The sequence below is a fragment of the Actinoalloteichus sp. GBA129-24 genome (genome assembly GCF_001941645.1).
In the GTDB taxonomy this organism is placed as follows: Bacteria; Actinomycetota; Actinomycetes; order Mycobacteriales; family Pseudonocardiaceae; genus Actinoalloteichus_A; species Actinoalloteichus_A fjordicus.
Window position 1 is genome coordinate 4,193,014 of sequence record NZ_CP016077.1, and the last position, 57,223, is coordinate 4,250,236.

At 70.1% G+C, this 57,223-nt stretch carries 52 protein-coding genes, 1 pseudogene and 1 CRISPR repeat array (2 of these 54 running past the window's edge); of the genes and pseudogenes, 21 read left to right on the top strand and 32 right to left on the bottom strand.

Features of this window, described 5'->3' with window-relative positions; translation table 11 throughout:
* Both cmdF and UA75_RS18135 read right to left on the bottom strand, forming a co-directional pair.
* Positions 1-819: the 5' portion of a tyrosine 2,3-aminomutase gene (gene cmdF / locus UA75_RS18130; protein ID WP_075741257.1), read on the bottom strand. 789 nt of this gene lie to the left of the window's left edge; 819 of the gene's 1,608 nt are visible here — the first part of the coding sequence; the start codon lies at positions 817-819; its stop codon lies off the left edge, out of view.
* The gene (locus tag UA75_RS18135; RefSeq protein WP_083683290.1) at positions 816-2,765 is read right to left on the bottom strand and encodes an AMP-binding protein; all 1,950 of its coding nucleotides are present in this window, start codon (positions 2,763-2,765) and stop codon (positions 816-818) included. The genes cmdF and UA75_RS18135 overlap by 4 nt, the downstream gene beginning before the upstream one ends.
* A gap of 228 nt (positions 2,766-2,993) precedes the next feature.
* On the opposite strand from UA75_RS18135, the gene UA75_RS18140 reads away from it, so the two are divergent.
* Positions 2,994-3,287 carry a phosphopantetheine-binding protein gene (locus tag UA75_RS18140; RefSeq protein WP_075741259.1) on the top strand — a complete coding sequence of 98 codons (294 nt, stop codon included), beginning with the start codon at positions 2,994-2,996 and terminating at the stop codon, positions 3,285-3,287.
* 202 nt (positions 3,288-3,489) lie between these two features.
* Positions 3,490-4,026 carry a hypothetical protein gene (locus tag UA75_RS18145; RefSeq protein ID WP_157434270.1) on the top strand — a complete coding sequence of 179 codons (537 nt, stop codon included), beginning with the start codon at positions 3,490-3,492 and terminating at the stop codon, positions 4,024-4,026.
* A gap of 186 nt (positions 4,027-4,212) precedes the next feature.
* On the opposite strand, the gene UA75_RS18150 is transcribed toward UA75_RS18145, so the two are convergent.
* Positions 4,213-5,607, bottom strand: a complete 1,395-nt coding sequence (locus tag UA75_RS18150) for an FAD-dependent oxidoreductase (protein ID WP_157434625.1) — start codon at positions 5,605-5,607, stop codon at positions 4,213-4,215.
* 470 nt (positions 5,608-6,077) lie between these two features.
* On the opposite strand from UA75_RS18150, the gene UA75_RS18155 reads away from it, so the two are divergent.
* The 3 genes from UA75_RS18155 (at position 6,078) to UA75_RS18165 (ending at position 9,772) form a co-directional block, all read left to right on the top strand.
* Positions 6,078-7,259, top strand: coding sequence for an acyl-CoA dehydrogenase family protein (locus tag UA75_RS18155; RefSeq protein WP_075741262.1), 1,182 nt, complete (start codon positions 6,078-6,080; stop codon positions 7,257-7,259).
* A gap of 29 nt (positions 7,260-7,288) precedes the next feature.
* The gene (locus UA75_RS18160; protein ID WP_075741263.1) at positions 7,289-8,311 is read left to right on the top strand and encodes an alcohol dehydrogenase catalytic domain-containing protein; all 1,023 of its coding nucleotides are present in this window, start codon (positions 7,289-7,291) and stop codon (positions 8,309-8,311) included.
* A 63-nt stretch (positions 8,312-8,374) separates the two neighbouring features.
* Positions 8,375-9,772 (top strand): FAD-dependent oxidoreductase, encoded by a 1,398-nt coding sequence (locus tag UA75_RS18165; RefSeq protein WP_075741264.1) that lies wholly within the window; start codon positions 8,375-8,377, stop codon positions 9,770-9,772.
* A 411-nt stretch (positions 9,773-10,183) separates the two neighbouring features.
* Here UA75_RS18165 and UA75_RS18170 read toward each other — a convergent pair whose 3' ends face one another.
* Entirely contained in the window at positions 10,184-10,753 is a 570-nt protein-coding gene (locus UA75_RS18170) for a dihydrofolate reductase family protein (RefSeq protein WP_075743934.1), read from the bottom strand.
* A gap of 408 nt (positions 10,754-11,161) precedes the next feature.
* Here UA75_RS18170 and UA75_RS18175 point away from each other — a divergent pair, with 408 nt between their 5' ends.
* The 5 genes from UA75_RS18175 to UA75_RS34930 all read left to right on the top strand — a co-directional run bounded on the left by UA75_RS18175 (position 11,162) and on the right by UA75_RS34930 (position 14,878).
* Positions 11,162-11,689 (top strand): EF-hand domain-containing protein, encoded by a 528-nt coding sequence (locus UA75_RS18175; protein WP_075741265.1) that lies wholly within the window; start codon positions 11,162-11,164, stop codon positions 11,687-11,689.
* A 237-nt stretch (positions 11,690-11,926) separates the two neighbouring features.
* Entirely contained in the window at positions 11,927-13,018 is a 1,092-nt protein-coding gene (locus tag UA75_RS18180) for an isocitrate/isopropylmalate family dehydrogenase (RefSeq protein ID WP_075741266.1), read from the top strand.
* On the top strand, positions 13,015-13,632 hold the full coding sequence (locus UA75_RS18185; protein WP_075741267.1) for a cysteine hydrolase family protein: 618 nt from the start codon (positions 13,015-13,017) through the stop codon (positions 13,630-13,632). Before UA75_RS18180 ends, UA75_RS18185 begins: the two co-directional genes overlap by 4 nt.
* On the top strand, positions 13,629-14,624 hold the full coding sequence (locus UA75_RS18190; protein ID WP_232237303.1) for an SAM-dependent methyltransferase: 996 nt from the start codon (positions 13,629-13,631) through the stop codon (positions 14,622-14,624). Before UA75_RS18185 ends, UA75_RS18190 begins: the two co-directional genes overlap by 4 nt.
* Positions 14,625-14,746: 122 nt before the next feature.
* Positions 14,747-14,878 (top strand): hypothetical protein, encoded by a 132-nt coding sequence (locus UA75_RS34930; protein ID WP_257787474.1) that lies wholly within the window; start codon positions 14,747-14,749, stop codon positions 14,876-14,878.
* Positions 14,879-14,891: 13 nt separating this feature from the next.
* On the opposite strand, the gene UA75_RS18195 is transcribed toward UA75_RS34930, so the two are convergent.
* The 8 genes from UA75_RS18195 to UA75_RS18225 all read right to left on the bottom strand — a co-directional run bounded on the left by UA75_RS18195 (position 14,892) and on the right by UA75_RS18225 (position 24,734).
* Complete coding sequence (locus UA75_RS18195) at positions 14,892-15,560, bottom strand: DUF5825 family protein (RefSeq protein ID WP_075741268.1); 669 nt, start codon at positions 15,558-15,560, stop codon at positions 14,892-14,894.
* Positions 15,557-17,446, bottom strand: a complete 1,890-nt coding sequence (locus UA75_RS18200; RefSeq protein WP_075741269.1) for a RiPP maturation radical SAM C-methyltransferase — start codon at positions 17,444-17,446, stop codon at positions 15,557-15,559. The genes UA75_RS18195 and UA75_RS18200 overlap by 4 nt, the downstream gene beginning before the upstream one ends.
* Before the next feature lie 120 nt (positions 17,447-17,566).
* A complete protein-coding gene (locus tag UA75_RS34935; RefSeq protein ID WP_257787475.1) occupies positions 17,567-17,692 on the bottom strand; it encodes a hypothetical protein in 126 nt (41 codons plus the stop codon).
* Positions 17,689-19,458 (bottom strand): alpha/beta fold hydrolase, encoded by a 1,770-nt coding sequence (locus UA75_RS18205; RefSeq protein ID WP_075741270.1) that lies wholly within the window; start codon positions 19,456-19,458, stop codon positions 17,689-17,691. Before UA75_RS18205 ends, UA75_RS34935 begins: the two co-directional genes overlap by 4 nt.
* A gap of 6 nt (positions 19,459-19,464) precedes the next feature.
* On the bottom strand, positions 19,465-20,811 hold the full coding sequence (locus UA75_RS18210; protein WP_075741271.1) for an MFS transporter: 1,347 nt from the start codon (positions 20,809-20,811) through the stop codon (positions 19,465-19,467).
* Positions 20,812-22,062: 1,251 nt separating this feature from the next.
* Positions 22,063-22,824, bottom strand: coding sequence for a P-loop NTPase (locus UA75_RS18215; RefSeq protein WP_075741272.1), 762 nt, complete (start codon positions 22,822-22,824; stop codon positions 22,063-22,065).
* Positions 22,825-23,004: 180 nt separating this feature from the next.
* Positions 23,005-23,736 (bottom strand): alpha/beta fold hydrolase, encoded by a 732-nt coding sequence (locus UA75_RS18220; protein WP_083690774.1) that lies wholly within the window; start codon positions 23,734-23,736, stop codon positions 23,005-23,007.
* Between the two features lie 332 nt (positions 23,737-24,068).
* On the bottom strand, positions 24,069-24,734 hold the full coding sequence (locus UA75_RS18225; RefSeq protein WP_083691041.1) for a TetR/AcrR family transcriptional regulator: 666 nt from the start codon (positions 24,732-24,734) through the stop codon (positions 24,069-24,071).
* A gap of 675 nt (positions 24,735-25,409) precedes the next feature.
* Between UA75_RS18225 and UA75_RS18230 the strand changes: the two genes are divergently transcribed.
* Positions 25,410-26,075: a DUF1707 domain-containing protein gene (locus tag UA75_RS18230; protein ID WP_075741274.1), complete on the top strand. Its 666-nt coding sequence runs from the start codon at positions 25,410-25,412 to the stop codon at positions 26,073-26,075.
* A 38-nt stretch (positions 26,076-26,113) separates the two neighbouring features.
* Here UA75_RS18230 and UA75_RS18235 read toward each other — a convergent pair whose 3' ends face one another.
* Complete coding sequence (locus tag UA75_RS18235; RefSeq protein ID WP_232251090.1) at positions 26,114-26,860, bottom strand: FMN-dependent NADH-azoreductase; 747 nt, start codon at positions 26,858-26,860, stop codon at positions 26,114-26,116.
* Positions 26,861-26,900: 40 nt separating this feature from the next.
* Here UA75_RS18235 and UA75_RS18240 point away from each other — a divergent pair, with 40 nt between their 5' ends.
* Positions 26,901-27,803, top strand: coding sequence for a sigma-70 family RNA polymerase sigma factor (locus UA75_RS18240; RefSeq protein ID WP_075741276.1), 903 nt, complete (start codon positions 26,901-26,903; stop codon positions 27,801-27,803).
* 83 nt (positions 27,804-27,886) lie between these two features.
* On the opposite strand, the gene UA75_RS18245 is transcribed toward UA75_RS18240, so the two are convergent.
* From UA75_RS18245 to UA75_RS18260, 4 genes are all read right to left on the bottom strand, one after another.
* Positions 27,887-28,405: an RNA polymerase sigma factor gene (locus UA75_RS18245; RefSeq protein WP_075741277.1), complete on the bottom strand. Its 519-nt coding sequence runs from the start codon at positions 28,403-28,405 to the stop codon at positions 27,887-27,889.
* Positions 28,406-28,956: 551 nt separating this feature from the next.
* Entirely contained in the window at positions 28,957-29,148 is a 192-nt protein-coding gene (locus tag UA75_RS18250; protein ID WP_075741278.1) for a hypothetical protein, read from the bottom strand.
* 396 nt (positions 29,149-29,544) lie between these two features.
* On the bottom strand, positions 29,545-30,003 hold the full coding sequence (locus UA75_RS18255; RefSeq protein ID WP_157434271.1) for a hypothetical protein: 459 nt from the start codon (positions 30,001-30,003) through the stop codon (positions 29,545-29,547).
* Between the two features lie 94 nt (positions 30,004-30,097).
* On the bottom strand, positions 30,098-30,328 hold the full coding sequence (locus tag UA75_RS18260; RefSeq protein WP_157434272.1) for a hypothetical protein: 231 nt from the start codon (positions 30,326-30,328) through the stop codon (positions 30,098-30,100).
* A gap of 378 nt (positions 30,329-30,706) precedes the next feature.
* On the opposite strand from UA75_RS18260, the gene UA75_RS18270 reads away from it, so the two are divergent.
* Complete coding sequence (locus UA75_RS18270; RefSeq protein WP_075741282.1) at positions 30,707-31,555, top strand: helix-turn-helix domain-containing protein; 849 nt, start codon at positions 30,707-30,709, stop codon at positions 31,553-31,555.
* Positions 31,552-31,749 carry a DUF397 domain-containing protein gene (locus UA75_RS18275; RefSeq protein ID WP_075741283.1) on the top strand — a complete coding sequence of 66 codons (198 nt, stop codon included), beginning with the start codon at positions 31,552-31,554 and terminating at the stop codon, positions 31,747-31,749. Before UA75_RS18270 ends, UA75_RS18275 begins: the two co-directional genes overlap by 4 nt.
* Positions 31,750-31,812: 63 nt before the next feature.
* Here the strand turns inward: UA75_RS18275 and UA75_RS33090 are convergent, their stop codons facing one another.
* The 6 genes and pseudogenes from UA75_RS33090 to UA75_RS18295 all read right to left on the bottom strand — a co-directional run.
* Positions 31,813-31,986, bottom strand: a complete 174-nt coding sequence (locus UA75_RS33090; RefSeq protein ID WP_157434274.1) for a hypothetical protein — start codon at positions 31,984-31,986, stop codon at positions 31,813-31,815.
* Positions 31,987-32,040: 54 nt separating this feature from the next.
* Positions 32,041-32,178: a hypothetical protein gene (locus UA75_RS33095; protein WP_157434275.1), complete on the bottom strand. Its 138-nt coding sequence runs from the start codon at positions 32,176-32,178 to the stop codon at positions 32,041-32,043.
* 134 nt (positions 32,179-32,312) lie between these two features.
* Positions 32,313-32,570: a hypothetical protein gene (locus UA75_RS18280; protein WP_157434276.1), complete on the bottom strand. Its 258-nt coding sequence runs from the start codon at positions 32,568-32,570 to the stop codon at positions 32,313-32,315.
* Positions 32,571-32,601: 31 nt separating this feature from the next.
* A complete protein-coding gene (locus UA75_RS18285; protein WP_075741285.1) occupies positions 32,602-33,192 on the bottom strand; it encodes a GNAT family N-acetyltransferase in 591 nt (196 codons plus the stop codon).
* Between the two features lie 620 nt (positions 33,193-33,812).
* Positions 33,813-34,718, bottom strand: a complete 906-nt coding sequence (locus UA75_RS18290) for a hypothetical protein (protein WP_075741286.1) — start codon at positions 34,716-34,718, stop codon at positions 33,813-33,815.
* Positions 34,719-34,939: 221 nt separating this feature from the next.
* A pseudogene (locus UA75_RS18295) lies at positions 34,940-35,848 on the bottom strand (ABC transporter ATP-binding protein); the annotation flags it as partial.
* A 166-nt stretch (positions 35,849-36,014) separates the two neighbouring features.
* Between UA75_RS18295 and UA75_RS18300 the strand changes: the two are divergent.
* Together UA75_RS18300 and UA75_RS18305 are read left to right on the top strand one after the other, a co-directional pair.
* Positions 36,015-37,490: a sensor histidine kinase gene (locus UA75_RS18300; protein ID WP_075741287.1), complete on the top strand. Its 1,476-nt coding sequence runs from the start codon at positions 36,015-36,017 to the stop codon at positions 37,488-37,490.
* Positions 37,487-38,161, top strand: coding sequence for a response regulator transcription factor (locus tag UA75_RS18305; RefSeq protein WP_075741288.1), 675 nt, complete (start codon positions 37,487-37,489; stop codon positions 38,159-38,161). The genes UA75_RS18300 and UA75_RS18305 overlap by 4 nt, the downstream gene beginning before the upstream one ends.
* A gap of 82 nt (positions 38,162-38,243) precedes the next feature.
* Positions 38,244-38,942: direct repeats of the CRISPR family, unit length 37 nt; unit sequence GTTGCGATCCTCATCGGCCCCGGAGGGCCGATGCCAC.
* 242 nt (positions 38,943-39,184) lie between these two features.
* Here the strand turns inward: UA75_RS18305 and UA75_RS18310 are convergent.
* The gene (locus UA75_RS18310; RefSeq protein WP_075741289.1) at positions 39,185-40,081 is read right to left on the bottom strand and encodes an SDR family NAD(P)-dependent oxidoreductase; all 897 of its coding nucleotides are present in this window, start codon (positions 40,079-40,081) and stop codon (positions 39,185-39,187) included.
* 158 nt (positions 40,082-40,239) lie between these two features.
* Between UA75_RS18310 and UA75_RS18315 the strand changes: the two genes are divergently transcribed.
* Positions 40,240-40,848 carry a TetR/AcrR family transcriptional regulator gene (locus UA75_RS18315; RefSeq protein WP_075741290.1) on the top strand — a complete coding sequence of 203 codons (609 nt, stop codon included), beginning with the start codon at positions 40,240-40,242 and terminating at the stop codon, positions 40,846-40,848.
* 124 nt (positions 40,849-40,972) lie between these two features.
* Here UA75_RS18315 and UA75_RS33100 read toward each other — a convergent pair whose 3' ends face one another.
* The gene (locus tag UA75_RS33100) at positions 40,973-41,275 is read right to left on the bottom strand and encodes a hypothetical protein (protein WP_157442272.1); all 303 of its coding nucleotides are present in this window, start codon (positions 41,273-41,275) and stop codon (positions 40,973-40,975) included.
* A 503-nt stretch (positions 41,276-41,778) separates the two neighbouring features.
* On the bottom strand, positions 41,779-42,660 hold the full coding sequence (locus tag UA75_RS18320) for an aminoglycoside phosphotransferase family protein (protein ID WP_232237307.1): 882 nt from the start codon (positions 42,658-42,660) through the stop codon (positions 41,779-41,781).
* A gap of 603 nt (positions 42,661-43,263) precedes the next feature.
* Here UA75_RS18320 and UA75_RS18325 point away from each other — a divergent pair.
* The 3 genes from UA75_RS18325 (at position 43,264) to UA75_RS18335 (ending at position 47,495) form a co-directional block, all read left to right on the top strand.
* On the top strand, positions 43,264-43,884 hold the full coding sequence (locus tag UA75_RS18325) for a hypothetical protein (RefSeq protein ID WP_075741291.1): 621 nt from the start codon (positions 43,264-43,266) through the stop codon (positions 43,882-43,884).
* A 1,054-nt stretch (positions 43,885-44,938) separates the two neighbouring features.
* Positions 44,939-45,949 carry a glycoside hydrolase family 43 protein gene (locus UA75_RS18330; RefSeq protein WP_083683300.1) on the top strand — a complete coding sequence of 337 codons (1,011 nt, stop codon included), beginning with the start codon at positions 44,939-44,941 and terminating at the stop codon, positions 45,947-45,949.
* A 94-nt stretch (positions 45,950-46,043) separates the two neighbouring features.
* Positions 46,044-47,495, top strand: a complete 1,452-nt coding sequence (locus UA75_RS18335) for a DUF6055 domain-containing protein (RefSeq protein WP_157434278.1) — start codon at positions 46,044-46,046, stop codon at positions 47,493-47,495.
* 479 nt (positions 47,496-47,974) lie between these two features.
* Here the strand turns inward: UA75_RS18335 and UA75_RS18340 are convergent, their stop codons facing one another.
* The 5 genes from UA75_RS18340 to UA75_RS18360 all read right to left on the bottom strand — a co-directional run bounded on the left by UA75_RS18340 (position 47,975) and on the right by UA75_RS18360 (position 54,506).
* Entirely contained in the window at positions 47,975-49,138 is a 1,164-nt protein-coding gene (locus UA75_RS18340) for a LacI family DNA-binding transcriptional regulator (RefSeq protein WP_075741294.1), read from the bottom strand.
* 30 nt (positions 49,139-49,168) lie between these two features.
* Entirely contained in the window at positions 49,169-51,241 is a 2,073-nt protein-coding gene (locus tag UA75_RS18345; protein WP_075741295.1) for a glycoside hydrolase family 127 protein, read from the bottom strand.
* Between the two features lie 71 nt (positions 51,242-51,312).
* Positions 51,313-52,155, bottom strand: coding sequence for a carbohydrate ABC transporter permease (locus UA75_RS18350; RefSeq protein WP_083683301.1), 843 nt, complete (start codon positions 52,153-52,155; stop codon positions 51,313-51,315).
* A complete protein-coding gene (locus tag UA75_RS18355; protein ID WP_198044173.1) occupies positions 52,155-53,075 on the bottom strand; it encodes a carbohydrate ABC transporter permease in 921 nt (306 codons plus the stop codon). Before UA75_RS18355 ends, UA75_RS18350 begins: the two co-directional genes overlap by 1 nt.
* A gap of 141 nt (positions 53,076-53,216) precedes the next feature.
* The gene (locus UA75_RS18360) at positions 53,217-54,506 is read right to left on the bottom strand and encodes an ABC transporter substrate-binding protein (RefSeq protein WP_198044174.1); all 1,290 of its coding nucleotides are present in this window, start codon (positions 54,504-54,506) and stop codon (positions 53,217-53,219) included.
* A gap of 274 nt (positions 54,507-54,780) precedes the next feature.
* On the opposite strand from UA75_RS18360, the gene UA75_RS18365 reads away from it, so the two are divergent.
* Positions 54,781-55,815 (top strand): LacI family DNA-binding transcriptional regulator, encoded by a 1,035-nt coding sequence (locus tag UA75_RS18365; RefSeq protein WP_075741297.1) that lies wholly within the window; start codon positions 54,781-54,783, stop codon positions 55,813-55,815.
* 322 nt (positions 55,816-56,137) lie between these two features.
* On the opposite strand, the gene UA75_RS18370 is transcribed toward UA75_RS18365, so the two are convergent.
* Positions 56,138-57,223, bottom strand: the final stretch of a protein-coding gene (locus UA75_RS18370; protein ID WP_075741298.1) for a discoidin domain-containing protein. Its footprint extends 3,129 nt past the window's final position; 1,086 of the gene's 4,215 nt are visible here — the last part of the coding sequence; its start codon lies off the right edge, out of view; it ends in the stop codon at positions 56,138-56,140.

The following is a 57,223-nucleotide window of genomic DNA, read 5'->3' on the forward strand; positions in this document are numbered from 1 at the left end:
CAGGCCGCTGCCCCGCATGAGCATGCGCATGTTCGCAGCCGAGTCGATCTGCCCCCGGTGCGGCCTGGCCACGTCATGCCCCTCGGCCAGGAACGGACTGGTCGATCCACGCAGCGTCTCGATCACCATCGCCGAGACGATCTCGGCCTGCCGGACCTGGTTCACCGCGCGATCGACGATCAGCGCGCCGAGCCCCGTCATCGCCGAGGTTCCGTTGATCAGTGCCAGCCCTTCCTTGAAACGCAGGCTGAGCGGCTCGATGCCGAGTTGACGCAGGACCGGTCCGGTCTCGACGCGAACGCCGTCGCGCAACAGGTAGCCCTCACCGATGAGGCTGCTCGCGATGTGCGCGAGCGGCGCGAGATCACCGCTCGCGCCGAGCGATCCGATCTCGGGTATGGCCGGGGTGATGCCGAGGTTGAGATAGAGCGCCAACCGCTCCAGGACCTCCGGACGAACCGCCGAGTGTCCCTTCGCCAAGGCGTTGAGTCGCGCAGCCAGGACGGCGCGTGCCTCGTTCTCGGCGAACAGCGGTCCGACGCCCGCACTGTGGCTTCTCACCAGGTTGGTCTGAAGCTCCGTCTCCTTGGACCGGTCCACGAGCATGTAGATCATCTCGCCATAACCCGTGGTGACGCCGTACACGGGGATGTCGGCTTTGACGATGTCCTCGAACTGGGCACGCGATCTCGCCGCCCGCCGCAGCGCCGAGGGTGGCACCCGGCAGGACGCCCGCCCCTCCGATACGTTCACGACACCAGGGATGTCCAGGCTCTCACCATCGAATAGGACCGACCGTGCGGTCTGCTCCGTCGTCAACTCTCGCTCCGTCCTCGTGTGGCTCGGACGACCGACTCGTCCAGGTGGTCTCGGTCACGGATCGCGGCCTCGATCAGGGCGGCCAGCCCGGTGGGGGTCGGATCGGCAAGCCAGTCGGATGCCGAGACGTCGACGCGGAACCTCTCCCGAATCCGGGTGAGGACGCCGAGTAGCCGAGGGACATCCCCGTCGACGGAGCCGACGTCGTCCGTGCCTGCTGCGGAGACGAGTGCGGGCCAGGCCTCGATCACCCGGCCGACGATCTCGGCCGTCGACGGGCCCGACTCCTGCGGCGCCGTCGTCGTCCGCACGACGTCGCGTCGCACGTCCGCGACGGCCAGCGCCCGCCGGTCCACCTTCCCCGCGACGGTGCGCGGCAGCGGTGCGTGCCGTGTCACGAAGGCCACCGCACCGATGGACGCGCCGAAGTGCTCGCGCAGCCATGCCCGCCAGGTGACGGCGCCCGCCTGCGGAACGCCCACTCCGTCGCCTCGGGCCACGACGTGCGCCGTCAGCCTGGTGACCAGGCCGTCTTCACCGACGACCGCGACGACCGCGCATTCCGCAACAGACTCATGCTCAGCCAGGATCGCCTCGATCTCGGTGATCCCCATCCGGACTCCGGCGACCTTGACCTGATCGTCGCGTCTACCCCGGAACTCCAGCAGTCCGTCTGGACGGAACCTGCCCAGGTCTCCGGTTCGGTAACACCGTTCGGCCGGTGACGACCGGCTGTCTCCGACGGCCACCGGCCGAAAGGCCGCGGGTCTCACCCCGCCGAGATATCCATCGGCGACACACGCGCCCCGGATCACGATCTCGCCGACGTCTCCCGTCGGGCAGGGCTGGTCGGCCTCGTCGAGCACCAGCACCTCGCGGCCGGGGATCGGGCGGCCGATCGGAACCGTCGCGCCCTCCACACCGGTCACCTCATGGCAGGTGGCCGCGATCGTCTCGGTGGGTCCGTACACATTGGCCAGTCGTGTCCTCGGCAGCACGGCGCGCAGTCCATTCGCGAGGGCACCGGACAGCGACTCGCCCATCAACACCAAGGCCCGCAGCTCGGTGAGCGGCGGGTCCGACGAGCTGATCACCCGTCGGATCTCTCGTCCCATGCTGGGCACGGTCTGGAGGAAGGTGATCCGCTCCCGGACGAGCCAGTCGACCAGCTTCTCCGGGTTCGCGCGAAGGCGTCCGGGCACCGGGTACAACGTCGCCCCCGAGGCCAGCGTCGCGAAGACCTCGCACAGGCTGGGGTCATGGTCCGGCGCCACCCATTGCGCCACCTTCGAACCCGGCCCGAGGTCGAACTCCTCGGCCAGCCAGGTGACGAACTGTGCGAAGGACCCGTGCCGCTGGGCGACGCCCTTGGGCGGACCGGTCGAGCCCGAGGTGTGAGCGACGTACGCCGTCCAGTCGGGACCGACCGCAGGCAGCACCGCACCGGGCGGCTCCGCCGCAGACTCAGGCTCCGGTGCGGCCAGGTCGATCACGGCGCCGCCCTGATCGTCGCGGTACCAGCGGGTCAGCTCGTCCTCGAGAGGCCCTGCGGTCAGCAGGAAGGCAGGCCGGGTCTGAGCCAACACCGCCTTACCCCGTTCACCGAGGTCACCGTCGCCGAGCCAGACCAGCAGGCCCCCCGCGCGCAGAATGCCGAGCGATGCGGCGACCTGCCGGGCGCAGACGGGCATCCGCACCGCCACCGGCGCGTTCTCGGCGCCACCGAGGCTCAGCAGCCGGGCGACGACGACATCCGCCGCCCGACTCAGGTCGCGATAGGACATGACGTCGGCGCCCTCGACGATCGCATCGTCGAGCGGCGCTCGGCGAGCCGCGCCGTCCACCAGCTCGTGAACGGGCCGCGCCACCGCAGCCGCGTCGCCCAGGCGGCCTGACGCCGCCGCAGGCTCCCGGCGCCGCCGGACCCGCCTGCTCGGCCCGCTCATGTCTTTCCCCTGATCACCGGGGAATAGTCACATGCGACCATCGATCAATGCTTCTCGCGAATTGCGGTGCGTGATCTGCCCGCACCGGACGGTTCAAGACCGCAGTTGTGAAGATGCAACTGGACACGGCCTGTGTCGACGATGTATCGCCGGGATTCTCGCGGCATCGGGCACCGCCCGAGAAAAGCGGCGGCGAGGCCGGTCGAGTCCAGGAGGGAATCCATCACGATGTCGGATATCCAGGCCCGAATGCTACTGCCGTCGTTGATCGAGGACCAGGTCACGAAGATCTGGAAGTCGGTCCTCGAAATGCCGGACGGACACTGTGACCGCACCTTCTTCGAGCTCCAGGGACAATCCATCTCGGCGATGCGGATCGTGGCTCGTGTGGAGGACGAACTGGGCGTCGCCATGGACTTCGCCGTCCTCTTCGACGACCCGGACCTGCCGACGTTCGTCGCCGCCGTCATCGAGGCGGCGCGGGCAGCAGGCCGGATCGGCTCCGACTCGACCGGCGGATGACGACGTCGCCGACCAGCGTCGACACCGCGCGCTTCGGCCAGCCAAGATACCCGGCCGTGATCATCTCCCCGATTCGACCACCAGTTCGAAATGAAGCAACGACGAAGTGGGTGGTGAACTCACGCGTCGATAATCTGACTGGGCAAGGCCAGCTAGGGAGGAACGCGGGGAAGCGTTCCTCCGCACTAGTGAGGAGTCACTGATGCAGTTACGTAGTAAGCGGGTCGCAGCTCTTGCCGCTGGCGCGGTGATGGCTGCGGGAATCGCGACCACTTTCGGGGTCTCGGCCGCGAGCCCGGACAATTCCACGGCAGGCACCTCGCGGGTGACCTACAGCTGTGGCGACCCGAGTGCGCCGCGGGTCGAGGACATCAACGTCACCATCACGGCGCCTGCCAGCGCCGCAGTCGGTGACACCGTCACCGTCGAAGCGGGCACGCTTATTCTCGAAGGCGTGCCCTTCGACAGCCCGGCCGGTTCCTTCCACACCGAACTCGACATCACGCTCGGCGGCAGCGCGTCGGGGACGATCACCGCGACGGGCCTCTCCAATGAGGAGACCCCGGCGAACACGCCGATTCCCTTCTCCGGCGGCGAGGTTGCGCTCACCCTCGATCAGGCGGGCGAGGCCAGCCTGACTCCCGGAATCATCCACTCCGTCGATGATGGATCGCAGTGCACGCTCGTCGGCGAGGCGGATGCCGCGGCGACGATCAGCGTCGGGGCCGCCCAGCCCTGACGGCAGTCCCGCTGAATGATCCGATGAGACGACGGGCCCCTCGCTCCAGTGGAGCGAGGGGCCCGTCCGATTGCCGGTGGCCTGTCAGGCAGCTCGACGAGCCGACGACGCATCGTCGCGGGCTTCCCCGCGACGATGCCGTCTCTCACCTCGTCGGAACGCTCGTCGACACCGGTCGGACCGCACTCACCTCGGTCGCCTGCCCCTGGCCCGTCTGCCGACGGACGGCGCGGTCCGCAATGGTGCACCCTGGCGCGGCGGCGTACGCCACGCAGTGCGCAGCACGCCGAGGACGAGTCCCGGACGCATCAACGCCGCCGGCGGATCGACCAGACCTGCGACCCGCATGAACGCGGCGGTGAAACGTGCGTCGCGGGTTGCCGCGTCGTGCAGACGGCGCGAGAACACGTGCATCAGCCGCGTCGCGAGCGTCCGACGGCCCTCGACGCCGGGGAAGCCGAGGTCGACGCTGGTGGTCATCTCCCAAGCAGGTCGGATGATGGCCGCGACCTCCTGTTGGAAGGCGAGCGGATCGGGCGCGAAGCCGCGACGAAGCCGCGCGCGTAAGGCGAGAGCCTCCAACGCGGAGAGCGACTGCGCCTGGGCGTAGACCGGGTTGGGAGTGCACACGGCGTCGCCCATCACCAGAAACCGATCGGGCGCGGCGGTCAGCAGGTCGAAACGACGCCACATCGTGGTCGGGAACCGGAACAACGCGATGTCGTCGAGCGGCTCGGCATCGACGATCGCCTCGTGGATCTCGGGGGCGGCGAGCGTCTTGACGAAGTCATTGAAACCGGCCTCGTCGGTCGGAGGATGGTCACCGAGGATGCCGTAGGTGGTCAGCTCCACTCGACCTCCGTCGGTCTTGGTGAAGATCGCGCCGCGTGGCAGCACCGGCGATGCCACCGGATTGATCGAATGATCGTCACCGAACGGATCCGACCGGAGCCGGTAGTGCCTGCTCGCGTAACCGATGTCGACCTTGGTGCGCTGCTCGTCGACCTGCTGATAACCGAGTTCGACCAGCCATTTCGGCGACCGGGAGCCACGACCGGTCGTGTCGACCACGAGGTCGGCGTCGAGGGTCTCCTCCCCGGTGCCCTCGTTGCGCCGGTGAATCCGTGCACCCGTGACGCGTGATCCGTCCGGGGTGGCGGACAGTCCCACCACGTCGCACTCTTCGAGGAACGTAACGTTGGGCATGGCCTCCACTCGCCGCCGGACGTGGTATTCCAACACCGGTCGTGTCGCGGCGACACAGCTCAGACCGGCCCGGACCTGCTTGAGTCGCCTTCCGTGGAAGTACCACCGCACGGTGCCTGCCAGGTCGGAGAAGGGGACGCCGTCGTCGGCCATCTCCTGGGTGATGCCGGGGAACAACTCCTCCAGCGCCTGATGTCCCCTCGCGAGCAGTCCGTTGATGTGGCGAGTCTGCGGAGCGCCACGCCGCCATTCCCGCACTCCGATCAGCCGATCACGATCCACCAGGACCACCTCGCGATAAGAAGGGGCGAGAGCGGCGGCGGCGAATAGTCCGGTGATGCTTCCGCCGAGCACGACGGCACGGCCTGCGATCACGCTACTCAAAGCAGTCATCTCCTTCGGCGCCGACCCGAGTCGGCCGTTCGGTCATGACCGGCGAGAACGCGACCAGCAACCCGCAATCGGACCGCAGACTCATCTCGGGATTGCGGCGACGGCGGAACCGGGGCGTGCTCGTCGGACTTCCGCGCGCTGGTCGACCTCGAATGATGAGGCACGGCGGCGGGCGATCGCGCCCGACGTCACCCCAGCGACACCGTCGCATCGTCACAGTCCGACGACGTCGACCACACCTCTTGACGTGCCCATTCACCAGGTTCGCAGCAGCGGCGGGCTTCCCCGCTTCATCGACTCCGCGAGATCGCAATCGAAGAGATGCGGCGGATTCCCCGTAGGCGAGACGATGTGTCCTCGCCAGCCCCGTCATCGAATTCCTCGATTACCAGGACGACGCCGTCGAATTCGTCGTCGTCGAGATCTCCGAAATCTTCGCGAGGGAGAACAGCGTGTCGCACAGCCACCCGCCATCGAGGGCCGAGCTGATTCGCCGAGCCTCGGATCTGGTGCCGACCCTGCAACGGAACAGCACCTCCCATGAGGACGAACGTCGCCTCCACGACGAGACCATAGAAGCGCTCACCGCCGCAGGTGTCTTCCGAATGCGGGTGCCTGCTCGCTACGGCGGATACGAGAGCGACGCCGGGACCCTCGTCGAGGTCGCGGGTGCGTTGGGGCGGGGCGACGGCGCCGCGTCCTGGGTCACCTCGGTCAGCTGGATCACGACGTGGATGGCCGGGCTGTTCCCCGACAAGGTGCAGGACGAGATCTTCGCGTCACCCGACGTCCGGACCTGCGGAACCCTGAGTCCCAGTGCGACGGCCGTCACCGCGACCGACGGGTTCGTCGTCACTGGACGATGGGGCTTCATCAGCGGCGCGCCGCACAGTCACTGGCAGGTCGTCATCGCGATGAACCCGCAGCAGGAGGGCCCGCCGCTGCCGATCATGGCGATCGTGCCGATGACCGACCTCACGATCGTCGACGACTGGTTCACCTCCGGACTACGGGGAACCGGCAGTGTCACCACGGTCGCCGAGGAGGTCTTCATCCCGCGAGACCGGGTCCTGCCGCTGCCCGCCGTACTCCGCGAGCAGTACGGGTCCCAGCGGAACGCCGCCTCCTCGATCTTCCGCGCCCCGCTGATCCCCACTGCCGCCGTGTCGTCGGTCGGCACCGCCATCGGCCTCGCCCACGCCGCCCGTACCGCCTTCCTTGAGCGGCTGCCCGATCGCAAGATCACGTACACCGACTATCCGAGTCAGGCCGAGGCGCCGCTGACTCATCGGCTGCTGGCCGACGCCGCGCTGCGCATCGACGCGGCGGAGTTTCACGCCCGCAGGCTCGCCGAGTTGATCGATGCCAAGGGCGAGGCCGATGAGGTGTGGACGACACGGGAACGGGTGGGCGCCCGCGCAGACCTGGGGCGGTCGTGCCAGCTCGCGAAGGAGGCCGTCGACATCCTCGCGTCGGCGAGCGGCGGCTCCTCGGTGTACAGCTCGGTTCCGATTCAACACATCCAACGCGACATCCAGGCGATCAGCCTGCACGCGCTCATCAATCCGGACACGAACCTGGAGCTGTACGGGCGAGTCCTGTGCGACCTCGAACCCAACACCCTCTACATCTGACCCGCAAACCGGACGTGAGGCGGCTGACGATGAGAACCGTGGTCATTCCGGCGGCTGGCGCCGACTGGGAACTTCGCCAGACACCGAGGCCGAGCCCCGGACCGGGCGAGGTGCTGATTCGGGTCCGTGCTTCGGCGATCTGTCACAACGACGTGCTGGCCGGGCTGGGCATCCTCCCGTTCCCGTCGACATCGCCCGCCATCCCCGGTCACGAACCGGCAGGCGACGTGGTCGAAGTCGGCGCCGGAGTCACGTCCCGGCAGGTGGGCGACCGGGTCGGCGTCACCTGGATTCAAGGCGTCTGCGGACGATGTGCGCAGTGCAGGCGCGACAGCCGACTGTCCGGCCGCGCGGCGTTCTCCTGCGCCGCACCGGCGACGACGGGCTTCACCGCGCCAGGCGGACAGGCGGAATGGCTCCTCGCTCCGGCGGCGGGCACGGTCCTCCTGCCCGCCGACCTGAGCTACGAGCTGGCCGCGCCGATGCTGTGCTCCGGGTACACCGCCTGGAGCGCACTGAGCGTCGGGGCGCCTCGGCCCGGCGAGCGCGTCGCGGTGCTCGGCATCGGAGGCATCGGGCATCTCGCGGTTCAGTTCGCCGCTGCCGCCGGGTTCGAGACCGTCGCCATCACCCGGTCATCCGACAAACACGCGATCGCAGCGGATCTCGGTGCCACGCTCGTTCTCGGCAGCGGCACGGAACTCGACGCGGCAGGCGGCGCCGACGTGATCCTGGCGACCGCACCGTCCTACTCCAGTGCAGGCGAAGCGATGCGCGGACTGCGGCCGGGCGGTCGCATGGTGCTGGCGGGCATCGACGGCCGGGAGCCCTTCAGCATCCCGCCGGACCTGGCTCGGCCGTTCTTCGCGCACGGACAACAGATCCTCGGTGCAACACACGGTGGGATGGAGCACCTGGCACTGGCGCTCGCCTCGGCCGCAGCAGGCGAGGTGACGCCCCGGATCGAGGTGTTCGCTCCCGAGCAGATCGCGCAGGCCGCAGCCGCGGTGGCGACGGGCTCCGTCCGCTTCCGCGCCGTCGTCGCCTACTGAACAAGTCGTCAGTTTCCAGTACGGGCGCGGCACAGGCACGCGCGGGATCAGGAGGTCGAACCGATGGCCGGTCAGGTCGGGAGACGCGCCGTGGTGCTGGGCGGAAGCATGGCAGGGTGTCTCGCCGCCCGCGCCCTCGCCGAGCACTACGCCGAGGTCGTGGTCGTGGAACGGGACACCATACTCGGGGTGGACGGACCACGCCGAGGTGCACCGCACACCCGACACGCACACGGACTGCACGCCCGAGGCCATCTCGCGTTGGAGGAGCTGTTCCCCGGCCTCACCGACGAGCTGGTGGCAACGGGTGTTCCGACGGGCGATCTCGGCGAGATGCGCTGGTACTTCAATGCTCGACGGCTGAGCCCGGCTCGAACCGGACTCACCTCGGTCACCGCGCCGAGACCGGTACTCGAACACCACGTCCGGGCCAGGGTCGCGGAACTGCCGAACGTGACGTTCCTCGAACGGCATCGCATCCTCGGGCTCCGGGCAGCGACCTCCCGGAGCCGGATCGTGGGCGTTCGGGTGCAGTCAGACGAGGCGACGGCCGAGGAGCTGCTCGATGCAGACCTGGTCGTCGATGCGACCGGCCGGGGCTCGCGCACCCCGGTCTGGTTACAGGAGTTGGGCTACTCTCGGCCGGACGAAGACAGGGTGAAGATCGACCTCGCCTACACGACCAGGCACTATCGGACTCGCCCGGAGTGGTTCGACGGGGTGCAGTCGATCAACCCGGTGGCGTCCCCCGCGCACCCCCGAGGCGCGTTCTTCGGCCAGGTCGGCCGCGACGTGTGCGTCCTGTCGCTGACGGGTCTGCTCGGCGACCATCCGCCGACCGAACCCGAGGCGTTCCTGGAGTTCGTCCGATCGCTGCCGATCCCGGAGATCTACACGGCGGTCCGGGAAGGCGAGCCGCTCGACGACCCGGTGTCGTTCCGCTTCCCCACCAGCGTCCGACGTCGTTACGAGCGGCTGGCACGGTTCCCGGAGCGGCTGTTGGTGCTGGGTGACGCCGTGTGCAGCTTCAATCCCGTCTACGGTCAGGGTATGAGCGTCGCGGCCATCGAGACGTTGACGCTTCTCGATCACCTTCGACTGGGCACGCCGCCCGTCCCGCAGCGGTTCTTCGCCGACGTCGCCAGGGTTGTCGACGCGCCGTGGGACGTCTCGGCGGGCGGGGATCTGGACTTCCCCGATGCGGAGGGTCCCAGGTCGGTGAAGACCAAGGTCGTCAACGCGTACATGGCACGGTTGCAGTATGCGGCGAGCAAGGACGCGGGGATCACCGACGCCTTCATGCGTGTCGCCGGACTCGTGGATCCTCCGCAGGCCCTGCTACGCCCGAAGACGGTCCTGCGGGTCCTGCGACACGCGGTACGCAGGCCGCCGCCGGGCGAGTCCCGATCGGCCGCGCCGCAGCCCGAGTCACCGCGCACGTCACCGGCCGAATCGGAGTGACGGGCGCCGCAGGCGTCGCGTCCCGGCATACCGACGGCAGTCGTCACACGATCCGCGTGATGACTGTCGTCGAACCGGGATCGAACACCGTCCGCGGAGCGGCGTTCCATCGGGACGGCCTGCACTACGCGCCCCGCGTGACCAGGCAGGCGTGCTCCACCGCCTTCGGCTGACGGGCGATCTCGGCCGACTGATGTCGACGGCCGCAGCGAGCCCCGCCATCCCCGGCTCACCCTTCTCACGACCGGACGTCTGTGCGCGCCGAACAGGATCGGCGAGCGCCGCGAAGGTACGGCCGAGCAGCGCCGGACTGTTTCCGTCACTCCCGGATCGCCGGTCCCGACGCCCCTCCCTCGCCAGTTCCGAGCCGTGTCGAGGGCCCCCGATCGACGACAGCCCACCGACTCCGGTCTACCGGACGACGCGCAGCACGATCGTCAGCCCGGACACGTCCAGGACCTGGAGCCGGACCGGCGAGCCGCCCGGCCGGTCGAACAGTCGGACGCCGTCGCCGAGCAGGACCGGCGCGATGGACACGAGCAGCTCGTCGAGCAGACCCGCCTCGATGCACTGGCGGGCGACGTCGGCGCCGAGCACGCCCACGATCTTGTCGCCCGCGGCCGCTCTCGCGGCGGCCACGGCGCCGTGAAGATCGTCCGAGAAGGTGACGTCGACTTCCGGTTCGGCGGGGACGTGGTGGGTCAGCACGAAGGTCGGCCCGCTCCACTGGCCGCCGTAGGCGCCCTCGCTGTCGGTGCCCTTGTTCGGGTCGTCGCCTCGAAAGGTCCGATTGCCCACGAGGACGGCGCCGATGGCGGGGACGAGGTCGTCCGTCAGATCGGCGGCGGAGTCGAGGTCGGAGGCCGTGTCGGACTGGACGGCCGCGGAGCTCGCGTATTCGGTCAGCCAGGACATGTCGCCCGCCGCTCCCGCGATGAAGCCGTCCAACGACATCGTGCACTGGTACTGCAGGCGGCTCATGAGCTGTCTCCTTCGTTGCGGATGCTCGGTCGGCGGCATTGAAAACCGCGCTGCGCCCGAGATCGCGCCGGATCGACGAGCCGTCATCGTGATCGGCCCAGCCAGGAGCGTACGGTCGGGGACCGACCGCCGCCCTTCGCTACCCAGCGTGACCAGCTTCCTCGATCGGCGCTGACATGCCTCACTCTTTCTGGTGGCCGCGAATTATTTCAGGGACGCACCAGACACCGCCTGGCATAGTAGGCGATGGAGATCATCTCCGCCCCGCCGGAAGCAGGAAGTCGGCAGCCGCCGCTCGAATCGACAGCCCGAAAGCCCGCTCGACGACAGCGGACTTCGGCGACTCCTGCCTGCCATGGCGAGGAATCTCCATTCCCTGTCCGAAGCCTGATGAAAAGCGAGAGGTCAATGCAGGCGGAAGCCCTCGATCGAATTAAGCTCATCTTCAACCTTCTCGACGCCGACGGCTCGGAAAATCTCGCGGCGGACGATTTCGAACTCATGGCCGCTCGGGTGTCCGCAGCCGCGACCGGCGCCGGTGAGGACGCGAAGTCCGCCGCGCTGGCGGCGTTTCGTCGGTACTGGTCCACGTTGGCCTCGGAGCTGGACGCCGACGGCGACGGGGTCGTCAGCTTCGAGGAGTACACGGCCTGCGTCTTGTCGCCCGAGCGCTTCGAGGAGACGATCAACGACTTCGCCGAGTCGCTGGCCGCACTCGGCGATCCGGACGGCGACGGACTCATCGAGCGCCCCCTCTTCGTCGCACTCATGACCGCCATCGGGTTCGATCTCGCCGGCGTCAACGCACTCTTCGACGCGTTCGAGCCGACAGAGGCAGACGAGATCTCGGTGGCGACCTGGGTGGCCGAGATCAAGGACTACTACTCGCCGGACAAGGCGGGAATCGCCGGAGATCGCCTGGTCACGAACGCCTGACCGAGCCGAGAACACGCCGGGGCGGTCGGCTCGCGTCGACTGTCCTGGCTTCCGCACGGCTCGCGGTGGGGTGGTCGGTGTACTCGCCCGTCCCTGCGGGTGTCTAGGAGCGGATCAGCCGCAGCGGGCCGCAGTCGTCCCCCGCCAGAGCAGCCCCGAGGCGCAGACGAGCGCACCTCGGCGCCCGGCCACACCGGCCGGACATCGACGACCCGACCGCCAGGACGAAGGAGCACGGTGCAACGGAACATCGGACTTGCCGTCGGCCGAGGAACGGGACCGGAGTTGGCGGACGTCTTCGAGAGGACCGTCCAGAACATCGGCCAGCTGTACTCGACGACGGCTGTGATCACGCGTTCGCCGAGGATTTACCACTCCTATTTCTCACTGTTACCGGAAGGCGACCTGGAACGTATTCGCCAGCTCACCGAAGAAGACGCCGCACACTACGAGCAGTTCTGTCGTGACCAGGCGGTCTCGGGCACGTCGGCGATCTTCCGCACCGCGATGAACGCCCAGTCGCTGTATCTGGTGCGGCAACGACTCCGGGCGGTCAAGGTCGACGTCATCCAAGCACAGAAGGCCTCGTTACTGCTCATCCGCGATGCGGCCCAGGGCTTCTACACCGGCGAGAACAGCCATGTGCCCGGCGTGGTGACCCGCACGATGACATTCAGCCGGGAGATCACCGATCAGGTGATCTCCTTCGCCTTACGTCGGGCCCGTGACGAATGGCCGGACGGCGAGGTCCGCGAGATCATCATGGCCTACAAGTTCCACCTGCTCGACGGCGCCTTCGCCGAGTGGGTGGCAGACGCCGCTGCCCGCCACGGAGTCGACATCGCGCTGTGCCAGCCGGACACGGTCAACCGAAATCTGATCGAGCGCGGCCTGTCCCCTCGCACGGTGATCATCAGCGGCAACGAATGGGCCGACATCATGCACGCCGTGCTGCTCGACCGGTTCGCCGCCGAGCGACAGGAGAGCCGCTTCACCGAGAACATCCACCTGCATCCCGAGGTGTCCGGCCTCGTCGAGTACCAGACCGTGCACGGTTCGGCCGACGACCTGGCAGGCACGAACCGGGTCAATCCGATGGCGACGGTCCGGGCCGCGGCGGCGGTGATGGAACGACATGTCCACTGCACGGGTGCGACGAAGGCGATGGAACTGGCTCTCGACTCGCTGCGGAGTCGGGAGATCCTCACCTCGGATCTCGGCGGGAGCCACTCGACGACGGCCGTGGTGGACGCGCTGCTGGACGTGTTGGAGCCGCATGTCGCCCCGGCGGCCGACACCGGCCCGGCCGACCCCTCTGCGGCGCCGTGACCGCTCGCCCGAGATCGGCGCTGGTGGTCGTCGACCTGCAGAACGACTTCTGCACCGGGCCGCGAGCCACGGCGCGCTACCGAGGCGACCCGGCGACGCTGGACGCCGTGACGACGAACGCCTGCCGCGCCGTGGACACGGCGCGCGCCCACGGCGTCGAGGTCCTCTTCGTCCGCTTCCTCGGCGATCGCGAACTCCAGGGCCCCAGTTGGCGACGTCGAGACCTCGCGCTGGGCAAGGAGCCCAAGTGCCGCGGCGGCTCGTGGGGAGCGGAGTTCCACCGGGTCTCCCCCGCACCGGAGGAACACGTCTTCACCAAACGAGCCTGCTTCGACGCGTTCCTCGCCGACGGCTTCGAGGCACACCTCCGGCGGCAGGACATCGCACATCTGGTGTTCGCAGGCCTCTACACCGACGTCTGCGTCGACTCCACGGCGCGGACCGCGTTCCAGAAGGGCAGGCACGTGACCGTGCTGTCGGACTGCACGACGAGCCTGCACCTGCCCGACGAGGAGATCCTGCGATTCATGACCGTGGTGTACGGCGCGGAGATCACCACCCACGATCGTCCGGAGCGATGGACGTCGACTCCGGCAGCAGAGGAGGACACGTGACAGGTTCACCGCACGACGCCGGGGTGATCGAGGGCGTCGGCCGGACCGCCCTGCTGGTCGCCGCCGGACGCGCGATCGAGACCCACCGCGCCGACTCGCTCGCCCAGGACGTCTACGCGGAGCACTTCGTCCGCGCCGCCCGCGCCTCGGCGGACTGGCCGGTCCGCATCGAGGACGCACCCGGGGGCGACGCGTGTCCGCTCTGGGGCAGGCTGGCACGCTACTTCGGTCTGCGCACGCGGGTCCTCGACGACTTCCTGCTTTCGGCGACCGGTCGCGGGACCAGTCAGGTCGTCCTGCTCGGCGCAGGCCTCGATGCCCGGCCGTTCCGCCTCGGCTGGCCGGACGGCACCACGATCTTCGAGATCGACCAGGAGCAGGTGTTGTCCTTCAAGCACTCGGTGCTCGACCGGCTGGGTGCCAGACCGACGGCGTCGCTGCACTCGATCGCCGCCGATCTCCGCGAGGACTGGGCGGGCGCGCTGGTCGCGGCGGGCTACGACGCCACCGAGCCGAGCGTCTGGCTGGCCGAGGGCCTGCTGCTCTATCTGCCCGCTGCGGCGGAGCGGCGGCTCGTCGACACGGTGGACCTGTTGACGGCGGCGGGCGGCGGCAGCCTGGCGTACGAGATCAAAATCGGCGCCGAGTCACCGGCCGTCCGCGCCAATCCGCTCTACTCCACCGCCCTCGAACAGATCGGCGTCGACCTGCTCGCACTGTTCGACACCGAGCCTCGGCCCTCCTCGGCCGCCGAGTTGACCGGGCGAGGCTGGTCGACGACGGTCCGCACGCCGTTCGACTTCACGGCGCAGTACGGACGCGGACCGCTGCCCGAGCAGCACGACGCGGTGGGCACCAACCGGTGGGTGTTCGCCGACCGGGCCCGAGACGCGGCGGCGTCGGCCTCAGCGGAAACGACGCAGAGCGCGCGCCTCGATCCGGAGCCGCCCACGAACCCAACGGACCACCTCGTCCTCGACGGTGCCGAGTGAACGACGGCGCCCGGTGAGAGGCGGAGTCGGGCCCGCGCACCCGGGCCCGGCTCCCGCCTCCGCGACAGATCCCGTGCTCGGCAGCCGTCGCGGGCACCGCGTCGGACGGCGGAGGACTCTCGATGAGGACGACCACGGCCAGGCCAGGACAGCTCGACGCAGGCAGGATCAAGACGCCGGGGCAGCGGACGGCGGCGCCTCTGCCCGCCCGGGCACCGCCCGGTCACCTCGGCGCTGCGCACGGTCCGCTCTGAAAGCCGCGTCCGGTCACACGATCATCGACGGCCACGGCCAACGACGGATGCGATAGGGCAGCCACCAGGCCAGGTTGCCCGCCGTCCCCGCCAACCCTTCCGCCACGAACGCGGCCAGCACGTGCTCCGGCACCGCCGACACCGGCGTCCCGTCGAGCAGCAGATCGATCGCGGCGAGGTACTCGGGATCGTCGACGATGAACCGGGACAGCGAGCCCGCCCGCCGGTCCCGGACCTCCACGAACCCCGGACCTCGCCGGTAGGCGCACTTGCACAGGTAGAACGTCTCCCGCCACAGCTGGAGGATCTCCTCGGCGTTCGGCTCGCCCGGCAGGTCCCTCGGCGGGCAGAGGTGGTTGAGCCGGTGCCAGATGTCGATGTGCGGGCCGAGCCGGAGTTCCCAGTCCACGGCGATGCTTCGACTGGTCAGCTCGCGCAGGAGCACCATGACCCAGACCAGCGACTCCTCGTCCATGCCGCCGGTCAGGTCCACCGGGCGGCTCAGGCCGACGCGCCGCAGCCCCTGCTCGTACAGCTGGGCCACCAGCTCGGTGGCATCGCCCGAGGCGGGCAGCTCGCCCATTCCGATACCGGGCAGGTGGTGCACCTCGGCGTCGTGCTCCCGCCAGAGCCGCAGCGTCAGCGGGGCGAGGCCCGGTGTGGTGATCTCGGCGGCGGTCATGCGGAGGCTCCGGCCATGCTCGTCTCCTCGACGGGGTCCGAGGTGTCGATGCGCATCAGGTCCTGGTTCGTCGACAGTGGAGCGACGTGGACGTAGTGCTCGGACTCGGTGAACAGGATGCCCAGGTCGAGCCAGCGACGGGTCAGCCGCTCCAGCCGCCCGACGTCCGAAGCCCCGCCGTCGGCGGACAGCTTGCGGTCCAGCGCGGCGAGGGTGTGCGGCTGATCGAGCAGCCGGAACACCGCGACGTCCCAGGGGTCGGTGAGGCGCAGCGTGGACCAGTCGAAGTCGCGCCGCCTGCTGATCAGCAGGATCTCCGAGCCGAGATCGGTGTGCGAGAGCCTGCTACCGGCGAACTCGCGCTGCCACCGGTCGGCGGCGGCGCGCAGCCGGTCGCCGAGCGACTCGTCGATGCCGCGCTCCGGTGAGGAGAACAGGTAGGCCAGGTCGAGCAGTTCGGACTCGGGCAGGTCGTAGCTGAGGGTGTAGGCCCCGCCGGGCGTGAGTTCGCCGAAGCCGAGTTCCGGTCGGTTGAAGTACGGGCTGAACCGCTCGATCACGATGCGCGCCACGCCGTCCAATGGCGGCAGGTGGTGCAGGGCGGGCATCTGCTCGATGACGGGCAGGTAGTCCGCCTCGTCCTCGCCGGGGAACCCGTACAGATAGTTCCAGGCGATCGACAGGCCCACCGTGGCCGCGTCCCGCAGCATCCGGACGTTCTGACAGCCGGTGACGCCCTTGTCCATCAGCTTGAGCACGCGGCTGTTCAGGCTCTCGATGCCCGGCTGCACGTTGACCAGCCCGGCCTTGAAGAGCGTCTCCAACTGCCCGCGCCGCATGTTGGACTTGATCTCGTACTGCATGCGCAGGTCGTAGCCGGAGTCGATGATCGTGGGCAGCAGCGTCTTGACGTAGCCCATGTCCAGGATGTTGTCCACGACGAACATGTCCAGCACCTGGTGCCGGGTCACCAGCTCCACGATCTCCGCCCAGAACACCGTGGGGCTCTTGCTGCGGAACTCCATGAACGATCCGTTGAGACCACAGAACTTGCAGTGGTGCTTCTCCCCCCACCAGCAGCCCCTGGCCCCCTCCACCACCAGCTTGGGCTCCACCCAGTCTCGGGCCGTGGAGACGTCGAGCCGCTCGAAGTAGCCGTCGTAGTCGGGCGAGACGATCTCGGCGGGCATCAACGGCCGGGTGTTCATCCGGTTGGACACCGAGATCCCGTCCGGGCCGCGCCAGCACAAGCCGAGCACGTCCGAGGGCGCGGTGTCCTGTCGGAGCGCCGCCAGCAGCCTGGGGAAAGTCACCTCGCCCTCGCCCCGGATGACGAAGTCGAGGAACTCGTAGTTGCGGTGCAGGGCCTCGCCCTGCACGCCGTCGCAGTTGGCGCCGCCCATCGCGGTCAGCACGTGCGGGGCGGCGCGTTTGATCGCCCTGGCCACCGCCAGGGTAGGCATGTTCTGTTGGAACGTGGAGGTGAAGCCGACGAGGTCCGGTTCCATGGCCAGGATGCGCTCGGTCAGCTCGGCGACGAAGTCCGGCGCCGAGGCGTGCAGCTCCAACGACATCCGTCGATGCTCGTCGGTCATCGGGACCTGCTCGACGAACTCGGCGTTCCGCCACTGGGGATCGTCGTAGAGCGCCGAGGAGAAGACCCAGTCGCCGACCCCGGCGAAGTAGGTGGCCAGCGAATAGAAGTGATAGTCCTGGATGGTGAACTCGCTTCGCTGGGTCACCCAGTCCACGTAGTCCAGGTTGGCGTGGAGCACGTCCACCTCGACCGCCGGATCGGCCTTGATCGCGGCGCGGCGGAGGATGCCGAGCGCGAGCGACGGCACATCGATCAGGGCCCAGGGCATGTTGACCAGCAGAACTCGCACGGCGATCCCGCCTTCCGGCTCGTGGAACCTCTCGCTGTCGGCGACCCCAGTGGTCGCCGGTTCCGAAGTGGGTCGGGGGAGGCAGCCGCGCCGCCCCCGACCCGGGTGTCTCCGGTGGCGTCAGAAACGCACGCCGACCGAGACGACGACCGTGACTCCCCGGCTCTGATCCCGGTTGCCCCTGATGGGGTCGTTCTTCACGACGCTCTTCCGCATGTCCTCACCCTCTTCCGGTGTTGTCGTCATCCCGCGTCCGCAGGCGCGGACGCAGGTCTTCCCCCCAGCGCCGTTCCGACGAAGCGGACGACGGTGGCGAGCATCTGGACGTGGACGTCGATCTCGTGGCCCTCATGTCCGGAGCGCGTCCACAGCAGCTCCGGCGGAAGTCCCCTGAGTCGCAGGGCCTCGGCGTAGTCGGCGACCTGACCAGGCGGGCATCGTTCGTCGTCGGTCGCCGCCACGATCAGCACCGGGGCGCGGACCGCATCGACATAGGTCGACGGCGAGGCCGCCGCATAGGCCTGCGGACACTCGTCCGGGTCACCGCCGAACAGGCGGACGTCCATGGCCCGGACCGCCTCGGTGGTGTCCCGGAACGCGGCGGCGTAGTCGGCGATCGGGTTGACCGAGGCCACCGCCTGCCACAGGTCCGGTTGGACGCCCGCCGCGAGCAGCGCGAGGTAGCCGCCCCAGGACTCGCCGCACACCGCGATCCGCTGCGCATCGGCCAGTCCGCTCGCGACGAGGTGGGCCCGCACGGCGGCCAGATCGTGCAGCTGCGTCAGCCCGACCCCTTCGTCTCCGGCGACGGCGTCCCGCCAGGCGGCGCCGTACCCGGTGGAGCCCCGGTAATTGGGTCGTGCCACCGCGCATCCGATGCTGACGAACACCGACACCAGCGCGTCGTAGGCGTCGCGGGCGGCATCGTGGGGACCGCCGTGGGCGAGCACGACCGTCGGGTACGGGCCTGCGACGTCGGGGACGGTGAGCAGGGTGTGCACGGGCCCGGCCTGCGTGTCCACCCAGACCTCGGCCCGCGCCCCCGGCTGCACGTCCCGCCGCTCGCGGCCAGGCGGGCGGGTGCCGGAGGCGGTGCGCAACGTCGGTGGCCGGGTGCTGTCAGTCCAGACGTAGTGCAGGTCGCCGTCCGGTTGGACCCGCGCGGCGAGGATGGTGCCGTCGGGGGTGTCCAGGACCGTGCTGACGTCGGCGGCCGGGTCCACCTCGTGCAGGATGCTGCGGGCATGGCGGTCCTGGCGCACCAGAATCCGCTCGCCGTCGGGATACCAGCTCGGGGCGATCTCGGTGTCGAACGCGGGACCGATCTCGGTATCTCCTACGCGGCCCGCCGAGGTCGACCCGCTCTCGCGATCCCAGACGGCGAGCCGGTAGCCGTCACCGTCTCCGACGGTGAGCAGCAGCCGCTCCCCACCCGGCGCGAAACCGGCAGGCCACACCGGATTCCCGACGCCGGAGAGCACCGTCCGCTCCCCGTTCGCCAGGTCGAGCAGCAGGACCGCCGTCACCGACTCGGGATCGCCCGCCACCGCGAGCAGCCGCCCGGAGTCGGCGAGGTCCACCACCGAGGCATGGCCCGCGATCCGCTCGACCGGCCGCGCCGGTTCGCCCGGCCGCCGCAGGTAGACGGTCAGGCCGTCGTCGTCCTCGATGCCTGCGGCCACGGTGCCGTCGGCTGCCATCGCCAGTCCCGCCGCCCGCCCCGCAGGCAGGTCGGCCGACCGGTCGGCGCCGCCGTCGAAGGCCCGCACCCGCCACGAGCCGACGCCGCCGAGGTCGTCGTCGAACCACCAGACGTCGTGGCCGCTGGGATCGATGGCGCAGGTGACGGTGCCCTGCGGCCGGTCGGTGATCTGCCGTGCGGTGCCTGCACGGGTGTCCCAGGCGAAGATCTCGCACCGGCCTGCGGCATCACCGACGTAGACCGCCCTGGTGGGCGCCGCCTCGGCGAAGGCGGGCGGCTCGGGAAAGTGGATGCGCACGTCGACGTCCATGTCACCTCACTCCTCGACCGATGTGGACCGGGACTGCCCGGCAGGAGGGCCTGCGACGGGCTCGGCGCCCGCTGCGGGCTCGCCCGCCCGGCCCGAGCCGGGCTCGGCGACGAACTCCGGCTCGACCGCTGCCGTGGCGGCCCGCACGGAGACCGTGGCGTAGAGGGCCAACAGCACCAGTCCGGCGGCGAGCACGACGGCGTTCTGCGCCGGGGACAGGACGGTCACCAGCGCGCCGGCGAGCAGCGGGGCGAGCGCGGCGGTCCCCTCGCCGAGGGTGCCGATGGCGGTGCCGACCCGGCCCTGCAGCCGGTCCGGCGTCATCATGATCGCCTTGGACTGGAACACGATGCTCAACGCGGGAGTCAGGAAGGAGACCAGCGCGAGGAGCACGCCGACGCCCACGGCCGAGGAGACGACGGCGAAGGCGAGCACGACGGCGGCGATCACCCACGACACCACCACCACCAGCAGCGACGGCCGGAACCGTCGCAGCACCATGGGCGCCGTCAACGCCCCCGCCAACCCGGCCGCGCCCGCCACACTCAGGACGAGCCCGAGCACCGCAGCGGACCAGCCGTCGATCCGCGCGTGCAGGATCACCTGGAAGTACAGGGCCCCCACGATCAGATTCAGTCCGGCGGCCCAGAGCGAGACGAACCGCAGGAACGGCCTGCTCCAGAGGAAGCGCAGCCCACTGCCGAACTCGCGGCGGAACCCGCGGCGGACGTCGGGCGGCGTCGAGGGGTCGCGGTCCGCGCGCAGCTCGGATCGCATGCCCCTGGCACACAACGCGGCGACCAGGTACGAGAGGGCGTCGACGAGGAACGGCACCCAGGCGGCGAGCTGGTAGAGGGCCCCGCCGATGCCGGGACCGGCCAGCCGCGCCCCCTGCTCGCGGGCCTGTAACGCGCCGAGTGCCGATTCCGGCGACTCCGCCGGGAGGACGGCCTTGATCCCTCCCGAGGCGGCGGCGGCGTAGCAGGCGGCGGCCAGTCCCTCGACGACGGCGGCGATCAGCAGCAGCGGCAGGGAAGCGGTGCCGGTGGCCGCGCCGATCGCGATCGCTCCCATCGCAGCGGCCGCCACCAGGGCGGCGACGGCCATGAGCCTGCGTCGCGATCCGCGATCGGCGTAGACGCCCGCGATCGGTCGGAACAGGACCTCGACGAGCCCGCCCGCGGTGCCGACGAGGCCCGCCGTCATCGGCGTCCCGCCGACCGCCAGCACGAGGATCGGCAGGACCAGCGCCGACGCGTGGGAACCGAGCAGGTTCGCCGCGCCGCCGATCCAGAACAGCCGAAAATCATGCCTGCGTCGGGCTGAATCAGCGCCCGCCCCGAATGCGATCATGCTTTCCCCGACGTCCGGTGAAACACCTTGAGCCCGAGCGAAGAACTCGAGTACGCCGACCCCCGAATACGAAGAACCCCGAGCACGAGAAATCCGGAGAACCGGCGAATCCCGCGCCAGAAGAACCCGAGACAAGCAGCGCCTGAATACTCAGACACCCAGCATCATGAACACCCCAGAACCGATGGCCGACAACCTGATCACTCGCCAGAGCGGCTGGTCATGTCGACCAGGAAGCCCACTCGAGCACATTATCCGTGCCGGTCAGTCGACCGAGCATCGCAGAGAGACTTCCCTTTTTCTAGCCGCCGAACGGACTACATTCAGCTTCGGGATCGACCGGACAGGGCGCCGAGAACACGACTCGGAAGAGCGGGCCCGGGCGTCGACGGCATGGCGAACGGCACGACTGACGGCACTGTGGTGAGACAGCGACACACCGCGCGCCGCATTCGAGAAAAGAAGACGGGATCAGCATCGGCCATTAACCCACCGGGAGTCGACGAATCACGTACATCTTCGACGCGACCAAGAAGAAAGGACGCCCGCAGAATTCTCCATCGACCATCGACAGTAGACGAACGGCGCACCGCGCACGGCGACAGCAGATCACCGGCCGGCTTCGACCTCGGCGCCCGAGATCGGGTCATCGGATGCTCTCGCCCTGCCGAGACCGGCTCGTGGCCCGCCCACCTCGCATCGACTGATCGATTCGTGTCGGCTGCCAGGAACGCCGACGGCCACGAGTGCCGGCCCCTCGACGACCACGACGATCGCACCGCCCATCGACCCAGTGGGACACCGGGGAGCGCCCGCTCGAACCGGCCGCCGAGGGACCGGATGCACGGGGTCGGCGGCCCTCTCGGCAACGAACCGAGGCCGACGCGAGCCGAGTGCACGACGGCGGCGAGACGCCACGCCCTGCGCCGTACATCGGCTCCGTCCTCGTCGTTCCGGCCCGTCGGAGTCCCCGCGAACCCCCGGCCCGTCGACTGAGTGCGCCCGGCCCGGAGCGACCCGGGCGAGGTCGACGCCCCCGGGCCGGGCCGGTGTCGGGTGAGGCGCGGGCGCGGGGCGCTCCGGTGGTGTGGCCGTGCCGGGCGCGCGAGGAGTCCGCTGCAACCATCCGCGCGGACCGGGTCCGTACTGCGCGGATGCCCCGCCACCATGGCTCGTGACGGGGCACCGACGGCCGAACACGGCCGCCGCATCACCGGGCCGGTGCTGCGGCCTGCCCAGCCCGCCCGAGAATCAGAGGGCCCGACCGAGATAGCCGGTCACCGACGACACCACGGGCGCGATGTCCGCATCGCCGATCGCCCCGCCCACCCGGTAGGGCAGGCTCGCCAGCTTCGGCACGTTGCGCGCCCAGATGGTCCGCTCCTCCGGGGCAGGGTCGTGCAGAGCCGTGGCCTCACCGCAGCCCCCGCACTCCAGATACACCATGTTCTCGACGCCGCCGATGATCGTCACCCTGGCATCCTTGAGGATGGTGAGCGCCCGGTTGGTGTCCAGGTGGGCGACCTCGGCGGGCGTCACCACCAGCACCGCCGCCACCGGACCCGCCAGCGCCAACAGCGCCTGCTGCACGTCCCCGGTGCCCGGCGGCAGGTCGACGACGAGCGTGTCGACGTCACCCCAGCGCGTGTCCCGGATCAGCCTGCCCAGCATCATGTCGCCGATCGAGGCGTCGACCGCGAATCCCTGCTGTCCCGCGAGCAGGAACCCGACCGAGGCGACCTTGAGCCCGTCGACCTCCATCGCCTCGATCCCCGAGTTCCGCCCGCCCACCCAGTTGGCGATGGTCAACGACTTGGCAGGCACGTCCCGCCGCAACCCGAGCATCCGAGGCACATCCGGCCCGTGCAGATCGGCGTCCACCAGCCCGACCTTCCGCCCGGCGGCGACGAGCCTGCGGGCCAGGGCGACGGCGACGCTGGTCTTGCCGACCCCGCCCTTTCCACATACCACGGCGATGACGGGGATGTCGGTGATGGCCCTCGTCGCACCCATGCGATCAAGACTACGACGGGGCGGGCGCGACAAGGACGGTCGAAATCCCCGCCGAACTGGTTTCACGTGCCCCGCCGAAATACGGAGCCCCCCCGTTGCTCACCCCGATGCGTCGCGACGGAGCAGGTGGCAGACCGAGGACCGCCCCGGTCTTCGCTAGACGCGGAACCGTCCCCGTCCTCAGTCGCGCAGCACCGAACGCAGGAAGCGCAGCAACTCACGATTGAAGAACTCGGGATTGTCCTGATTGGCGTTGTACCCCGCATCCGGGATGACGAGGAACCCGACGCGCTCGTCGGCCGCCGCCCAGCCCGGGAGATCGCGCGCGATCTCGCCCCGGTCGTCCTGCGCGCCGTGGGTGAGCAGACAAGGCACGTCGACCCGGAACTCCGGATATCCGGCGCGGGTCACCGCCGTCGCGACGGCGCCGAGGATACGAGCGACATCCCGCCGGTCGATCACGCTCATGGCGTCCAGCGCGTACCGCTCGACGTCCGCTCGGATCGTCGTGACCGAGGCCATCGCCTTGCGCATGCTGCGCGCGGGCCACCGGCGCATGATCGCGGGCGCCGACTGGACCATCGCCTTCTCGGCCCAGGTGAGCGGTTTCGCGATCGGGGTGGCCCCGATGACCACGAGTGCCTCGACCCGATGAGGATGCAGGCGGACGACATGTTGGGCCAGGTAGGCCCCCATGGACTGTCCCACCAGGATCGCCCGCTCGACCCCGGCATGGTCGAGCACGGCCATGAGGTCGTTCACGTAGTCCTCGACGCTCGCCCGCTCGATGCCCATGGGGCGAGACGCGCCGTGGCCTCGGGCGGCCCAGACCAGGACGGAGTAGTCGTCGCGGACAGTCGGGATCTGGGCATTGAACATGCGATGGTCCATGGTGGCGCCGTGCCGGAACACGACCGTCTGCGCTCCGGGACGCGTCGAGGTCCAGTAGCAGCGGTGTCCCGTGCCGGTCGAGGACGTGCGGCGTGAGGCCGTCCGGTGTGGTGGCGTAGTCGATGCCGGTGGACTGTCGTGGCGTCATGGTCGTGCCTCCAGGGTTGTTCCGGTATGCGGGCGGCGGCCGAGCCGATGGCCCGACGAGGTCGACTGAGAACGAGGTGCCGTCGGGTCGCTCCGCCCTGTGGGCGCAGCCGGACGCCGTGCACCGAAAAAGGCAGGCCCCGGTCGGGTGCGGCTGCCTGCGGCGGCCAGTGGGCTGCCTGCGGCATGTCTCGGTGCTGGACGACTCAGGTCGACTCGGGATCCTCGGCGCCGCCGCCGAGGTGACGCAGGTAGCCGTCGAGGATCGCGCGATCGGTGAAGACGCTCTCGGTGTACATCTCCAGGGTCGGCAGGGTGAACTCGGCGGCCCAGTCCTCGATGACCCTCGCGTAGTCGACGTCGGGGCCAGGATGGCGCAGGGCGACGAGCAGCAGCAGGGAGCCGACCGCCGACGTCACCGCCCAGTGGGCCCGCCCAGCCGGGTCGCGACTCGGCCGGATGCCCCCCGCCGTCTCGCCGCGCGCGAAGTAGCCCACGGCGTCATCGACCATCCGCGCGTACAGCTCGACGGCCAGCGGCCCGCCGTCGCACAGCGTGCGGACGACGTATCCGGTGAGCACCGCATACCGCTCGACGGAGGCAAGCTGATGCAGGAAAGTCTGGGCGCCGTCGCCCATGTCCTCCTCGGTCAGCTCGGCTATCCGACCCGCCACGTGCTCGTCGCAGGCCCGCCGCAGATCCGCCTTGGAGCCGAAATGGTGAATCACCAGGCCCGGCGAGACACTCGCGCCCTCGGCGATCGTCCGCACCGAGACGTCGAAGCCGTGCCTGCCGAAGGACGCGACAGCGGCGTCCCGGATGCGCGCTCGCGTGGTCAGGTCCGACTCGGCCGAACCCTTCCTTGAATGCATGTTCATTGCATTAAACGCGCATTCAACAGCCGTCAAGCGATGCAGGCGGAACCGCTCTGCCGGGACCGAGCACGTCCAATTCCGAGAGCACCCCGATATCGGGCTTCGACCGCCCAGCCACCCTTCGACCTGCTGCGATACGGCCGGCGCCTCCCGCAGGTCACTCCGATCGATGCGGTGGAACCGGCCGGCCCGCCCAGCAGCTCTGCAATCAACCGGGACTGAGAGGATACGTGTCATGAACGCACACCGCTGCGGCGAAAACGGTCGAACGACCTTCTAAAACCGCAGGTCGTGAAGGGTGCTCTCCACCGACGTGGAGGTTGGTCGTTGATGGTGGGCCGCTCGGCGGGGCAGTCGTTGTGCTCTCCACAGAAGTGGAGGGGTGGTCGCACACCGCTGCGGCGAGAACGGTCCGACGACCGGGCTCTCCACGTGGAGGTTGGTCGCGAGGCCGCCATGTACAGGGCGAGCACCCCGGAGTGCTCTCCGGACGTGGACCTTGGTCGCGACCCGGGAAACGGAGAAGGTCGCCAACAGCAGTCCGCTCCACCCATGTGGCGGCCTTCCAGCGCTGCACCACATCCCGCACCACCTGACGGCAGAACACCCGCCGCCCCCGCCAGCCGCCGCATCCTGGCAGAGGAAACGTGAACTCTCTGCGAGAATGCCCCGGTGGAGGACGAGCAGATCGAGGTACGCATCGGCGATCGTGAGCGCCGGAGTGTAGACGCCCGCTTGCGGGCGGCGCTGGACGACGGTGTTCTGACGTTGACCGAGTATGACGAGCGGACGGCGAAATGCTGGGCCGCGCGCACCCGGGAGGAGTTGCGGCTGCTCACGCGCGACCTTCCGGAGCCCGCAGCCGAGAACGGCGCCGAGGGCACGACCTCCACCGCGCCGCAGACGGCCCGGCGAACGACTCCTACCAAATCAGACGAGGACGACGAGGACGAGGCGAAACCCGGCATCGTCTCGCGCATCGTCGGCGGGCTGGTCACCGGCGTCCTGGTCGCGGCGGGGGCGTTCCTCGGCTGGCAGGTCATCGACTCCGATGACGGCGCTGCCGTCTTCGGCCGCCAGACCATCCACGTCGTGGAGGGTCAGGAGTCCGTCGACGTCGGCGCGCTGTTCGGTCGGCTGGAGATCGTCGTCCCGGAGGGCATGCGGGCTCGGACGTCGGGCATGTTGGTGTTCGGCCGAACGGACTGTGAGCTGGCCTGCGCCAACGATGCGGGCACGGAGGACGTCGTCGTCAACGTGACGGGCGGGCTCGCGCGCGTCGACATTCTCACCCCGGCGGAATTCGCCGAGGAAGAGGCCGACGACGAAGACGACTGAGTCGTTCGAACCCGCGCGGCGTCGAGCCCGCCCCGTCCTCACCGCACGGTCGCCTCTTGGACCACAGGCATGCCACGCTTCTGCCGATCGCCGTTCCGCCCTCGGCGTGCGGCATGACTCGCGGCGGTGTTCTCGGCCAGGGTTCGCGCCTCAGCTCGTGAGATCGCCGCCTGCGGGCGGAGATCGGCCATCGCCGGGTCGAACTCGACTGCGGTCAACTCGACGGCGATCACGGTGACCTCGGCGCCGAACAGGTCGCCGAAGATACGTCGCAGGTATGGCGTCGCATGGTCCCAGCCCTCGCGCGGGGTGCCGGGCCCGTAACCGCCGCCGCGCGCGATCAGCAGCGTCAGCGGGACACCGGCCAACGCCTGACCAGCCGGTGTGTGGCGCGGGTCGAATCGCGGATCAGTGATCAGCAGATCGATCCAGGATTTCAGCGTCGCGGGAGCACCGAAGTTGTACAGCGGTGCGCTCACGGCGATCTCGGTAGCAGCGAGAGCCTCGTCGGCGAGGTCGACGGCGAAGGCCGTGGCCTCGCGCATGGCCGGGGTCCGGTGCCCCTCGGGCAGGAACCCGGCCGCGACGGCTTCGCGCCAGGTCGCGTGCAGGTCGGGGCAGGCGGTGAGGTCGCGGCGGACGACCTGATCGGCAGGCCAGGCTTCCGCCATGATGTCGGCGAGTTCGCGGCTGAGGGAGCCCTGTCGGCGGATGCTCGTGTCGACGCGGAGAAGAGTCATCTGGTCTGGTCGTCCCATCGGCTCGGTCTGGTTCGTCAATGACATGACGACAGACCTGACGGATCGGCGCGGGGCGAGGGGACAGATGAACGAGCGAGACAGGGCGGCTCGGCGGTTCGAGGAGCATCGGAGCCACCTGCGGACGGTCGCCTATCGGATGCTGGGCTCGCGAACCGAGGCCGAGGATGCCGTGCAGGAGACCTGGTTGCGGTTCGACCGCTCCGACACCGACGCCGTGGACAATCTCGGCGGCTGGCTGACGAGGGTCGTCGCTCGGGTGTGTCTGGACATGCTGCGGTCCCGACGGGCGCGGCGGGACCAGCCCGTGGAGTGGCCGCCTGCGGAGTCCGTGAGGTCCGCCTCGGCGGCCGAGTCCGGCTTGCAGGCGGCCGATCCGGAGCACGAGGCTGTGCTGGCCGACTCGGTGAGCCGCGCGCTGCTGGTGGTGTTGGAGACGTTGTCTCCTGCCGAGCGCATCGCGCTGGTGCTGCATGACAGCTTCGCCGTGCCGTTCGCCGAGATCGGCCCTCTGCTGGACCGCTCCCCCGCCGCCGCCAAGAAACTGGCGGGTCGCGCGCGGCAGAAGGTGCGTGGCAGCACGGAGGCCACCAGCTCCGACCTTGCTCGACATCGCAAGGTCGTCGACGAGTTCCTGACCGCCGTCCGCAACGGCGACCTGGACGGGCTGCTGACGGTGCTGCACGTCGACGTCGTGCGGCGGGTCGACGGCATGGTGCCCGCGCAGGTTCCCGCCGTCGTGCACGGCGCGCGGAACGTCGTCGAGGAGGCTCGATTCTTCGCGGTGCGTGCTCGTCGGGCGCAGGCTGTCCTGATCGACGGCGCTCCCGGTGCCGTGGTGTTCGAGCGCGGCGAGCTCACGCTGGCCCTGGTGTTCACCATCGACGGCGATCGAATCACCGAGTTCCAGGTGATCACCGATTCGGTCGGTCTTCGGAGGCTCCGGGTCGACCGGCCTAGATCGGGGTGACCACGTCGCGAGCCGCTCGGCGGGCGACGGTGTGGCGGTTGCGGACGCCGTCGATCCGGCGGGTTCGTCGACCCCACCCCGCCTCACGACGCCAGATAGTTCTCCCGCAGAGCCCGGCGGGCTCGCCAGGCCAGCGCGGCCACCGAGTTGGGGCGCATGCCGAGGTCGGTGGCGACGTCGATCAGCAGATCGCCCTCGATGTCGATGCGGTGCAGGATGTCCTGCCAGCGGGTGCGCAGCTCGCTGAAGGCGCGGGCGATGTTCTCGTGTTCCTCCACGCGCACCATCCGTTCGAACAGCGCGGTGTCGGCGGCGGCGGCCAGTGGATGCTGGTCGTCGCGGACGTCGCCGACGAACGACACGAGGCGATCCCGGCGGTGGTGGTCGGCGCCGATCGTCCGCACCGCCGTGCACAGATACGCCCGCAGGTGCTCGATCCGCTGCCCCTCGACGAGCAGGAGCCGCAGGACTCTGGCCACGGCCTCGGCGGCGAGGTCCTCGGCGGTGGCGGGGTCGTCGACGAGGCGGCGGGCGGCGCGGAGGAGGGCGGGCCAGTGGCTCATGATCTCCGCGCCGAGGGCAGCGCGGTCGGCTGGTCGCATGGGGAACGTTCCTCGTGATCAGCGGCAGTCGGGACAGGTGATGTGGGTGAACGGCAGGTGATCACCCGGTGTGGCGATGACGCGGGTGTCCAGACAGCGGGCGCAGCTCCTGCGACGGCGGCTGCGACAGGTGGGCACCGAGGTCCCTGGCGCGGGCGTGGGGGATCGGGCGGCTGAAGAGGGCGCGTGCTGCGCAGGCGGCGAGGGCGAGGGCGGCACGACCTCCGGTGCCGCCGCAGGCGGCCGGGTTCTCGGCGCGGCGGGGTTCGACGGCGCGGTTCCGGCCGCCGGGGCCGACGGCAGCGCGGGCCGAGTCGCAGGCGACGGCTCGGCCCGCCGGGGCGACGGGAGGACGGGCTCGGTCAGAATGTCGGAGAACGGGGAATGGTGTTCGCGGGAGGCAGACATTCGCGGTCACTCGTTTCCTGACGAATGGCGGATGATTCGCCCACACCACCGTGATTCTGCATGTTCTGGCGTGGGTCGGCGGAGGTCGCAGGCCGCCCGCGAATGGCGATCGGCGGGGACGTCGAACGCGGGCGGCTCGGCGATCAGGATTCGGCGTCAGGCGGGGCTTTCCTGGCGCGGGGCTTCTCATGGGTCGACTCGTGTTCCAGGCTCTCGGCGACGGTGGCGTCCTCGCGGGGACAGAAGTAGCAGGTACGGGACCGGCGGGCCATCGCCTCCCGTTCGGTCTCGTCGGGCCGTCGGCGCATCCAGGGTTTCAACAAGGAGAACACCACTCTCTAGAGGAGACATCGAGAACTCGGGCAGGACTTCGGGCAGGCACGGCTGATCGAGCGCGCAACCCAGGTTGATGCGAGGGAATCGGCAGAGAATTCCGGGCGGAATTCCGGTCGGGACAATGGATCGGCGGTCTTTTCATCACCGTCGTCGGACCGACCGATCGTGTCGACACGGGGATCGCCAGTGGGGAGGTCGGCACTCGGCGACCGCACTCCGCCGAACCGTGAGCCGGAACGTCTGCACCGGTGCCGGATGGTGGTGTGCTCGGGTGATGACGACGAGCCGGGCGACCGACGATCTGGATGGTGCCCGCAGCATCGTGGGTGGACGGTGTCGGCGGCGGAGGATCACTCCGGCGTCGGGCGGCGCATTCGGCGGTGAGCGCCTCGTGGTCAGGGGGTGGAGACGGACTGCCGCGCGATCGGCGGTTCCGCCGGGATCGGCGCTCCTACCTGGATCGGGTCGGCGACGTGGGCGACGGCGCTGGTCAGCGCGACGGCCAGGGCTCCCCGTCGGGCGATGTGCCATTGGCGGACGGTGGTCTCACCGGACAGCAGCAGGATCGTCACCTGGCCGTGGTGGACCACGACGCGCACCCTGCACGCCTGGTGATCCCGTCCGGTGGCGGCGACCTCGACGGCGAGGACGGGACGCGGGTCGGTGACGGTGTCGCACACCAGCCGGGCCGCGCGGGAGTTCAGCGCGGCGAGGCCTCGGCCTGCGGAGGCGAGCGCGACCGAGCGGGTCGTGCGGTCGGCCACCAGCACCAGGGACATCGATCCGCCGGGCGTCACGTGCGCGGGCACGGCGGACACGAGCGGGGCGGCGATCACGACTCGTCCGCTGACCATAGGGACACTCCGAGGTAGCGGCGGATGCGGGCGGCGGGCAGGCGGCGCAGCGCCCCCACGACGAGGAGCCGGGGCGGACGCCGGTTGACGGTGATCACCGGACCACCGCCATCATCGGGCGGCGACGACGGGTGCGGGCGGCGGCGGTGAGGCAGTCCGGGCAGGGCTGCCAGTCGAAGTAGCAGACGGCCAGCGGGTGCCGGTTCATCGGCGTGAACTCGGTGTCGGGGTCGCACCACGGGGCGACCTTGGGTGCGGGACGGGCCTCGGGAGCACCGAGGTGGGTGTCTCCTCTGGCGAGCGAGCGGACGAACCAGGCGGGCACGACACCTCCGGAAAACAGGACGGGCAGGGCGGAACGGGTTCGGCCGGACCGATGCGTTTCACCATCGCGCCGCACACCGCGACATCGACGGCGCCATAGGTCGGATCGAGCCGATGTTCGAGGCGGCGGAAGACGCCGGCGTAGCGGCGGGTAGCGGGCAGCTGGCCAGCGAGGGCGTTCATCGGGACACCGCTTCAGGAACCAGGCGCGAGAGAAATGCGACAGGACCGGTTCCGCTCGGGCAGATGACGATCATGCTCACCTCCGGTGCGATGCGCGGCCGATTGCGCCGCGCTTCCCAGATCATGTGAAACTGTTACAGCAGATGCAAACCAGGAAATTCATATGAAAAAGATTCATTGGGCTAGCCTGTGTTACATGGCGAAGGCTTCTAGGTCACCCCGGGCACGAACGTTGGGCAATGCCATCAGGGCACTGCGAGAGTCGAAGAGCCTGCCTGCGCGCGAGGTGGCCCGACGAATCAGCACCTATGCGCCGTTCATCGGCCGGGTCGAGAGTGGAACAAAACTGCTCACCGTGGACGAGGCGTCAGTCCTACTCGGCGCGCTGGAAGCTTCACCCGAACAGCGCAACCGAATTCTCGATCTCGTCCGTGATCTGGACCGCCCGAACTGGCATCTGTCGGGCGCGAATCTTCCCGACCAGCTCGAAACTTTGATCATGTACGAACGTGAGGCAACCCAGATCACCGAGGTGTCGCTGATGCTCATCCCCGGTCTGCTGCAGACCGGGGACTACGCCCGCGCGGTCATCCACTCAGGACGCGAGGGTGGCGACGACACACTCGTCTACACCCGTCTCGGCAGGCAGGAAATACTGAACAAGCCGTCCGGTCCGCGTTTCGTCGGCATCTTGGACGAGGGCGCTGTCCGCCGGGAGGTCGGTGGGCCGGACGTGATGGCTCATCAACTCGGCCATCTGACGAAGCTGATGCGTGAGGGCACGATCGACATCCGTGTACTGCCGGTGAGCCTCGGCGTGCACGCGGCGATGTCCGGATCGTTCTGGATCGGCGAGTTCGCAGATGCGACTCCGATCGTCCATCTGGAACATCTGGCTCACGGGTCGTTCATCGACGAGCCGTCCGACGTGGAACCGTTCCTCACGGCACGCAGTAATCTACTTGCGGCTGCGTTGGACTCAGCCGAGTCGGCTGATCTCATCGCGGCGGCTGCTGAACGCCACGCGCGAGACGAGGCACGATGACGGTTGATCTCCCCCCTGATCGGTGGCGTACGTCCACCCGCACCGCCCAGAATGGCAACTGTGTCGAGATCGGCGACGGAGCAGAGTTAATAGCCATCCGCGACACCAAAGACCGCGAGGGCGGCACGCTCGTCGTCAGCCGGGTCGCCTTCGACTCATTCCTCAGCTCGGTCAAGTCCGCCCGGCAGAGCTGACCACGACGGCAGCCGGGGCGCGAGCGGCCCGCTCGCGCCCCGGCTTCGTCACGTCCTCCAGCGTCAGACGGTCCCGCCTCCGACATCCCGCCGCCGCAGCAGCCCCGCCGCCCCGACCAGACCCACCACCACATACCCGCCGAACACCGCGAGCCCCTGGCCCGGCGACAGCAACGCGGGCGACTCGACGATCGAACTGAACGCGGCGGCGGTGTTGGAGGGCAGATACGGGCTCACGGCCTCGGCGATGTCCTGGCCCAGCAGGGTGATCAGCCCCCGGCAGAACCGGAATCACGCCGACGAAGATGGAATCGCAGCCGAGGTACTGCGCAGCAACCCGCCCTGGTTCGGGTCGACGAGGTGTTCTACGGCGCCGGTCAGCGCGGCGGCCAAGGCGCCCCGGCGGGCGATCTCCCGTTGGCGGGTCATGGTCGAACCGAACCGGACAGCAGCACGATCATCGCCTGGCTGAAGACGCGGACGAGGTAGGCGAACGGCCCCGGTCGAGAGGATCTCAAGGCCGCGTATACGCGCTGAGCGGCCCGCAGACGAACGAGAGCGGCCTAGGCAAGGTTCATCCGGCCGCTCTCTGCGCTCCCCCACGCGGCCACCAGCCGCCACAACGTGTCCGGCTGGTCCTGATCGGTCGGTAACGGTCTATCCGTGCCCCGCTCGGGATCATCGCGGCTGTTCTGCCGCCGAGCCGTCTCGGCCGCGCGGGGCGCGGACTCGGGTTGATTTCGCGTCCGCCGTTGCCGAACCGCCAGCGTGCCGAGCAAGGCCAGCACCACGAGCACGGCCAAGCCGACGACTACCAGCACCGGCACGGACCTCGGACCGCCGAGCATGGCGTCACAGGGCAGGCTCAACGATATGTCGCACGGCGGACGTTCCGGGGAAGTCGGCCGGGATTGCGTCCATGAGCGTTTCGTTCGCCGGTTCACCGAGCCAGTACCCGGACTGTCGGCGCTCCCCGATCGTGCGGAAACCGGCCTTCTCATAGGCCCGGATAGCGGCCGTGTTCGGGGACAACACCGCCAGGTGGACGCACCGTAGGTTCGTGATGTGAAAGGCATAGTCCAGCGTCAACCGGGTTGCTTCCGTGCCGATGCCTCTGCCCCGGCTGGCCGCGCTGAGCTGAATGACGAACTCACCGGTTCGCACGTGGTGATCAATCAGAACCGCCGTGGTGCCGACTGGCGCGGGCTCAGCATCGGACATGTCGTACACGGTGAACCGTAGTTGGTCATCGGTACCGCGTGCCTGGTGCTGGTAACCCTCGCGCCGGTTGTCCAGTGAGTCCGGCGTCTGTCGGCCGTAGCCGACCAACACGGCCGGGTCCTGCTCCCACTGCCAATACTGGTCCACCAGGTCACCGGAGAACGGGCCGAGTCCGGCCCCGTCCCCGCGAATCCACACGATCGGTTCCCGTTTCTCGTTCATCGTTCTCGTCTCCGAGGTTGCGTACCGGGATGGTGCGTAGCGCCGTGAACCGCAAGGTGGACGGCGGTTCGGCCACCGGGTGTCCGTCGTCAGTCTCCACCTAAGCGTGAAGCCGTACGCATCCCCCTCTCGTACGTGATGGTCTGCCCCCATCGGGGCGGGAAACCTTCACCCTCGAACCAGCCGCCGCGCTGCTCGTCTGGGGTTCGCTCGTTCAGGTCGGTAATCGAGGTACGGGCAGGCGAGGGACACAAAGGGCACGGTGTCGTCATCGCGCCATCAGGTGTGGAATTGTGCCGTGGGGCACTCGTCCTCATTCAGTCACGACGAGAGACAGCGCCTCGCATCATCTCGAACTGGGCGATTTTCCCGCCGACATGTTCGGGCGTGACAATCCATTGAATGTCTTCAGGCACAGGTGCGAGTCGGTGCGTGCGGGCACGGTGGACACGTGGGAGCGGCGGTCACGAGTCTTCCGCCGGCCGCAGGGACGCTCCGAGATCACGACGGACGCGGGCGGGGCGCAGGCGACGCGGCCCACCCACGACGCGGAGCCGGGGCGCGAGCGGCTCGCTCGCACCCCGGCTTCGTAGCGTTCTCAGGCGTCAGGCGGTCCCGCGTCAGGCATCCCGCCGTCGCAGCAGCACCGCCGCCCCGATCAGGGCCACGACGACGTACCCGCCGAACACCGCGAGCCCCTGCCCCGGTGACAGCAGCGCGGGCGATTCGGCGATCGAGTTGAACGCGGCGGCGGCGTTCGAGGGCAGGTACGGGCTGACGGTGTCGGCGATGTCCTGGCCGAGCAGGGTGATCAACCCCGGCAGCACCAGGATCACGCCGACCAGGGTGGAGATCGCGGCCGAGGTGTTGCGCAGCAGCCCGCCGAGGGCGAGGCCGAGCAGCCCCACCCCGGTGACCTGCACGGCGGCCCCGACCACGGCCCGGAGCACCCCGTCATCGGACAGCGTCATGCTCGCCGCGTCGCCCGCGTCCAGGACGGCCTGTCCGGCCAGGAAGGCCGCGACGGCGGCGAGCAGCATCGTGACGAAGGCGACGCCGCCGAAGACGAGCACCTTGGCCCACAGCACGGGCAGTCGTCTCGGCACGCCGATCAGCGAGGACCGGATCATCCCGGTGGAGTACTCCCCCGCCATGGCCAGCACGCCGAGCGAGCCGACGATGAGCTGCACCAGGAGCACGCCGCTCAACGAGAGCGTCGTGGGGTCGAGCCCCGCCACCGGAGGCCCGCCGCCGCCGGGTCCGCCGGGTGTGACCTGTCCGGTGCTGGTGGCGGCGAACAGGACGCCGAGTCCGACGAGGGCGATGATCGAGGCGGCGAAGGCGATCACGGTGGAGCGCAGCGTGAACAGCTTGATCCACTCGGAGTGGATGACGCGCGGGAGCGTGACCTTGGCGGTCGAGCCCGCTGGGCCTGTCGTGTCGGTGTCTCGTCCTGCCCCCGGAGGCTCGACGGGTTCCGCTGCGGCGTGGCGGCCGGGCCTGGTGGCGGTGTCCGGTGCGGTCATCGGTCGGTCCTTCCGGGGGTCGTGAACTCGCGCGCCTGGTCGGCGGCCTCGTCGGCTGCCGGTGTGTTCTCGCCGGGCTGGTTCGTGGTCTCGCCCGGCTGGTTCCCGGCTGTCTGCGCCGCAGTGGCCGCCGGGGCGTTGCCGGTCGCTCGCGTCGTCGCGTCGTCGAGGTCGATCGGGTTCGCGGCGTCGGGGTCCGGGCGGGCCGCGTGGGCGGGTCCGGCGGCCGTTCCGCCGTGGTATTCGACGGCGTCCCTGGTCAGGGCCATGAAGGCCTCTTCGAGGGAGGCCTGTTGCGGGGTCAGTTCGTGCACGCGGATGCCCTCGGCGTGGGCGCGGTCGCCGATCTGGCCTGCGGTGAGTCCGGTGATGTCGAGGAGTCCGCGTTCGACGCCGCTGATCACCACGCCGTCCTCGGCGAGGACCTCGCGGAGTCGGCCCGCGTCCGGGGAGCGGACCAGCACGCTGTCGCGGGCGGCGCGGGCGACGAATTCAGCCACGGAGACGTCGGCGATCAGTCGGCCTCGGCCGATGACGATCAGGTGGTCGGCGGTCAGGGCCATCTCGCTCATCAGGTGGGAGGAGACGAGGACGGCGCGCCCCGAGGCGGCGACGTCCTTGAGCAGGGTGCGAATCCACAGGACGCCGTCGGGGTCGAGGCCGTTGACCGGTTCGTCGAGGATGAGGGTCGTCGGGTCGCCGAGGAGGGCGGCGGCGATGCCGAGGCGTTGACCCATGCCGAGGGAGAAGCCGCCTGCGCGTTTGCGGGCGACGTCGGCGAGTCCGGCGAGTTCGATGACCTCGTCGACGCGGCGGCGGGAGATGCCGGTGAGGGCGGCCATGGCCCGCAGGTGGTGGTAGGCGGAGCGGCCGGTGTGGACGGCCTTGGCCTCCAGCAGGGCGCCGACCTCGCGTTGCGGGGCGGCGTGTTCGGCGTAGGGCCTGCCGTTGACGGTGACCGAGCCTGCGGTGGGGGCGTCCAGGCCGACGATCATGCGCATGGTGGTGGACTTGCCTGCGCCGTTGGGGCCGAGGAAGCCGGTGACGGCGCCGGGGCGGACGGTGAAGGACAGGTCTTCGACGGCGGTCTTCTCGCCGTAGCGCTTGGTCAGGTTCGCTGCCTCGATCATGGGCTCAAGCCTCGTCGCCGGGAGGGGGTCGGCGCGTCGTCTGCGCGCAGACATCTGGGGCAGCGGCGCTGGTGGTAGCGCCGAGGCGCCCTACTGCGGGTGCAGTACGTCGACGGACCGCGTGGGGAGGACGCGGCGGCGGCCGGGCGGGCCTACGGTGCGCAGCATGAGGCGTTCGGCCCGGTGGCGGCAGGTGGTGCGGCGGCATCCGCTGGTGTTCGACGCGGTGGTGGCGGTGCTGCTCTTCGTCGGCCCGCTGATCGCGTCGCAGGCGATGGGGCGGCATCCGGAGTGGGCGCCGGGGCCGCCGGGCTGGGAACCGCCGTTCGCCCGTGCCGAGCTGAATCTCGGGATGATCCTGGCGGGGGCGGTGGGGTGTGCGGCCTTGGTGCTGCGCAGGCGGTGGCCGCTGCCGGTGTTGGCGGCGACGACCGTGATCGGCGCTGCGACGCTGGTGATCGGCGGCGGGCCCTCCCCGTATCTGGCGCCCGCGCTGGTGGCGGCGTACACGGTGGCGACGCTGGTTCCGCGTCGGCGGGCGTGGGCTGCGGGTGCCGTGGCGGCGCTCGTGCTGGCCGGGGTGTCGGCGATCGCGGCGCCGACTCTGCTGCCGGGCCTGGGGAATCCCGGTGTGGTGGCGTGGCTGGGTATCGCCGTGGCGGTGGGTGATGCGCTGTCCAGTCGGCGGGCCTACATCGCCGAGGTGGAGGAGCGGGCGCGGCGGGCCGAGCAGAGTCGGGAGGAGGAGGCGGCGCGGCGGGTGGTGGCGGAACGGATGCGGATCGCCCGCGAGCTGCATGACGTCGTGGCGCATCACATCGCGGTGATCACGGTGCAGGCCGGGGTGGCCGAGCATCTGCTGACCAGCCAGCCCGCGGCTGCTGCGGCGGCGGTGGGGCACATCCGGGATGCGGGGCACACGGTGTTGACGGAGATGACGACTCTGTTGGGGGTGTTGCGCGGCGCGGAGGAGCCTGCGGCGTCGACCGAGCCCGCGCCGAGCCTGGATCGGGTCTCCGAGCTGGTGGAAGCGTTCGCGGCGACGGGGCTGCGGATCGAGCTGGTGACCTCGGGCAGGCATCGTCCGCTGCCACCTGCGGTGGATCTGGCGGGGTATCGGATCGTGCAGGAGTCGTTGACGAACGCGCACAAGCACGGTCGGGGGGCCGGGGTGGTGGTGCGGATCGAGCACGGTCCGGCGGAGTTGGTCGTGGAGGTGCGGAACGGGGCGCCGGAGTCGGGTGCGGCTGCGGTGGCGCGGGGGTCCGGGGCGGCGGGTGCTGGGGCGGTGTCGGGCGGGTCGGATCTCACGGTGTGGGGTGCTGCGGCGGCGGGGTCTTCGGCATCGGGGTCTTCGGCGGCGGGTGCCGGCTCGGTCGATTCGGGATCGACGGGTCCGGCAGGGTCGGGACCGGCGTCGAATTCGCCTGCGGGCTCGGCCGCGTCGGGTCCTGCGGAACGGGCGGAGTCCGGCGAGCCGGTGGCGCGGCAGTCCGCGCCCAGCGGTCACGGCATCGTGGGGATGCGGGAGCGGGCCGTCACGGTGGGCGGGACACTGAGTGCGGAGCCGATCAGCGGCGGTGGTTTCCGGGTGCTCGCCCGGCTGCCGATCCCGTCCGCAAGCGCCGGGGAGGCGAAGTGAGCAGCGAGCCGGTGCGGGTCGTGGTGGCCGACGATCAGGCGTTGATCCGGGCGGGATTCCGGGTGCTGGTGGACTCGGCGCCGGATCTCGAAGTGGTGGGCGAGGCGTCGACCGGCCGGGAGGCGGTGGACCTCGTCCGTTCGACCAGGGCCGACGTGGTGTTGATGGACATCCGGATGCCGGAGCTGGACGGCCTCGCCGCGACGCGGGAGATCATCGCGAACGATGATCTTGTCGGGGTCCGGGTGCTGGTGCTGACGACCTTCGAGGTCGACGAGTACGTCTTCGAGGCGCTGCGGGCCGGGGCGAGCGGGTTTCTGGGCAAGGGCGTGCGACCTGGCGAGCTGCTGGCGGCGATCCGGACGGTGGCGCGAGGCGAGGCGCTGCTGTCGCCGAAGGCCACCCGAGGGCTGATCGAACGGTTCCTGAGCGGCCCGCAGGTGGCGGAGCCGACGCAGCCGGAGCGGCTGTCGGCGTTGACGAATCGGGAGCGCGAGGTCGTGGGGCTGGTGGCCACGGGCCTGTCCAACGACGAGATCGCCGCCCGCCTGCACGTCTCGCCGCTGACGGCGAAGACGCATGTCAACCGGGCGATGATGAAGCTGGACGCGCGGGACCGGGCACAACTCGTCGTGATCGCGTTTCAGACGGGGCTGGCTACGGCGGGGTAGCGAGGCAGGTCCATCGTCGCATCGGCCCCGAAGGGCCGATGCCACAGACATAGTCGCGGTACGCCGTCCGGCTCAGTTCGTCGTTGCGATCCTCATCGGCCCCGAAGGGCCGATGCCACTCGAGGTCGCCGTCGCGTTGTTGCGCGGCGGCGCGGTTGCGATCCTCATCGGCCCCGGAGGGCCGATGCCACTGCCGGTCGTCAACACCTGCTGGACCTCCAGGCCGGGTTGCGATCCTCATCGGCCCCGGAGGGCCGATGCCACCAGTGATCACCGCACCCACCGCGAGGTGCCGCAGCGGTTGCGATCCTCATCGGCCCCGGAGGGCCGATGCCACCCGACGCCGCCGATGCGGGCCGTCGCCGACGCGAGGTTGCGATCCTCATCGGCCCCGGAGGGCCGATGCCACCACCCTCGGCCGCCGCGGCGGCCCGCGCCGCTTGGAGGTTGCGATCCTCATCGGCCCCGGAGGGCCGATGCCACGCCCGCATCGAGTGGGCGCAGGACGTCCCGGCGCCACTGTTGCGATCCTCATCGGCCCCGGAGGGCCGATGCCACCTCGACCCCGACGACCACATGCAGAGCGCCCACACCCGTTGCGATCCTCATCGGCCCCGGAGGGCCGATGCCACATGGGTAAGACGTGAGTACGGTCGACCTCGAACACAAGTTGCGATCCTCATCGGCCCCGGAGGGCCGATGCCACAGAGACACGACGCGGTGGATGGCCGCGTCGGTGTTGTTGTTGCGATCCTCATCGGCCCCGGAGGGCCGATGCCACCCTGCCGCAGCAGGGGTATTGCCTTCCTCAACGCCTCAAGGTTACCTGGTGGTGATCAACACGCCCGGCAAACGGTTCGGAATGGTCAGGCGTGTCGCACGACGCTTGCCTTCCCGAAGCTCAGTGGTGCGGGATCATCGCGCTCCGAGGGCGTTTCGACGTCAACACGCTCGAACCGAAAGGGCGAAGGACGGCGCTGGCGATCCGCGCCGATCCGCTCGCGACCAGTATCGGCGGCGCTCTCAGGCAGGCAGGCCGACCAAGGGAGCGCTGTCCCGCCACAGGGCGTCCCGGGCCTCCTCGTCGCGGGCGAGTTCCGAGGGTTCGAGCCACGTGAGCGCGTCGCGTCGGACGGCCGCGTAATAGCGTCCGGCGGGCGGGCGGACCGTTCCCAGGGCGATCGCGGCGAGGTTACCGCCTGCTGCTTCCTTGCTGTTGAACCGTCGCACCAGCCTGCGTAAGACGGCGCCGAAGGTCCGCCAGACGAACCGAGCCATCGGCGGCGCGCTGCGCAGCAGTCCGGTGCCGGGTGTGGGGCCGGGGTCGTAGGCCAGGACGGTCAGGTTCCTCGCCCTCGCCGCAGGCTGGAGCGCGAGTGCCCGGGCGGTCAGGATGTTGCAGAGCTTCGACGAGGAGTAGGCCCGCCCGGCTGCGGTGCGGGGCTGCGCGTCCCGCGCCGGATCGCGATCCGGGTGCGCCAGCAGGGCGGCGCTCGCGTGACGAGGCGGGGGAATCATCGTGCCCTCCGCCGGGTCGTGGGTGCCGCTGGTGGTCAGCGACACGACGGCGTTCTCGGCCAAGAGGGGCAGCAGCAGCCGGAGCAGCAGGTAGTGCGCCAGGTGGTTGACGCCGAAGGCCGTCTCGAACCCGTCGTCCGTGCGACCGTCGCCGTCCGGCGGGTTGATGCCTGCATTGAGGACCAGGGCGTCGATCTTGTCGGGACCGAGCCGTTCTCGCACGGCGTCGGCGAAGGCGCGCACGTCCGCGAGCCGGGTGAGGTCGAGCGGGATGGGCTCCGCCCCGGTCGGCGCGTGGCCGCGGGTGCCCAGCAGCAGGCGAGTGTCCGGGGTGGCGAGGATCTGTCGCGCGGTCAGCTCGCCGAAGCCGGATGTTCCGCCGGTCATCACGATCGTTCTCATCAGGACGCACCTCGCTGTCACATAAAATGAGTGGAGACTCCGGTTACTATAGTGAGTGAAGACTCGACTTATCAACGATCACTGCGCGGTAGCGTGAACAGACGAACGCAGGCCTCCTTCCGGTGGGACTCGCGGCAGCCGCTCGATGGGGATGACAGATGACGACGAGGGACCAGGCGGCCACCACCTCGGCTCGGACGCCGCTGCGCGCCGACGCACGTCGCAACCGAGAACGAGTCCTGGAAGCAGCCGACGCCGTCTTCTCCGAGGTCGGCCCGGCCGCCTCCACCGAGGAGGTGGCGCGACGGGCGGGCGTCGCGATCGGCACCGTGTTCCGCCACTTCCCCACCAAGGAGGCGCTGATCGAGGCAGTCGCGATCGGCCGCCTCACCCAGCTGACCGCCGAGGCCGAGCGACTCAGCGACACTGCGGACGCCGACGCCGCCTTCCGCACGTTCTTCCATCGCTGGATCGAACTCTCAGCGACGAAGCACCAGTTCGCCACCGCGCTGGCGCACTCCGGCACCGACGTGCAGCAGATCACCAGCACACACCCGGGGGTCGTCCAGCAGCTTCACCAGGCCGTGGCCGGGCTGCTCGCCCGAGCCCAGCAAGATGGCAGCCTGCGACCGGACCTGAGCACGTCGGACGTCGTCGCGCTCATGGTCGGAGCCTCACACGCGCACGAACACATCGGCCCCGACCCGACGCAGCGCGCACACCTGTTGTCGGTGATCTTCGACGGGCTGCGGGGGCGGCGGGGCTGAGGCGCGCTGCGGCGGTGGGAGCTGGGTCGCGACTGCCGGATCTAGTACGTCCCCGTGGAATTCGATGAGCCTCCGGATGACGGCAGCCCGGCGCTGAGCTCTCCCGTCGAGACGCCCTCGCAGCTCAAGAAGGGTTCTGATCAGCGACGACGGGATCGGGGGTATCAAGATCGTCGCCGGATGTCGCCGCGCTGTGCACCCGTGGGTCGGGCGGCGGTGAGCCGGACGCATCGCCAGCGAAAACAAGTTGATCATGCCGCTTGCACAGCAGCCGGACCTTGTGTCGGCGGCCGGCCAGCTTCTCCCCGGCGACCGCAGTCGCGCCGCACATCCAGCACCGTCCACCGAATGCCGCCACGCGCACGATCCCTGCCGCCATCAGTCTGCCTTTCCGCTGATCCTCTGTTGAGACAGAACTGATCATCACGGCGCGGCGCCATCTCCGCCTGGGCACATCGCGATCACACCCGACTACGCCCGAAGTCTCACCCGGTTGAGGACGTGCCGGAGATGTTGCGGGACTCCGCAGGATCGGTGCCACGTTTCAGCCAGTGCCAGCACCGGACGTGACCATCACGTTGCGATCCACACCGGCCCGAAGGGCCGGTGCCACTAGGGGCCGTGGTGTCCGGAGTGGGCGCCGGCGCTGTTGCGATCCTCATCGGCCCCGAAAGGCCGGTGCCACACACCGAGGTCGTCGGCGGTGCCGCTGTAGAGGCCGTGGTTGCGATCCTCACCGGCTCCGAAGGGCCGGTGCCACCCTGCCGGAGCAGGGGCATTGAACTTCTCAACACCGCAAGGTTATCGAGCAGTGACCGACACCTCCGGCGACCGGTTCGGAACCATCAGGCGTGGCGCACGACGCTTGCCCTCCCGAACCGCGCAGGGGCCGGTTGTACGGTCAGCGACAAGGCGGATATGCGCGGTAGATCAACGGGTCAGGGCGATCAGTTCGTCGATCACCGGCTCTGGGCCGCCGTAGGTGAGGTGTGCGATGGCCGCCATCGGTGCGACCACCTGACTCCACGAATACAGCCTGTCCCCATCGAGCCCGCACGCCGCCGCCACCCGCTGACAGCGGGCCTCGACACCCTCGTGTCCGGCACCGGCCACCACATAGTCGACGGCGTCGTAACACGGATCTCCGAGACACGCCTTCGGATCGATCGCGATCAGCCCCCGCGACGGACCGCCGTCCAGAACGTTGCCGAGGTGCAGATCGCCGTGCAACAACACGGTCGTGGCCTGGGTGTCCAGCAGCGTCGCACAACGCCGTATCGTCCGTTGCCACGTGGCCTCGTCGATCCGCGCGCCGATAGCGGGTTCGGCCAGCCTGCGGCCGATCCGGACGAAGGCCTCGTCACACCGACCGCGCAGGTCCCACGGCCAGTGCGCGGGCGGGGTCACGGCGTGCAGGGCGGCCAGCAGCTCGGCCCATCGCGGTGGTAATGACGTCGGTGGCAGGTCCTCGGCCTCGGTGCCGGGGAGGACCTCCGCCAGCACCATCGCCCCGGCCTCGGCATCGGCGGCCAACACGGCGGGCACCCGACCGGACGGCGCGAACACGCGCAGCATCTCCACCTGCCTGGTCAACAACGCCCGATCCGGACTGAGCTTGAGAACCGCAGGCGTTCCGTCCGGCCATCGACAGCGCAGGACGACCGATGAGGCGCCGCTCGCGAACAGCTCACCGAGCACGAGGCCCCACCGGGAGGCCAGATCCGCAGCGACGGACGGGACCGCTGCGAGCCAACCCTCGGCCGCAGAACCGAACCGGTCGCTCAACCGTGCGCCGATGTCTTCCACGTTCACCTGGGCAGCCTGCACGCAGAACCGCCTAGATGCACCCGATTTTCGTAGCGGTGCGTCGACTACAGCCGCCCGCCGTCTCGATCTGTGCTGGTTCCGGAAGACCGGTGCCGCCTGGCGACAAGCTTCCACACGGGATACCGGCTCGCGCGAGTTGCCATCCACACCGGCCCGGAGGACCGGTGCAATTCCCGCGGCGATCGAGCGGCTCGCCTCCGCAATGGAGCGGGTGGCCGACGCGCAGGAGGAGCCGCCGCAGCGACAGAGATGAGCAGTCTTCCCCGAAAGCGCAGATCTCCTGCGTATGAACCCAAGAGGCGCCTGCACCGAGGTGGTTCGGGCGCCTCTTTTTGCCGTGACCAGACCACGGCGGGTCCGCCCACCATCCCGAGCACCAACAGGAGGCCCGCATGTCATCTCCCCGCCCGCCCCGGCACCGTCCGCCCGGCCCGCCTGCCGCGTCCGGACCGCCGCCGACACCAGCGGGGCGGACGACGCCGCTGAACGACCGGTGCCCCCGCGACCGTCGTGGTCGCGGGGGCACCGTCACGTCTCGACATGGTCACAACCGGTATCCAACTCTCGTCGCGGCGCGATGATCCCGCCATGACGCCCGCACGTCCCGCCCTGCTGCTCGCCGCCGTCGCGCTGCTCGCCGCGTGCACCACCACCGACCCCGGCACCGCGACAGCCGACCCGGCAGGCCGCCCCGAATCTGCGGCACCGACCGTGACGACCGGGGAACTGGACGAGGAATCGGCCCCCGAACCTGCGCCTGCGCCTGCAGTGGAGTTCTCCGAACGCGACCTGGAGATCGTCGAGATCGGCGAACCCATCGACCTCGGTCAGGGGACGGCTACGGCCACCGTCACCGGCACCGCCGTCGATCCGGGATGTACCTCGCAGTGGGCGAGCCCTCCGTCGCGCGGGCATTTCGTGGTCGTGGACATCACCGTCGAGGTCCACCAGACGGCCGGGACGTTGAACATCACCCCGTTCGATTTCGGCATCATCTCCGCAGACGGCGTGGGTGAGGGTGACTCTGCGTCGATCGAGTCCTACTCGTGTATGGACGACGCAGACCAGTTCCCCATCGGCGGGATGCGGTCGGGCACGACCTATCACGCACGGATCACGCTCGACACGGCGCATGCCAGCGGGGTTGTGACGTTCGATCCGATGTTCGGAATCCGGCCTGCGGGGAACGGCTGGGAATGGGAGTACTGACCCCGCGAATGACAGCGCCCCCGCACCGCGCTGGTGCGGGGGCGCTGCGTACGTCCGTCAGGCCTCCGAGATGCGTCGCAGTAGCAGTCCGGTGGGGTTGCGATCCTCACCGGCCCCGAAGGGCCGGTGCCACTCTCGTGGTGCCTGATGATCCTGGGCAACATCGCCGGCGTTGCGATCCTCACCGGCCCCGAAGGGCCGGTGCCACCTGATCTCCGCCGCGACGCACTACTGGGCGGACCGGCGTTGCGATCCTCACCGGCCCCGAAGGGCCGGTGCCACCGCCGCCTCGAAGACGCTCACCGACTTCGACGGGGCGTTGCGATCCTCACCGGCCCCGAAGGGCCGGTGCCACCCTGCCTCAGCAGGGATGTCATGTCTCCCAGCATCGCAAGGTTATCGGGTAGAGACCAACACGCCCGTCGGCAGGTTCGGAAGGATCAGGCGTGTCGCACGACGCTTGCCCTCCCTAACCGGGCCGAGCCTATGACCGATACCAGCGAGAGAGCCACAGCCCAGCGCCCCAGGACAAGCGGTCGGCCGACGATGACACCCTTGCACACGCCAGCACGGGCAGTCCCATGGTGACCACGCCCTCGGGATCGCAAGGAGGTCGCAGAGCACCGGATCGAGCACAGACCACGCGCGCTGATCACCGCTAAGTCCAACCCGTCACCCACAGATCAGGGTGCGCAGTTCGCCACCGTCGCCGCCCCCGAACCCCGGCATCGCCCGACGCGATACGGCAGACGGCGGTGCGTCGCGCCGACGGTGCGGGCGGGCGAATTGGGTTGGGCGGGCGAGTTTGCGGCGACCGAACGGCCGCTTGACGGTGTCCGGGGTCACACCTAGCGTTGAAACCGCTTTCGGTGCTGTTTCGGCACGTGAGAGCTATCCCTCGGACCCGACGCCGTCGGCCTTGGGGGCCACGCCTGCCCGCGCGGCCCCCTGCTGAACGACGCCTCGGCTCCTCCGGCGTCCGCCGTGGTCGACTCGGCCGGGCGCGCGCAGGACGGCTGGTGGTCCGCGCCGGTCTCGACTCGAAAGGTCCACAATGGACGAACTCCGAACTCCCGGGCGCCGGGGAGTGCTCAAGGCGATGGGGCTGGGGGCGGCCGTCGCCGCCACCACGTTCACCGTCGGGCCTGCCGCCCACGCCGCCGTCTCAGCCCGCCCGGCACCACGACAGGCCGACCAGCAGTGGAGCAATCCGATCATCCGGCACATCCACACCGCCGACCCCGCCGTGCTGGTGCACCAGGACCGCGTCTACCTGTATGCCGGTCGCGACGTCGCCGCGCCGGGTGCCACCGACTTCCTGATCAACGACTGGCACGTGTTCTCCAGCGACGACCTGACCACGTGGACCGATCACGGCCCCCGGCTGAGTTGGCGGGACTTCTCCTGGTCGGACGGTGCCGCCTATGCCAGTCAGTGTGTGGAGCGCGACGGGCGCTTCTACTGGTATGTGCCGATCGCCGACCGTGGTCCGGCCTGGTTCTCCATCGGTGTGGCGGTCGGCGACTCGCCGCTGGGTCCGTTCCGCGATGCTCGGGGCACGCCGCTGGTCAGCGGCAGCGATCCCAGTGCCCCGACGCTGAACATCGACCCCACGGTGTACGTCGATCCGAGCGGGCGGGCACATCTGTACTGGGGTTCATGGTGGGAGCTGCGGTATGCCCCGCTGGCCGACGACATGATCTCGCTGGCCGGGCCGATCCAGACGATCTCGGGGCTGCCGGGCTTCTGGGAGGCGCCCTTCCTGCATCGCCGGAACGATCTGTACTACCTGTCCTACGCGGCGGGCGGCAATCCGGCCACGATCGACTATGCGACGTCGTCGTCGCCGACGGGGCCGTGGACGTTCCGGGGCACGGTGAACGGTCGGGTGAGCAGTCCGACGAATCACCAGGCGTTCTTCGAGTTCCGGGGTCGGTGGTACATCGCCTATCACACCTCCGACCTGCCCGGCGGCACTCAGTTCCGTCGTTCGGTGTGTCTGGACCGGGTGGAGTACGACGCCGCCGGGCTGATGCTGCCGGTCCAGCAGACCAGGCAGCTCTGATCTCGACCACCCCGATCACGCCCTCTCGCCGACGCTCCACCGCCGGCGAGATCACCGCCGCCGAACTCGTAGCCTCAACGAAGAGGAGATGATCATGCGGACCGCCCGAACATCCCGAGTGCTCGCCCTGTCGCTCGCCGCCGCGTTGTCCTTCGCGACACCGGTCGCCGCCGAGCCCGCCGATTCGCCGCCCGCAGGCCCCGGCTCGACCGACATCAGCGCGACGGCCGCCGTCGCCCCCGTGCCCGCCCTCGCGCCGATCACGCCGGCTCAGTCGGCAGGCCAGCCTGCCGATGCGCAGCCTGCGCAGGGCAAGCAGGCTCGGGTCCCCCGGTTCCTGATCGATGCGGGCGCCTACACCGGCAACAGCCGCGAGTCGGCCAACTTCGTGGTGCGCTGGGGCGACTCGGTCGACGTCGTCCGCTGGGCGCAGGAGAACCGGGGCATCGCCGACTATCCCGCCTACGTGCTGGACGTGATGGAGCGGACCTACGACTACTACGTGCATCAGGTCGGCTTCGCCGATCCGAACGCGTTGTCGCCGGGACGGGACTTCAAGATCAACCTGTATCTGTGCGGCAGCTGGTCCGGCGGCTTCCTGCCGCCCGCGAACTGGGCGGGCGCCGACGACGTCGGAGCGGGACACATGTGTCTGCCCTACGACAAGATCTGGGACGACTGGGTGGAGTCGCACGAGTTCGTCCACGTCCTCCAGGTCTATGCCAGCCAGCAGAACCGGGCGGCGGGCAACGGCGGCGGCTTCGGCGAGGGCAACCGGTACTCCGGCCCGTTCTGGGAGGCCCACGCCAACTACATGGCCCGGATGCGCAGGCCCGAGGTCGTCACCGGCTCCGGCTACTACGGCCGACACCACTATCGCTGGCTCGACCAGCAGACCTACTACGGCGACTGGACGCTGATCAACACGCTGCGGGACCGCTACGGCACGTCGTTCGTCGACGACCTGTGGTTCGAGGCGCGGCAGGGCGAGCACCCGATCACGACGATCAAGCGGGTGCTCGGACTGAACCACGGCGCCTTCGCCGAGCTGATCGCCGACCACGCCCGCCGCAACGTCACCTTCGACTACACCGACGGCGCGGCGATCCGCAGCGACCTGTGGCGGGGCTCGAATCCGACCTATCGGCCGCTGTACACGGTGTCCTTGCAGGACGCGGGTGGGGGGACGTATCGGATTCCGGCGAATCGGGCGCCCCAGCAGTACGGCTACAACCATGTGCAGTTGCAGCCGAACTCCACGGGCGCGGTCTCGGTCCGGCTCGACGGGCAGGCAGGCGGGGCGCCGAGCCCCGACTGGCGCTTCGGCTTCGTCGCGGTCGGCGCCGACTTCTCCGCCCGGTACAGCCCGTTGTACAGCAGCGGGCAGACGGGATCGTTCGCGTTGCAGTCCGGTGAGACGCATCTGATCCTGGTGGTGACGGCCACGCCGACGCAGCATGTGAACTACGAGCTGGGCACCCCGAGCCCGGGTTATCCGTACCAGGTCACGGTGCAGGGCGGCAGGCCGGTGGCCGGGACGACCTGAGTTCGATGGTCCGTTCGCGACGGCCCGCCGACGTGAGCCGGACGCCTCGCGCAGTGGTGTCGCCTGCTCGCCCGGGTCGGGCGGGCAGGCGGACGCCGAGCGAGGTCGTCAGCGCGCGAGAAGTCGGCGCCGGCGAGACCGGTGACCGCCGCGGCACGGGCCGGGGTGTACCGGCTACGTCGGCCCCGTCTCGCCTCTCGACCTGCCGCCGAGGCCTTCTATTCTCCAGCGGCGGCAGCGGTCTGCGGAGCTTCAAGGGCGTCGTCCGGCCGGTCCCGAGGTGGTGTCTGCGGGTGGCGCGGGCGCCGTGCCGGATGCTGTGGCCGGAGCCGCAGGCCGGGACTGTTGACGCACTGCTCGACAGTGTCGAGTCAAGGTCCGATGATCCGGGGCCGACCGCGCCCGGCCCCGGTGCCGCCCTCGCTCACCCGCCGTGGATTCGGCCAGGCCGCCCGTCGCGAGCGACGGCATGAACCGGCTCAGGCCGAGCCGCGCACCACCAGGCGCGGCGGCACCCGGAGCAGGCCGCCGGCGATCGGCTCGTCACCGCCGATGATGAGGCGTTCGGCGGCGAGGCGGCCGAGCAGGCCCAGGTTCATGTCGATGGTGGTCAGGCCGGGTCTGGTCTCCTCGGCGAACAGCTCCCAGTTCTCGTAGCCGACCACCGCGACCTCGGCCGGCACCGATCGGCCTCGCTCCCGGAGCCCGTCCAGCACGCCCGCCGCGATCTGGTCGCTGGCGCAGAACACGCCGTCGAGATCGGGATGCCGGTCGAGCAGCAGGCCCGCCGCGCGGCGCCCCCAGCTCTGGCTCCACCGGCCCTGTCGGCCTGCCGGTGCCAGGGGTGCCAGCCCCGAGCGGGCCAGCTCGGCGACGAAGCCTGCGGAGCGTTCGGCGGCGGACGCCTCGGCGGGCGGGCCGGGCACGTGGGCGATCCGACGACAGCCGCGCTGGAGAAGATGTCGGGCCGCCAGTGCACCGCCCGCCCGATCGTCGGTGATCAGCGACAGATCCTGCACACCCGTCGAGGGTGCGACGGCGTAGACGACCGGGACGGACCCCACGCCGTGCAGCGGGATCGGGAACCGTGCCTCCCGGCGCGGGCCGAGGATCAGCAGGCCGTCCACCCCGCGTCGCACCAGGGTCTCGGCGTGGTGACGCTCGCGAACCCGGTCGCTCGGCGCCCAGCACAGCATCGCGACGACGTGGGTGCCGCCGAAGGCCGCCTCCGCGCCGCGCAGGACGGGGAGACTGAACCGGCCTGCGGTGCCGACGTCGCAGCCCGTCGTCGCACCGCCGGTCGCACCGTCGCCGCCCCGGCCTGCCACGGCGGCGCCGTTCCGGCCTGCCGTGACGGCCCGGTCCCTGCCGTCTGACAGATCGGGAGCGCGCGCCGTCCTCGGGTCGCGGCCTGCGACGGAGTCCCCGGTGAGGAGCCCGATCACGCGCTCCCCGACCCGCTCCCGCCGGCGACCGCTGCCCTTGGGCCGCCGGTAGCCGAGGCTCTCCGCCGCGCGGAGCACCCGACGTCGGGTCTCCTCGTGCACGTCCGCCCGGCCGTTGAGCGCCCGCGACACCGTGGCCGCCGACACGCCTGCCCGCACCGCCACCGAATGCACGGTGGCCTGCCCAGTCCTGTCCATGACCGCTCCGTCGTCAGTCTCGCCGCCCGGCTACCGGGCGGGCAGCCACACGCGCATCGTCGACGGGCCGCGATTGGCCCACTGGTGGTAGGGCCGCAGCAGGACCCATTGTGTGCGCTGGCTTGCCGAGGTCGATTCGACAGACGCTTCGGCCGCCTGGTCGCCGCGGTCTTCCCCTGCGGGGGACGTCGTCGAGAACCCTGCCGACTTCCCCCCGTCGGCGGGCGCGCGATCGTCTTCGTGGATCGGGTAGCCGTAGGGCCCCCACTGGCCGAGCCAGGCCACGGGCTCCGGTCGTCGCCGCACCCGCACCGTCGCGCCCTCGGGGTGGGGATGGGGAGCCACGGAGAGGTCTGCGCGCAGGTCTTCGAGGTCGAGGTCTGCGGGGAGGTCGACGGACTCGGCGCACAGCACCAGTGGGCCGCGCTCCACCGCGACGCAGCCGCGCACCGCGTCCACCCGGTCGTCGACCCGGGTGAACCTCGGGGTGAGGTCGAGGTCGAGCCGGAGCGTCTCGCCCTCGGCGAACTCGCGTCGCACGGTGAAGGTCGGCTCGCGCAACTGACGATGCCTACCGCCCTCGGCCAGGACCGCCGTGCCCTGCGCCCAGTGCGGCACGCGCAGGGTGAGGGCGAAGCGCCCGGCCGTCAGGACTCGGATCGCGATACCGCGATCGCGCGGGTACGACGTGGTGATCTCCAGGGCGATCTCGGTGCCGTCGTCGAGCCGCGTGCGGATGTCGCAGGCGGCGTACTGGTGGATCTGCACGCCCTCCGCGTCGCGGGTCGCGACATAGCCCGCCACGGAGGCGAGGGTGCGGGCCACGTTCGTCGGGCAGCAGGAGACGCCGTACCAGGGCGGCCGCAGGCTCGCGCCCGCCGCCTTGCTGACCTCGTCCTCGGCGGGCACCGCCCCTGCCGTGCGCTGGTGCAGGGTGTTGGCGTAGAAGAAGGCGCGACCGTCGGCGCGCGGCGAGGCGGCCACCACGTTGAACAGGGTGCGTTCCACCAGGTCCGCGTAGCGCGGGTCGCCGGTGGCCAGCAGCAGCCGCCAGGACAGCATCACCGAGGCGATGCCCGCGCAGGTCTCGGAGTAGGCGCGGTCCGGCGGGAGCACGTAGTCCGCGCCGAAGGACTCGTCCAGGTGGTGCGAGCCCATGCCGCCGGTGAGGTAGGTGCGGCGGGCGATCGTGGTGTCCCACTGGGTGCCGACGGCGTCGATCAACGACTGATCGCCCGTCTCCACGCCGACGTCGACGGCGCCTGCCGCCAGGTAGAGCGCCCGCACGGCGTGTCCGCGCAGGACGGTCGCCTCCCGGACGGGCAGGTCGTCTTGGAAGTAGGCGGCGCCGAAGTGGATCGGCGGCAGGGTGCCGGTGCCTCGGCGGTCGATGAACAGCCTGGCGAGTTCGAGGTGTCGCTCCTCGCCGGTCACCCGGTACAGCTCCACGAGCGCGGTCTCGATCTCGGGATGTCCGCACACCGCCTCGCGTCCGGCGGGCCCGAACTCGGTGTAAAGGTGGTCGGCGACACGACGCGCGACCGTGACCAGCGGTTCCTCGACGCCCCGGGTCTTGGCGCGCGCCACGGCGGCCTGGATCAGGTGTCCGGCGCAGTACAGCTCGTGTCCCCAGGCGAGGTCCGAATACCGCGCGGGCCTGCCGGGCCTGCCGTAGCAGGTGTTGAGATAGCCGTCGGGATGCTGGGCGGCGGCCACCCGCTCGACCAGGGCGGTGAACCGGCCGTCCAGTTCGGCGTCGTCGCTGCGGTGCGCCTCCCAGGCCAGTGCCTCCAGCAGCTTGTAGACCTCGGAGTCGGCGAAGTTCGCACCGTGATGCTCGCCGTCGGTGCTCCGGGCGAGGGCGTCGGCGGTGGCGTCGAAGTTGTCGATCCAGCCGAGGCGCTCCATCCACTGTTGACAGTGGCCGAGGGTGTTCTCCCGATTGATCCGTTGCCGATCGGCCCAGAAGCCGCAGGTGAGCCGCACCTCGTCGAGCCGTAGCGGGGTCAGTGCGCCGTGGCGGGGCGCGACAGGCGGTCCGAGGTCCATGCCGGATCGCGGCGTGGTCTGCTCGGTGGCGGTGGAGGCGGCGGGGGTGTGCATCGAAGGTGTCTCCTTCACCGTGGTCGACAGGGAACCGAGTTGCAGAACAGGAGGCGGGCGGCGGGGTGGACTCACCCTTTGAGCGCGCCGGAGGCGAACCCTCGGACGTAGTTCCGTTGCAGGAGGACGAACAGGATCATGCAGGGCACCGCGCTGACCACGACGCCGGATTGGAGGGCGCCGAAGTCGACCGCGCCGAAGTTCCCGGAGCGCATCGCGGCCAGCGCCACCGGCAGGGTGTAGCGGGAGCCGTCGGTGACCAGCATCAACGGGGCGATGAACTCGTTCCAGGAGTTGAGGAAGGCGAACAGCGCCACGGTGATCACGCCGGGCGTCACGGCGGGCAGCAGGACCGACCAGAGCGTGCGGGGCACCCCGGCGCCGTCCACGAGGGCGGCCTCGTCGAACTCCCTCGGCACGGCCTCGAAGGAGTTGCGCATCATGAACAGCGAGAACGGCAGCTGGAACATGATCAGCACGAGAGCCAGCCCGACCAGCGAGTTCTGTAATCCGGCCCGGCTCAGCAGGACGTAGAGCGGGATGAGGATGGTCGGGTAGGGCACCATCATGATCGCCAGGGTGCCGAGGAAGAGCAGATTGCGGCCGGGGAAGCGGAAGCGGGCGATCGCGTAGCCCGCGAGCACCGACACCACCACGGTGCCCACCACCGTCATCAGCGAGACGGCCACGCTGTTGGCGACGTAGACGAACAGGCCTTCCCCGTAGGAGAACAGCCGCTGATAGTTCTCGGTGCCCAGGCCCGCGCCGTCGCCCGTCGCCCTCGGCCCGCTCAGCGAGGAGTAGCCGGCCCAGAGCAGCGGCAGCAGGAAGAGGATCGCCAGCGCGATGCCGGTGGTGAGCGCGCCCGTGTCGGCGATCACGATGCGAATCCGGGTGCGCCGTGCGGCCGCCATCAGGAGTCGCCTCCCTTCCTGATCAGGCTCAACTGGACGATGTTGGCCAGCACCAGCGCGATCAGCACGACCACCGACATCGCGGCGGCTCGGCTGAGGTCGAACAGGGTGAAGGCCTGGCGGAAGATCGTGGCGACGACGGTGACGGTGGAGTTGTCGGGGCCGCCGCCGGTAAGGACGTAGAACTGCTCGAAGGCCAGCAGTGATCCGGTGACCGACAGGACCAGCACCAGCGCGAGAGTGGGCCGCAGCAGGGGCAGCGTCACCCCGGTGAACGTGCGCCACCAGCCTGCGCCGTCGATCCGGGCCGCCTCGTAGACCTGGGTCGGGATCGACTGGAGCCCGGTGAGCAGGATGATCATGTAGAAGCCCGCGAACCGCCACAGCACCATCAGCACCGTGGACCAGAGGGCGCCGCCGGGGGTGCCGAGCCAGTTCACCGGCTCGTCGACCAGTCCCACCGCCATCAGCAGATCCGACAGCGGGCCGACCTCGTCGGAGTACAGGGCGAACCACAGCAGGCTGGCGACCGCCAGGCCCATCGAGGCGGGCAGGAAGAACGCGGTGCGCAGCAGGCCGGTGCCGAGCCTGGTCTGCTGCACCAGCAGTGCCAGGCCGAGGGCGACGACGGTGAGGATCACCGTGGTGATGACGGTGTAGCGCACGGTGAACCAGACGGCATCCAGGAAGAGCGGATCGTCGAGGATCGCGCCGTACTGGGCCAGGCCCACGAAGCTCGGCTCGCCCAGCAGCGGCCAGTCCGTCATCGACATCCACACCAGCAGCCCCAGCGGGACGACGAACAGCAGCCCGACGACCAGCGACGCGGGCAACGACAACACGAGTGCCTGGGCGGACCGATCGGTGCCTCGGTTGCCACGTCTGCGCCGGGGCGGGGCGGCGGTGCCGGTGCTTCTCACGGGGGCTCCCTTGATCGGGACGTCTCGAGCCTCGCCTGCGGTGGCGGCCGATCGATCGGTGCAGGTCCGTCGGCGAGGCGGCGGGCGAACCGGCGGCTGGTCGGGCGCGTGGGCTGGTCGGGCACGGCGGCGGGACGGCGGCTAGCCCGCGACGTCCAATGAGGAGTCGAGCCGAGGCCGGAACGCGGCGACGGCCTCCTCCACCGACTCCGGGCCGAAGATCGCCGACCGGGCGAACTGCAGCCACGGGCCCTGCGGGTCGTTGAAGGTCGCGCCGAAGTTGATCGCGGTGGGCACCCGACCGACCTCGACGACCTCGTGGAAGGTCCGCAACCGCTCATCCGGCAGACCGACGCCGTCGGGACCGGTCGGTTCGAGATCGGTGCGGACGCTGACGTCGCCGCCCGAGGTGAGCACCTCGCGCTGGACGTCCGCCGACAGCGTCCAGGACAGGAAGTCCCAGGCCGCCGCCGTCTTCGTGGAGGTGGCGGTGATGCCGAGGACGTCGCCGCCGACGAAGGTCGACTCGCCGCCGGCCATGCCCCGGATCGGGGCGACGCCGATCTCCAGGTCCTCGTGCTCCGGCATCAGCCGCAGCATCGTCGAGCCCAGCGGGGCGACGCCGATCCGCCCTTCGGCGAAGGGCTGCAACCAGCTGATCCCGTTCTCCTGCGCCGCCGAGGCGGGCGCGAGTCCGTCGGCGAAGGCGTCGCGATAGGCCTGGAAGACCGGGCCCATGGTCGCCGAGTCCATGGCGGAGGCGGTGCCGTCGGCGGTGAGGATCTCTCCCCCGTCGGCCCAGACCATCGGCCACAGGGTGAAGAGCAGGCAGCCGGGGCAGTTGCCGCCGAAGTAGGTGCCCGAGACCTCGCCGCCCAGTGCCGAGATCGCCTCGGCGTGCGCCATCATCTCGGGCAGGCTCGTCGGCGGCTGCTCCGGATCGAGGCCCGCCTCGCGGTAGAGCACCTTGTTGTAGAAGATCAGCGAGAGGTCGAGGGTGTGCGGCACGGCGTGGTGGGCGCCGTCGGCGGTGCCCGCGTCCAGGTGGGCCGGGGCCAGGTGCTCGACCAGACCCGTCTCGGCGAGCCGTTCGCTGATGTCGGTGTAGAAGCCGTGTCGGATGAAGTTCCTGGCGTAGACCACGTCGGCGCCGAGCAGGTCGGGCAGGCTCCGGCCGCCTGCGGCCGTGGCGACCTGTTGCAGGTAAGTGTCGTTGGGGACCACCGTCAGCTCGACCTGGTTGCGGCCCAGCTCGTTGTAGGCCTCGACGAAGCCTCGGGTCTGGGCCTCGGTGGCCGCGCGAGTCCAGATCGTGAGGGTCTGGCCCGTCGCGGCGTCGGGGTCCCCCACCTCGCCCCCGCCGCAGGCCGCCGTCAGCATCGCGGCGACGAGCACCGTGCCGACTCGACGGCGCACTCTTTTCTTCCGCACGTCACGTTCTCCTTGTGCTCGTCGTTGAGCGAAGTCGAGCGGCATGACGACGACACCGTCGCCCACTGTGGAGAGCGGAAGACGACGCTGACCGAGTCTCCGACCAGTACCTTTCCCCGGTCGAGATCGATCGACGGCAACGGTCTCCGTGACCGGCGACACAAACCGAAACTACTTTCGGTATCGTAGGTTCGGGCTGGTTCCGACGTCAAGACCGCGACAGCGAGAGAATGCGACGGCACCGCGAACTCGTCAGGCCGAGGAGCATGAGGCGATGGACCGTGTCACCCGGGGCGAGCAGAAGCGCTCGATCACCCTCACCGACGTCGCCCGGCTCGCAGGCGTCTCGGTGGCCACCGCGTCGAAGGCCTTGAACGGACGCCGACAGGTGCGCGCCGAGACCCGGCAGCGCGTCCTGGCGGCGGCCGAATCCCTGTCGTTCACCCCCAATCCCTTCGCCCAGGCGCTGAACATGCCGAGGTCGGGCACCGTCGGCATGCTCACCAGTGACCTCGAGGGCCGGTTCGCGCTGCCGATCCTGATGGGCGCCGAGGACGCCTTCGGCTCCGGGGCGACCTCGGTGCTGCTGTGCGACGCGCGCGGCGACGCCGAGCGCGAGCGCACGCACGTGGCGGCGCTGCTGGCCCGACGGGTCGACGGCCTGATCGTGGTGGGATCGCGCACCGATCCTCGGCCCAGCCTCGGGCAGGAGCTGCCCGTGCCGGTGGTCTATGCCTACGCCCCGTCCGAGGACGAGGCCGACGTCTCCTTCGTGCCGGACAACGTCCGAGGCGGCGCGCTGGCCGTGGAGCACCTGGTGGCGGGTGGCCGACGGCGGATCGCACTGCTGGCGGGCGACGCCGACTATGCCGCCGCCCGCGACCGGGTGGCCGGGGTGACCGAGGCGCTGCACGCGGCAGGGCTCGAGTTGGTCGGCGGCACCGAGTCCTACGGGGAGTGGTCCGAGGCCTGGGGCAGGCAGGCCGCCGCCGAGCTGCTGGCGGCGAACCCGGACGTGGACGCGGTGCTGTGCGGCAACGATCAGGTCGCCAGAGGGGCGCTGGACACCCTGCGGGAGCGGGGGCGCCGGGTGCCCGAGGACGTCTCGGTGGCGGGCTTCGACAACTGGGAGGTGCTGACCACCAGCTCCCGGCCGCCGCTGACCAGTGTGGACATGAACCTGGAGGAGCTGGGACGCACGGCGGCGCGGCATCTCTTCCACGCCATCGACGGCGAACGCCAGGGCGGGATCGTGACGCTGCCGGTTCGGCTGGTGGTCCGGGAGACGACGGTGGAGCCGGGGACGTGATGAGTTCCGATGCGGTCTGGGGCGGCTGACCGCAGCGACCGGGTGCGGAGCCTCACCGGGTGATTCGGCCGCGCGGACACCGCGACCGGCTCCGCGCTTGGCTCCGCGCCCGGCGCCGAGCTGATCGGTGAATCCAATCCGAACGGGCGCAGCGGTGTCGGCAGTCTCGGCCACCGGGCCGCGAAGGGCTCTTCGGGCAGGCCGTGACGGCGGACGTCGTACTCCGGCGGGCCGCGCCCCTCGGAAGCGGGCCGGGGTTCGTCCCGACGCCCGTGCTCACCGGCCCGCCTCCGCAGGCCATGATCCGCGCTGCCCACACCGCCTACCCCACGATCACCCGCGCCACCGCCGCCTGCCCCGCGCCCTCCACGACTCCGGCCACCTCGAACTCCCCCGCCTCGGCGTAGTCGTCCGGATCGGCCTCGTCCCAGACGACCGGGATCGAGCTGTCCTTGGAGCCGTCGTTGTAGGTCGCCACCACCGTCGGGGGCAGGTTCGGCGCGACGCCGACGAGTGTGTCGATCTCCCACGGGTCGATGCTGGTGATCTGCACGGCGTCGGAGGCGCGGACCCACACGGTGGCCTGCGCGGGCAGCGTCGCGACGTCGGTGATCCCGGTCAGGGTGAACGAGCTGCCGCCGTCGGCCACCTGACCGGGATCGACGGCGGGCCAGGCGACCTCGGCCTCGGCAGTGGCGCCGCCGGGATAGACCAGCGTGGCGGTGACGGGCAGCTCCGGGAGTGCGCCGACGGTGGTCGGGACGTGCACCGGCCGGATCTCGCTCGGCTGCTGGGCGTAGACCTTCCACTGCACGATCCCCAGCGACAGCCCCGGGCTGTTGGTCAGCGCGGCGCGCAGCCGGGTGGTGGTCACCGGGGCGAACTCGGTGGCGTTGTAGCGATCGGCGGCCACGCCGTACTCGTCGGCGTCGGCGACCGGCACGAACTCCTCCGCTTCCGTGTCCCAGTACTCCAGCCGCCAGGACCGTGGGACCGCGATGCCGTCGGGGGCGCCGGGCTGCACGTCGCGGAAGAAGTACAGCTCCGAGCCGTCGACCCGGACCGGCGACTCCCAGCTGTACTCGACCCACTGGCCGGTGCGCTGCGGCCAGGTCCCCCAGAAGGGCCGTTCGGTGGAGGAACCGGGATCGCGGCCGTCGTTCACCGCCGTGACCGGGGTGCCGTTGGCACTGAAGGACGCCGACGCGGTCGCGGCCGGGGCGACGTTGCGCCGCTCGGGCACCGCGTCGACCTCCACCACGAGCTGTCTGCTCGTCTCCTGCGCGCCGTCGGTGGCGGTCAACGCCAGGGTGTAGACGCCCTCGGCGCCGAATCGGGCCACCGTCGTGGGCGCCGAGACGTCCTCGAAGATCACCGTGGCCGCCTCCGGTCCGGCCACCACGGACCA

Excerpts from the sequence above, each read along its gene's own strand:
- UA75_RS18170 (WP_075743934.1), bottom strand. The coding sequence starts at position 10,753 with ATGAGCCGCCTGCAGTACCAGTGCACGATGTCGTTGGACGGCTTCATC.
- UA75_RS18275 (WP_075741283.1), top strand. The coding sequence starts at position 31,552 with ATGACGGTTGATCTCCCCCCTGATCGGTGGCGTACGTCCACCCGCACC.
- UA75_RS18365 (WP_075741297.1), top strand. The coding sequence starts at position 54,781 with ATGGACCGTGTCACCCGGGGCGAGCAGAAGCGCTCGATCACCCTCACC.
- UA75_RS18205 (WP_075741270.1), bottom strand. The coding sequence starts at position 19,458 with ATGGACGTCGACGTGCGCATCCACTTTCCCGAGCCGCCCGCCTTCGCC.
- UA75_RS34935 (WP_257787475.1), bottom strand. The coding sequence starts at position 17,692 with ATGACGACAACACCGGAAGAGGGTGAGGACATGCGGAAGAGCGTCGTG.
- UA75_RS18325 (WP_075741291.1), top strand. The coding sequence starts at position 43,264 with ATGACGCCCGCACGTCCCGCCCTGCTGCTCGCCGCCGTCGCGCTGCTC.
- UA75_RS18145 (WP_157434270.1), top strand. The coding sequence starts at position 3,490 with ATGCAGTTACGTAGTAAGCGGGTCGCAGCTCTTGCCGCTGGCGCGGTG.
- UA75_RS18175 (WP_075741265.1), top strand. The coding sequence starts at position 11,162 with ATGCAGGCGGAAGCCCTCGATCGAATTAAGCTCATCTTCAACCTTCTC.
- UA75_RS18315 (WP_075741290.1), top strand. The coding sequence starts at position 40,240 with ATGACGACGAGGGACCAGGCGGCCACCACCTCGGCTCGGACGCCGCTG.
- UA75_RS18245 (WP_075741277.1), bottom strand. The coding sequence starts at position 28,405 with ATGCGACCAGCCGACCGCGCTGCCCTCGGCGCGGAGATCATGAGCCAC.
- UA75_RS18255 (WP_157434271.1), bottom strand. The coding sequence starts at position 30,003 with ATGGTCAGCGGACGAGTCGTGATCGCCGCCCCGCTCGTGTCCGCCGTG.
- UA75_RS18335 (WP_157434278.1), top strand. The coding sequence starts at position 46,044 with ATGCGGACCGCCCGAACATCCCGAGTGCTCGCCCTGTCGCTCGCCGCC.
- UA75_RS18210 (WP_075741271.1), bottom strand. The coding sequence starts at position 20,811 with ATGATCGCATTCGGGGCGGGCGCTGATTCAGCCCGACGCAGGCATGAT.
- UA75_RS18290 (WP_075741286.1), bottom strand. The coding sequence starts at position 34,718 with ATGACCGCACCGGACACCGCCACCAGGCCCGGCCGCCACGCCGCAGCG.
- UA75_RS18340 (WP_075741294.1), bottom strand. The coding sequence starts at position 49,138 with ATGGACAGGACTGGGCAGGCCACCGTGCATTCGGTGGCGGTGCGGGCA.
- UA75_RS18195 (WP_075741268.1), bottom strand. The coding sequence starts at position 15,560 with ATGACCGCCGCCGAGATCACCACACCGGGCCTCGCCCCGCTGACGCTG.
- UA75_RS18135 (WP_083683290.1), bottom strand. The coding sequence starts at position 2,765 with ATGAGCGGGCCGAGCAGGCGGGTCCGGCGGCGCCGGGAGCCTGCGGCG.
- UA75_RS18330 (WP_083683300.1), top strand. The coding sequence starts at position 44,939 with ATGGACGAACTCCGAACTCCCGGGCGCCGGGGAGTGCTCAAGGCGATG.
- UA75_RS34930 (WP_257787474.1), top strand. The coding sequence starts at position 14,747 with ATGAGGACGACCACGGCCAGGCCAGGACAGCTCGACGCAGGCAGGATC.
- UA75_RS18235 (WP_232251090.1), bottom strand. The coding sequence starts at position 26,860 with ATGTCATTGACGAACCAGACCGAGCCGATGGGACGACCAGACCAGATG.
- UA75_RS18345 (WP_075741295.1), bottom strand. The coding sequence starts at position 51,241 with ATGCACACCCCCGCCGCCTCCACCGCCACCGAGCAGACCACGCCGCGA.
- UA75_RS18300 (WP_075741287.1), top strand. The coding sequence starts at position 36,015 with ATGAGGCGTTCGGCCCGGTGGCGGCAGGTGGTGCGGCGGCATCCGCTG.
- UA75_RS18165 (WP_075741264.1), top strand. The coding sequence starts at position 8,375 with ATGGCCGGTCAGGTCGGGAGACGCGCCGTGGTGCTGGGCGGAAGCATG.
- UA75_RS18215 (WP_075741272.1), bottom strand. The coding sequence starts at position 22,824 with ATGGGTGCGACGAGGGCCATCACCGACATCCCCGTCATCGCCGTGGTA.
- UA75_RS18240 (WP_075741276.1), top strand. The coding sequence starts at position 26,901 with ATGAACGAGCGAGACAGGGCGGCTCGGCGGTTCGAGGAGCATCGGAGC.
- UA75_RS18285 (WP_075741285.1), bottom strand. The coding sequence starts at position 33,192 with ATGAACGAGAAACGGGAACCGATCGTGTGGATTCGCGGGGACGGGGCC.
- UA75_RS18270 (WP_075741282.1), top strand. The coding sequence starts at position 30,707 with ATGGCGAAGGCTTCTAGGTCACCCCGGGCACGAACGTTGGGCAATGCC.
- UA75_RS18225 (WP_083691041.1), bottom strand. The coding sequence starts at position 24,734 with ATGCATTCAAGGAAGGGTTCGGCCGAGTCGGACCTGACCACGCGAGCG.
- UA75_RS33095 (WP_157434275.1), bottom strand. The coding sequence starts at position 32,178 with ATGACCCGCCAACGGGAGATCGCCCGCCGGGGCGCCTTGGCCGCCGCG.
- UA75_RS18160 (WP_075741263.1), top strand. The coding sequence starts at position 7,289 with ATGAGAACCGTGGTCATTCCGGCGGCTGGCGCCGACTGGGAACTTCGC.
- UA75_RS18310 (WP_075741289.1), bottom strand. The coding sequence starts at position 40,081 with ATGAGAACGATCGTGATGACCGGCGGAACATCCGGCTTCGGCGAGCTG.
- UA75_RS18140 (WP_075741259.1), top strand. The coding sequence starts at position 2,994 with ATGTCGGATATCCAGGCCCGAATGCTACTGCCGTCGTTGATCGAGGAC.
- UA75_RS18350 (WP_083683301.1), bottom strand. The coding sequence starts at position 52,155 with ATGGCGGCCGCACGGCGCACCCGGATTCGCATCGTGATCGCCGACACG.